51 protein-coding genes and 1 tRNA gene (1 of these 52 only partly in view) are annotated in these 56,928 nt (G+C 64.8%); 29 read left to right on the top strand and 23 right to left on the bottom strand.

Features of this window, described 5'->3' with window-relative positions:
* Together E5X34_RS19185 and purH are read left to right on the top strand one after the other, a co-directional pair.
* Positions 1-982 carry the 3' portion of a heparinase II/III family protein gene (locus E5X34_RS19185; RefSeq protein WP_292567861.1) on the top strand. It extends 743 nt beyond the left edge of the window, so 982 of the gene's 1,725 nt are visible here — the last part of the coding sequence; its start codon lies beyond the left edge, outside the window; the stop codon is at positions 980-982.
* Between the two features lie 110 nt (positions 983-1,092).
* Positions 1,093-2,709 carry a bifunctional phosphoribosylaminoimidazolecarboxamide formyltransferase/IMP cyclohydrolase gene (purH, locus tag E5X34_RS19180; RefSeq protein WP_292567859.1) on the top strand — a complete coding sequence of 539 codons (1,617 nt, stop codon included), beginning with the start codon at positions 1,093-1,095 and terminating at the stop codon, positions 2,707-2,709.
* Positions 2,710-2,848: 139 nt separating this feature from the next.
* Here the strand turns inward: purH and E5X34_RS19175 are convergent, their stop codons facing one another.
* Positions 2,849-4,300 carry an MFS transporter gene (locus tag E5X34_RS19175; RefSeq protein ID WP_292567947.1) on the bottom strand — a complete coding sequence of 484 codons (1,452 nt, stop codon included), beginning with the start codon at positions 4,298-4,300 and terminating at the stop codon, positions 2,849-2,851.
* Positions 4,301-4,479: 179 nt separating this feature from the next.
* Positions 4,480-9,258, bottom strand: coding sequence for an NAD-glutamate dehydrogenase (locus E5X34_RS19170; RefSeq protein WP_292567857.1), 4,779 nt, complete (start codon positions 9,256-9,258; stop codon positions 4,480-4,482).
* A 126-nt stretch (positions 9,259-9,384) separates the two neighbouring features.
* Between E5X34_RS19170 and E5X34_RS19165 the strand changes: the two genes are divergently transcribed.
* Positions 9,385-9,948, top strand: a complete 564-nt coding sequence (locus E5X34_RS19165; protein WP_292567855.1) for a peroxidase-related enzyme — start codon at positions 9,385-9,387, stop codon at positions 9,946-9,948.
* Positions 9,949-9,956: 8 nt separating this feature from the next.
* On the opposite strand, the gene E5X34_RS19160 is transcribed toward E5X34_RS19165, so the two are convergent.
* Complete coding sequence (locus tag E5X34_RS19160; RefSeq protein ID WP_292567853.1) at positions 9,957-10,601, bottom strand: HepT-like ribonuclease domain-containing protein; 645 nt, start codon at positions 10,599-10,601, stop codon at positions 9,957-9,959.
* On the bottom strand, positions 10,598-11,011 hold the full coding sequence (locus E5X34_RS19155) for a RusA family crossover junction endodeoxyribonuclease (RefSeq protein ID WP_292567851.1): 414 nt from the start codon (positions 11,009-11,011) through the stop codon (positions 10,598-10,600). The genes E5X34_RS19160 and E5X34_RS19155 overlap by 4 nt, the downstream gene beginning before the upstream one ends.
* Before the next feature lie 266 nt (positions 11,012-11,277).
* On the opposite strand from E5X34_RS19155, the gene E5X34_RS19150 reads away from it, so the two are divergent.
* Positions 11,278-11,601: a hypothetical protein gene (locus tag E5X34_RS19150; RefSeq protein WP_292567849.1), complete on the top strand. Its 324-nt coding sequence runs from the start codon at positions 11,278-11,280 to the stop codon at positions 11,599-11,601.
* A gap of 50 nt (positions 11,602-11,651) precedes the next feature.
* On the opposite strand, the gene E5X34_RS19145 is transcribed toward E5X34_RS19150, so the two are convergent.
* Entirely contained in the window at positions 11,652-12,263 is a 612-nt protein-coding gene (locus E5X34_RS19145; RefSeq protein WP_042645616.1) for a LysE family translocator, read from the bottom strand.
* Between the two features lie 445 nt (positions 12,264-12,708).
* On the opposite strand from E5X34_RS19145, the gene E5X34_RS19140 reads away from it, so the two are divergent.
* Positions 12,709-13,335, top strand: coding sequence for a DUF1062 domain-containing protein (locus E5X34_RS19140; RefSeq protein WP_292567846.1), 627 nt, complete (start codon positions 12,709-12,711; stop codon positions 13,333-13,335).
* A 51-nt stretch (positions 13,336-13,386) separates the two neighbouring features.
* On the opposite strand, the gene typA is transcribed toward E5X34_RS19140, so the two are convergent.
* Complete coding sequence (gene typA, locus E5X34_RS19135) at positions 13,387-15,216, bottom strand: translational GTPase TypA (RefSeq protein ID WP_292567844.1); 1,830 nt, start codon at positions 15,214-15,216, stop codon at positions 13,387-13,389.
* Positions 15,217-15,429: 213 nt separating this feature from the next.
* Between typA and E5X34_RS19130 the strand changes: the two genes are divergently transcribed.
* A complete protein-coding gene (locus tag E5X34_RS19130; RefSeq protein ID WP_292567842.1) occupies positions 15,430-15,699 on the top strand; it encodes a hypothetical protein in 270 nt (89 codons plus the stop codon).
* Positions 15,700-15,917: 218 nt separating this feature from the next.
* Here the strand turns inward: E5X34_RS19130 and E5X34_RS19125 are convergent, their stop codons facing one another.
* Both E5X34_RS19125 and E5X34_RS19120 read right to left on the bottom strand, forming a co-directional pair.
* Positions 15,918-17,492 (bottom strand): alkaline phosphatase, encoded by a 1,575-nt coding sequence (locus tag E5X34_RS19125; protein WP_292567839.1) that lies wholly within the window; start codon positions 17,490-17,492, stop codon positions 15,918-15,920.
* 134 nt (positions 17,493-17,626) lie between these two features.
* On the bottom strand, positions 17,627-18,910 hold the full coding sequence (locus tag E5X34_RS19120) for an MFS transporter (RefSeq protein WP_292567837.1): 1,284 nt from the start codon (positions 18,908-18,910) through the stop codon (positions 17,627-17,629).
* A 78-nt stretch (positions 18,911-18,988) separates the two neighbouring features.
* On the opposite strand from E5X34_RS19120, the gene E5X34_RS19115 reads away from it, so the two are divergent.
* From E5X34_RS19115 to E5X34_RS19085, 7 genes are all read left to right on the top strand, one after another.
* Positions 18,989-19,606: a TetR/AcrR family transcriptional regulator gene (locus E5X34_RS19115; protein WP_292567835.1), complete on the top strand. Its 618-nt coding sequence runs from the start codon at positions 18,989-18,991 to the stop codon at positions 19,604-19,606.
* Positions 19,607-19,651: 45 nt separating this feature from the next.
* Positions 19,652-20,242, top strand: a complete 591-nt coding sequence (locus E5X34_RS19110) for a hypothetical protein (protein ID WP_292567833.1) — start codon at positions 19,652-19,654, stop codon at positions 20,240-20,242.
* Positions 20,243-20,341: 99 nt separating this feature from the next.
* The gene (locus tag E5X34_RS19105) at positions 20,342-22,414 is read left to right on the top strand and encodes a 3-hydroxyacyl-CoA dehydrogenase NAD-binding domain-containing protein (protein WP_292567831.1); all 2,073 of its coding nucleotides are present in this window, start codon (positions 20,342-20,344) and stop codon (positions 22,412-22,414) included.
* A 330-nt stretch (positions 22,415-22,744) separates the two neighbouring features.
* On the top strand, positions 22,745-23,770 hold the full coding sequence (locus E5X34_RS19100; protein ID WP_292567829.1) for a BMP family protein: 1,026 nt from the start codon (positions 22,745-22,747) through the stop codon (positions 23,768-23,770).
* A gap of 172 nt (positions 23,771-23,942) precedes the next feature.
* The gene (locus E5X34_RS19095; RefSeq protein WP_292567827.1) at positions 23,943-25,463 is read left to right on the top strand and encodes an ABC transporter ATP-binding protein; all 1,521 of its coding nucleotides are present in this window, start codon (positions 23,943-23,945) and stop codon (positions 25,461-25,463) included.
* Positions 25,463-26,518, top strand: a complete 1,056-nt coding sequence (locus E5X34_RS19090; RefSeq protein WP_292567825.1) for an ABC transporter permease — start codon at positions 25,463-25,465, stop codon at positions 26,516-26,518. The genes E5X34_RS19095 and E5X34_RS19090 overlap by 1 nt, the downstream gene beginning before the upstream one ends.
* Positions 26,515-27,459, top strand: a complete 945-nt coding sequence (locus tag E5X34_RS19085) for an ABC transporter permease (RefSeq protein WP_292567823.1) — start codon at positions 26,515-26,517, stop codon at positions 27,457-27,459. Before E5X34_RS19090 ends, E5X34_RS19085 begins: the two co-directional genes overlap by 4 nt.
* A gap of 207 nt (positions 27,460-27,666) precedes the next feature.
* Here E5X34_RS19085 and E5X34_RS19080 read toward each other — a convergent pair whose 3' ends face one another.
* Positions 27,667-28,434: an SDR family oxidoreductase gene (locus tag E5X34_RS19080; RefSeq protein WP_292567821.1), complete on the bottom strand. Its 768-nt coding sequence runs from the start codon at positions 28,432-28,434 to the stop codon at positions 27,667-27,669.
* 278 nt (positions 28,435-28,712) lie between these two features.
* Between E5X34_RS19080 and E5X34_RS19075 the strand changes: the two genes are divergently transcribed.
* Positions 28,713-28,868, top strand: coding sequence for a hypothetical protein (locus tag E5X34_RS19075; RefSeq protein WP_095816548.1), 156 nt, complete (start codon positions 28,713-28,715; stop codon positions 28,866-28,868).
* A gap of 158 nt (positions 28,869-29,026) precedes the next feature.
* A complete protein-coding gene (locus E5X34_RS19070; protein ID WP_292567819.1) occupies positions 29,027-29,965 on the top strand; it encodes an LLM class flavin-dependent oxidoreductase in 939 nt (312 codons plus the stop codon).
* A gap of 1 nt (position 29,966) precedes the next feature.
* Here the strand turns inward: E5X34_RS19070 and E5X34_RS19065 are convergent, their stop codons facing one another.
* The 3 genes from E5X34_RS19065 to E5X34_RS19055 all read right to left on the bottom strand — a co-directional run bounded on the left by E5X34_RS19065 (position 29,967) and on the right by E5X34_RS19055 (position 32,008).
* Positions 29,967-30,881: a sigma-70 family RNA polymerase sigma factor gene (locus E5X34_RS19065; RefSeq protein ID WP_292567817.1), complete on the bottom strand. Its 915-nt coding sequence runs from the start codon at positions 30,879-30,881 to the stop codon at positions 29,967-29,969.
* Positions 30,878-31,204, bottom strand: coding sequence for an antibiotic biosynthesis monooxygenase (locus E5X34_RS19060; RefSeq protein ID WP_292567815.1), 327 nt, complete (start codon positions 31,202-31,204; stop codon positions 30,878-30,880). The genes E5X34_RS19065 and E5X34_RS19060 overlap by 4 nt, the downstream gene beginning before the upstream one ends.
* A 129-nt stretch (positions 31,205-31,333) precedes the next feature.
* Positions 31,334-32,008: an isochorismatase family cysteine hydrolase gene (locus E5X34_RS19055; protein ID WP_292567813.1), complete on the bottom strand. Its 675-nt coding sequence runs from the start codon at positions 32,006-32,008 to the stop codon at positions 31,334-31,336.
* A gap of 259 nt (positions 32,009-32,267) precedes the next feature.
* On the opposite strand from E5X34_RS19055, the gene exbB reads away from it, so the two are divergent.
* The 7 genes from exbB (at position 32,268) to E5X34_RS19020 (ending at position 41,029) form a co-directional block, all read left to right on the top strand.
* Positions 32,268-33,212 carry a tonB-system energizer ExbB gene (gene exbB, locus E5X34_RS19050; protein WP_292567811.1) on the top strand — a complete coding sequence of 315 codons (945 nt, stop codon included), beginning with the start codon at positions 32,268-32,270 and terminating at the stop codon, positions 33,210-33,212.
* Positions 33,213-33,217: 5 nt separating this feature from the next.
* On the top strand, positions 33,218-33,721 hold the full coding sequence (gene exbD, locus E5X34_RS19045) for a TonB system transport protein ExbD (RefSeq protein WP_292567809.1): 504 nt from the start codon (positions 33,218-33,220) through the stop codon (positions 33,719-33,721).
* Positions 33,718-34,707 (top strand): energy transducer TonB, encoded by a 990-nt coding sequence (locus E5X34_RS19040; RefSeq protein WP_292567807.1) that lies wholly within the window; start codon positions 33,718-33,720, stop codon positions 34,705-34,707. The genes exbD and E5X34_RS19040 overlap by 4 nt, the downstream gene beginning before the upstream one ends.
* A gap of 100 nt (positions 34,708-34,807) precedes the next feature.
* On the top strand, positions 34,808-36,202 hold the full coding sequence (locus E5X34_RS19035; protein ID WP_292567805.1) for a multicopper oxidase family protein: 1,395 nt from the start codon (positions 34,808-34,810) through the stop codon (positions 36,200-36,202).
* Positions 36,203-36,440: 238 nt separating this feature from the next.
* Positions 36,441-36,935 (top strand): hypothetical protein, encoded by a 495-nt coding sequence (locus E5X34_RS19030; protein ID WP_292567803.1) that lies wholly within the window; start codon positions 36,441-36,443, stop codon positions 36,933-36,935.
* A gap of 448 nt (positions 36,936-37,383) precedes the next feature.
* A complete protein-coding gene (locus E5X34_RS19025) occupies positions 37,384-40,482 on the top strand; it encodes an AsmA family protein (protein ID WP_292567801.1) in 3,099 nt (1,032 codons plus the stop codon).
* Between the two features lie 211 nt (positions 40,483-40,693).
* On the top strand, positions 40,694-41,029 hold the full coding sequence (locus E5X34_RS19020) for a hypothetical protein (RefSeq protein ID WP_292567799.1): 336 nt from the start codon (positions 40,694-40,696) through the stop codon (positions 41,027-41,029).
* 126 nt (positions 41,030-41,155) lie between these two features.
* Here the strand turns inward: E5X34_RS19020 and E5X34_RS19015 are convergent, their stop codons facing one another.
* On the bottom strand, positions 41,156-41,599 hold the full coding sequence (locus tag E5X34_RS19015; RefSeq protein WP_042645592.1) for a hypothetical protein: 444 nt from the start codon (positions 41,597-41,599) through the stop codon (positions 41,156-41,158).
* Between the two features lie 168 nt (positions 41,600-41,767).
* Positions 41,768-41,843: transfer RNA gene (locus E5X34_RS19010), tRNA-Ala, on the bottom strand.
* 165 nt (positions 41,844-42,008) lie between these two features.
* Here E5X34_RS19010 and E5X34_RS19005 point away from each other — a divergent pair.
* Complete coding sequence (locus tag E5X34_RS19005; RefSeq protein ID WP_042645595.1) at positions 42,009-42,308, top strand: YggT family protein; 300 nt, start codon at positions 42,009-42,011, stop codon at positions 42,306-42,308.
* On the top strand, positions 42,308-42,619 hold the full coding sequence (locus tag E5X34_RS19000; RefSeq protein ID WP_292567797.1) for a DUF167 family protein: 312 nt from the start codon (positions 42,308-42,310) through the stop codon (positions 42,617-42,619). The genes E5X34_RS19005 and E5X34_RS19000 overlap by 1 nt, the downstream gene beginning before the upstream one ends.
* 226 nt (positions 42,620-42,845) lie before the next feature.
* Here the strand turns inward: E5X34_RS19000 and E5X34_RS18995 are convergent, their stop codons facing one another.
* The 3 genes from E5X34_RS18995 to E5X34_RS18985 are packed head-to-tail and all read right to left on the bottom strand — an operon-like array spanning position 42,846 to position 45,575.
* Positions 42,846-43,727: a MurR/RpiR family transcriptional regulator gene (locus E5X34_RS18995; RefSeq protein WP_292567795.1), complete on the bottom strand. Its 882-nt coding sequence runs from the start codon at positions 43,725-43,727 to the stop codon at positions 42,846-42,848.
* Positions 43,728-43,734: 7 nt separating this feature from the next.
* Positions 43,735-44,802 carry a sn-glycerol-3-phosphate ABC transporter ATP-binding protein UgpC gene (gene ugpC / locus E5X34_RS18990; RefSeq protein ID WP_292567793.1) on the bottom strand — a complete coding sequence of 356 codons (1,068 nt, stop codon included), beginning with the start codon at positions 44,800-44,802 and terminating at the stop codon, positions 43,735-43,737.
* A 2-nt stretch (positions 44,803-44,804) separates the two neighbouring features.
* Positions 44,805-45,575, bottom strand: coding sequence for an SDR family oxidoreductase (locus E5X34_RS18985; protein WP_292567791.1), 771 nt, complete (start codon positions 45,573-45,575; stop codon positions 44,805-44,807).
* Positions 45,576-45,748: 173 nt separating this feature from the next.
* Here E5X34_RS18985 and E5X34_RS18980 point away from each other — a divergent pair, with 173 nt between their 5' ends.
* From E5X34_RS18980 to E5X34_RS18965, 4 genes are all read left to right on the top strand, one after another.
* Positions 45,749-46,975 carry a sugar ABC transporter substrate-binding protein gene (locus tag E5X34_RS18980; RefSeq protein WP_292567789.1) on the top strand — a complete coding sequence of 409 codons (1,227 nt, stop codon included), beginning with the start codon at positions 45,749-45,751 and terminating at the stop codon, positions 46,973-46,975.
* A gap of 401 nt (positions 46,976-47,376) precedes the next feature.
* Positions 47,377-48,246 (top strand): sugar ABC transporter permease, encoded by an 870-nt coding sequence (locus E5X34_RS18975; protein ID WP_292567787.1) that lies wholly within the window; start codon positions 47,377-47,379, stop codon positions 48,244-48,246.
* A complete protein-coding gene (locus E5X34_RS18970) occupies positions 48,243-49,067 on the top strand; it encodes a carbohydrate ABC transporter permease (RefSeq protein WP_292567785.1) in 825 nt (274 codons plus the stop codon). Before E5X34_RS18975 ends, E5X34_RS18970 begins: the two co-directional genes overlap by 4 nt.
* Positions 49,068-49,141: 74 nt before the next feature.
* A complete protein-coding gene (locus tag E5X34_RS18965; protein ID WP_292567783.1) occupies positions 49,142-50,662 on the top strand; it encodes a M81 family metallopeptidase in 1,521 nt (506 codons plus the stop codon).
* 110 nt (positions 50,663-50,772) lie between these two features.
* On the opposite strand, the gene E5X34_RS18960 is transcribed toward E5X34_RS18965, so the two are convergent.
* The 6 genes from E5X34_RS18960 to E5X34_RS18935 all read right to left on the bottom strand — a co-directional run bounded on the left by E5X34_RS18960 (position 50,773) and on the right by E5X34_RS18935 (position 56,171).
* A complete protein-coding gene (locus E5X34_RS18960) occupies positions 50,773-52,827 on the bottom strand; it encodes a M3 family metallopeptidase (protein WP_292567781.1) in 2,055 nt (684 codons plus the stop codon).
* 82 nt (positions 52,828-52,909) lie between these two features.
* Complete coding sequence (locus E5X34_RS18955; RefSeq protein WP_292567779.1) at positions 52,910-53,326, bottom strand: nuclear transport factor 2 family protein; 417 nt, start codon at positions 53,324-53,326, stop codon at positions 52,910-52,912.
* Between the two features lie 10 nt (positions 53,327-53,336).
* Entirely contained in the window at positions 53,337-53,978 is a 642-nt protein-coding gene (locus E5X34_RS18950) for a carbonic anhydrase (RefSeq protein ID WP_292567777.1), read from the bottom strand.
* A gap of 151 nt (positions 53,979-54,129) precedes the next feature.
* Positions 54,130-54,897: a DUF429 domain-containing protein gene (locus E5X34_RS18945; protein ID WP_292567775.1), complete on the bottom strand. Its 768-nt coding sequence runs from the start codon at positions 54,895-54,897 to the stop codon at positions 54,130-54,132.
* A complete protein-coding gene (gene pdxY / locus E5X34_RS18940; protein ID WP_042645579.1) occupies positions 54,894-55,778 on the bottom strand; it encodes a pyridoxal kinase PdxY in 885 nt (294 codons plus the stop codon). Before pdxY ends, E5X34_RS18945 begins: the two co-directional genes overlap by 4 nt.
* 12 nt (positions 55,779-55,790) lie before the next feature.
* The gene (locus tag E5X34_RS18935) at positions 55,791-56,171 is read right to left on the bottom strand and encodes a hypothetical protein (protein WP_366664886.1); all 381 of its coding nucleotides are present in this window, start codon (positions 56,169-56,171) and stop codon (positions 55,791-55,793) included.
* Between the two features lie 24 nt (positions 56,172-56,195).
* Between E5X34_RS18935 and E5X34_RS18930 the strand changes: the two genes are divergently transcribed.
* On the top strand, positions 56,196-56,843 hold the full coding sequence (locus E5X34_RS18930; protein WP_126063721.1) for a LemA family protein: 648 nt from the start codon (positions 56,196-56,198) through the stop codon (positions 56,841-56,843).
* The last annotated feature ends 85 nt before the right edge of the window (positions 56,844-56,928 follow it).

The raw sequence follows: 56,928 nt of genomic DNA, 5'->3' as shown, positions 1-56,928 counted from the left end.
TCTCCTGCCGCTGCGCCAGACCTATGCCAACCAGGCCGAGGCGCCGCCGGCGGCCCTGATCGGCGCCATCGACCGCATGTTGCCGGCGCTGCGCTTCTTCCGCCATCAGGACGGCAGCCTTGCCCGCTTCAACGGCATGGGCGCCACCATCCATGACCGCATCGCCACCATCTTGCGCCATGACGACACGGTGGGCGCGCCGCTGCTGCACGCGCCGCATTCCGGCTATGAGCGCCTTTCGATGAGCGGCGTGACGGTGATCGCCGACACCGGCCTGCCGCCGCCGATCGACGTCTCCAACGCCGCGCATGCCGGCTGTCTCGCCTTCGAGCTCTCCTCCGGGCGCCAGCACTTCATCGTCAATGCCGGCATCGATACGTATGGCGCCCCGGAATTCCGGCCTCTGGCGCGCGCCACCGCCGCGCATTCGACCGCGACGATCAACGACACCTCGTCGGCGCGCTTCAGCCACTCGCTGCGCGTCAGCGACCTTTTGGGTTCGCCGCTGATCGGCGGCCCGCAGCATGTGCCCTGCAAGCGCCTCGACCAGAAGGGCATGCAGGGCTTCGTCGCCCGCCATGACGGCTATGTCCAGCAATTCGGCTTCCTGCATGAGCGCGAGCTGAAGCTCGGCACGAACGGCAACGTGCTTGCCGGGCGCGACCGTTTTCTGCGCCCGGGCAATGCCGCGATCCGCAACAACGGCCGCGACTTCGTCACGGTGCGCTTTCATGTTCACCCCGACATCAGCCTGCTGCAGGACGATCACGACCGGCTGACGCTTGCCGCCGCGCAGGGCGACAGTTGGGTCTTCACCTGCGCGGAAGTGGTGCCGGAGGTCGAGGAATCGATCTATTTCGCCGGCCTGAGCGGTCCGCGCCGCAGCCGGCAGATCGTGCTCGCCTTCAAGGCCTCGGAGATTGCCGAAGTGCACTGGCAGCTGACCCGCACCGTTATCGCCGGCTATCCCGAAAACAACTGAACCTGCCCGGCAAACGGCTGCGCGCCTGATCCCGGATTCACTTGATTTCCGGGGCTCATATGCTAGGGCCGGCCAACGTCCCTTCCAACAGCTCTGAAAGGCCGCCCGCCATGGCCGTGCCCACAAAAAACATTCCGGCGCCGGATCTCGTTCCGGTGCGCCGCGCCCTGCTTTCCGTCTTCGATAAGACCGGGCTGGTCGACTTTGCCAAGGCGCTCGCCGCCGCTGGCGTCGAACTGGTTTCGACGGGCGGCACGGCAAAGACCATCGCCGAGGCCGGCCTTGCGGTGCGCGATGTTTCCGAGCTCACCGGCTTTCCCGAGATTATGGACGGCCGGGTGAAGACCTTGCATCCTTCCGTGCATGGCGCGCTGCTCGGCATCCGCGACGATGCCGAGCATGCCAAGGCCATGCGCGATCATCACATCGAGCCGATCGACCTCGTCGTCTCGAACCTCTACCCGTTCGAGGAGGTGCGCCGCTCCGGCGCCGGCTATGCCTCGATCGTCGAGAACATCGACATCGGCGGGCCGGCGATGATCCGCGCCTCGGCCAAGAACCACGCCTATGTCGCCATCGTCACCGACCCGGCCGATTATGCTTCAGTAGTCAACGCATTGGAGATGAATCTCGGCTCGCTGTCGCTCGACTTCCGCAAGAAGCTGGCGGCCAAGGCCTTTGCCCGCACCGCCACTTATGACGCAGCAATTTCCGGCTGGTTCGCCGAAGAGCTCCAGATCGAGCACCCGACATGGCGCGCTTTCGGCGGCCGGCTCGAGCAGGTGATGCGCTATGGCGAGAACCCGCATCAGAATGCGGGCTTCTATCTCTCGGGCGACAAGCGGCCCGGTGTCGCCACCGCCAGGCAATTGCAGGGCAAGCAGCTCTCCTACAACAACATCAACGACACCGACGCCGCCTTCGAGCTCGTCGGCGAGTTCGATCCGGCCCGCTCGGCGGCGATCGCCATCATCAAGCACGCCAACCCCTGTGGCGTCGCCGAAGACTCCTCGCTGAAGGCGGCCTATGCCAAGGCGCTGGCCTGCGACCCGGTCTCGGCTTTCGGCGGCATCGTCGCCATGAATCGCGTCCTCGACGTCGAGGCGGCGGAAGAGATCGTGAAGACCTTCACCGAGGTCATCATCGCGCCGGGCGCGACCGATGAAGCCGCCGCGATCGTCGCGGCGAAGAAGAATTTGCGCCTGCTGGTCACCGGCGGCCTGCCCAACCCGCGCGCCGTCGGCACGACGGTGAAGTCGGTCGCCGGCGGATTGCTTGTGCAAAGCCGCGACAATGCCGTGGTCGACGACCTCGAATTGAAAGTGGTGACGAAGCGCGCGCCGACGCCGGCGGAACTGGCCGACCTCAAATTCGCCTTCCGCGTTGCCAAGCATGTGAAGTCCAACGCCATCGTCTATGCCAGGGACGGGGCGACGGTCGGCATCGGCGCCGGCCAGATGAGCCGCGTCGATTCCTCGCGCATCGCCGCCCGCAAGGCGCTGGACGCGGCGGCAGCCGCCGGTCTCGCCGAACCGCTGACCAAGGGTTCGGTCGTCGCCTCGGACGCCTTCTTCCCCTTCGCCGACGGGCTCTTGTCGGCGATCGAGGCCGGCGCCACGGCGGTGATCCAGCCCGGCGGCTCGATGCGCGACGACGACGTCATCGCCGCCGCCGACGAGCACGGCATCGCCATGGTGTTCACCGGAGTCAGGCATTTCAGGCATTGATGCTCGGCGCGGAGATGCTTCAAGAATTCGCTCCGCTGAGTCGATTGGTGCGGTTTTCGAGAACTGGAGCGGAGCGGACTTTCGGGTCCGTGAGCACCGGAAGCGCAGAAAACCGCGGCAAGCGGCCAGCGGAGTAGAATTATCGAAGCGTCTCCCTCGGCTTGTCCGCCGGATAGGGCGTCCCCACCAGTATCGCCATACCGATGCCTAGGAACAGGATGATCGCCGCCATGCCGAGCCGCGGCGAATCGCTCATCGTCGTGATGGTCGCCACCATGAACGGCGCCAGGAAGCTGGTCGCTCGGCCGGCCAGCGCATAGATGCCGAAATAGCGGCCGGATTCGGCAGCGGTCACGCTGCGCGCCATGTAGGATCGCGACGAGGCCTGCACCGGTCCGAAGGCGAGGCCGATCAGCAGGCCGTAGAGGATGTAGGCCTTTTCGGCCGCGGTGCCGAACAGGCCGCCGGAGTCGGCGGTCGACAGCGGGATCAGGCCGAGCAGCGTGAAGCCCGGGCCGGTCGAGACAACGCCGATCGTGGCGACCGACAGCATCACCAGCGCGATCATCACCACGTGCTTCGAGCCGAAAGCCGTGTCGAGCCGCGCCGCGATCCAGCAGCCGAAGATGGCGACGATGTTGAGGATGATGCCGAACAGACCGATCTCGGTGATCGACCAATGGAACATGCCGGCCGCGAAGGTGCCGCCGAGCGCCAGCAGCGCATTGACGCCGTCCTGATAGATCATCCGCGCCAGCAGGAAGCGCAGGATGCCGCTGCGCTGGCGCACCTCGGCGAGCGTAGACTTCAGTTCGGACAACCCCTCGCGCACCGCCGGTCCGATCGGGATGCCCTTGGTGGCGTCGGGCGTGAAGAAGAACATCGGCAGGATGAACAGGAAATACCAGCCGGCCGACATCGGTCCGGTGAAGCGCGCATCCTCGCCGAGCTTCGGGTTCAGCCCGAACAGCGGATCGAGGCCGATGAGGGTCTTGCCGGTTTCGAGATTGCCGGCCAGGAACAGCACGACGAAGATCAGCGCCACCATGCCGCCGAGATAGCCGAGTCCCCAGGCGACGTTGGAAATGCGGCCGATCTCCTCCTTCGGCACCAGCCGCGGCATCATGGAATCGTTGAACACGGTGGAGAATTCGGCCGCCACCGAGGCCAGCGAAAACAACAGCACGACCAGGAACAGGTTCGAGCCGGGTGCGGCGAACCACAGCAAGGTGAGGCTGACGATCTTGATCGTTGCGAAGAAAGCGATCCAGGGCTTGCGCGGCCCGGTCTGGTCGGCGATCGAGCCGAGCACCGGCGACAATACCGCGATGACCAGGCCCGCCGCGGCGATGCCGTAACCCCAGGCGGCCTGCCCGGCGGTCGGGTCGCTCGCCATGCGCGAGACGAAATAGGGTCCGAAGATGAAGGTGGTGACGACGGTGAAGAAAGGCTGCGCCGCCCAGTCGAAGAACATCCAGCCCCAGATGCCACGCCCCGATGCCCGCTGCACTGTCTCTACTGCCGCCATGCTGATTCCCTCGGGCCGCTCGTGCCGGGCGCCATGTCTGCATGTTTTCCGGCGGTGGCGCAACAAGCGCCAATTCCTCGCCCCGCGAAGTGGGGAGAGGTGACTCGGCGAAGTCGAGACGGAGAGGGGAATGCGGCGACTGGAGCTTGGAGGATCGTTGGAGGGAGGGGGTTCACCTGATGAAGACCCCTCTCCGCCTCGCTACGCTCGGCACCTCTCCCCACTTCGTGGGGCGAGGAACTTCACATCCCCGTCAGGTCGGTCATCAGCCCGGACGCCACCGACAGCCGCGACACGGTGATGTCGCCGCCTTCGGTCAGCGCCTGCAGCCGCTCGCGGATACGGGCAACGCGCTCGCCGCCGGCTTCCAGCCACGCCGCGACCGGATCCGCCGCCGCGCCATGCGCCGTCAGAGCCGCCACCGCGATGCCGCGACGTGCGACGCCGATCGTGTCGGTCGCGCGTGACAGCGCCAGCTGGTCGTAATAGTCGGGCGGCATGATCGAGCGCGCCGCTTCCTCGACGCGCGGGATGCGGAAGGCGTCGCTGACGGCGAAGAAGGCCTTGGCCGCGCTGACGATATCGGCATTGGCGGTGCGCGCGGTGAGCGCGACGTCGGGGATCAGCTCGGCCACCTCGGCCAAGGCGAGCTGCCCGGCGAGCTTCTCCGGCGCGCCACCCTTGAACAGGCCGTGCCGCCGCTCCTCGATGCGCTCGCGCGAGAAGGCTGGCAGCAGCGAGACGAGCTTCGGCTCGAGCGCCTTGCGGGCCTCCTGCAGCTCGTCGATCCGCTGGCCGAGCGGCGCGGAGCCGGCTTCGTTCTTCAGGTACCAGCCGCTGGTCACAAAGATGAGCCGGCTGACGGACTGGTAGAGATCGAGCTGGGTTTGCCCGTCGATCTGGTTGTCGAGCGCGTCGATCTCGCGATAGAGCGCGGGCAGCGCAAAGCCGTCGCGGACCACGGCGAAGGTGCGCACGACATCGGCCGCCGGCCGGCCGGTGGCTTCCTGCAGTCGGTTGACGAAGGATGGCCCACCGCGATTGACGAGATCGTTGGCGACGACGCGCGCGATGATCTCGCGCCGCAGCCGGTGGTCGCGGATCTCGCCGGCGAATTTCTTCGCCATCCGCTCCGGGAAATAGCCCATCAGGTCGCGGTCGAAATGCGGATCGTCCGGCACATCGCTGGCGACGATGTCGGAGAACAGCACGATCTTGGCATAGGCGAGCAGCACGCCGAGCTCGGCCCGGGTCAGCGGCTCGCCGCGCGCCTCGCGTTCGGCAAGCGCCGCCGGCGAAGGCAGCGTCTCGACGGCGCGGTCGAGCAGGCCGCGCGCCTCCAGCGCCGTCATGAAGCGGGCCTGGTGCGCGATGTCGGCCATGCCCCGCTTGCGCGCGAGCGACAGCGCCAGCGTCTGCTGGTAGTTGTTGGAGAGCACCAGCGCGCTGACCTCGTCGGTCATCTCGGCGAGCAGCTTGTTGCGCGCTGGCCGCGTCAGCGAGCCTTTGCGCATGGCGGAAGCCAGCGCGATCTTGATGTTGACCTCAACGTCGGAGCAGTTGACGCCGCCCGAATTGTCGATGGCGTCCGAGTTGCAGCGGCCGCCATTCAGGCCGAACTCGATGCGCGCCCGCTGCGTGACGCCGAGATTGGCGCCCTCGCCGATGATCTTCGCCCGGACATCGAGCGCGGTGACGCGGATGGCGTCGTTGGCGCGGTCGCCGACATCCTGATTGCTTTCGCCCGAAGCCCGCACATAGGTGCCGATGCCGCCGAACCACAAAAGGTCAACCGGCGCCTTCAGGATGGCGCTCATGATCTCGACGGGCGTCGCCGTGGTCTTGGCGAGGCCGATGGCGGCGGCGGCCGCCTGCGGCAGCGTGATCGATTTCTGGTTGCGCGAGACGATGACGCCGCCTTCCGACAGCTTCGACTTGTCGTAATCCTGCCAGGACGAGCGCGGCAGGGCGAACATGCGATGGCGCTCGGCCAGGGAGGCCGCCATGTCCGGATCGGGATCGATGAAGATGTCGCGATGATCGAAGGCGGCGATCAGCCTGGTGGCGGGCGACAACAGCATGCCGTTGCCGAACACGTCGCCCGACATGTCGCCGACGCCGACCACGCTGAAGGGCTCAGCCTGGATGTCGCGGTTCATCTCGCGGAAATGCCGCTTCACCGCTTCCCAGGCGCCCTTGGCGGTGATGCCCATCTTCTTGTGGTCGTAGCCTGCCGAGCCGCCGCTGGCGAAGGCATCGTCCAGCCAGAAGTGATGCTTCTCCGAAATGGCGTTGGCGGTGTCGGAGAAGGTTGCCGTGCCCTTGTCGGCGGCGACGACGAAATAGGGATCGTCAGGATCGCGCCGCACCACGCCGGCCGGCGGGATAACCCCGTCGACGCCGATATTGTCGGTGATCGACAACAGGCTGGAGACGAAGTTCTTGTAGGCCGAGGTGCCGGCCTCGAAGATGGCGTCGCGCCCGGCGCTTATCGGCAGCTTCTTCGGATAGAAGCCGCCCTTGGCGCCGACCGGCACGATGACCGCGTTCTTGACCTGCTGCGCCTTCACCAGACCCAGCACCTCGGTGCGGTAGTCCTGGGCGCGGTCCGACCAGCGCAGGCCGCCTCGCGCCACCGGGCCGAAGCGCAGATGCACGCCCTCGACCTCTGAGCCGTAGACGAAGATCTCGCGCCATGGCCGCGGCGCCGGCAGTCCCTCGACCGCCTGCGAGTCGAGCTTGATCGCCAGCGACTGCCCCTTCGCTTTCGTATCGGCGACGAAATGATTGGTTCGCAGCGAGGCTTCGATGAGGTTGAGGTAGCGGCGGATGATGGTGTCGTCATCGATATTGGGCACCTCTTCCAGCGCGTCCTTGATCTTGGCCTTGAGGTGCTTGGCCGCCACCGCGCCGTCGCCTTCCGCCGCCGGCCCAAGCCGGGCGACGAACAGCGAATGCAGGCCGCGCGCGATCTCCGGATAGCGGTTGAGCGCGGCGGCGATGAAATCCTGGCTCTGCGGAATGCCGACCTGCTGCAGGTAGCGGCCATAGGCGCGCAGGATGGTGATCTCGCCCGACCACAGGCCGGCGGTCTGCGCCAGGCCGTTGTAGCCGTCATTGTCGACGTCGCCACGCCAGACCGAGAGGAAGGCATCCTCGAACAGCGCCCCGCCATCGGCAAGGTTGATTGGGTTGCCGTAGCTGTTCTCCAGTTCCATGTCGTGGATGAATACCGTTGCAGCCGGGTCGCCGGCGACCTCGAAGGTGCGCTCGCTGATGACGCGGAAGCCGATATTCTCCAGCACCGGCACGCGCCGCGACAGCGCCACCGGGCTGCCATGGTGGTAGATCTTCAGCGCCGCCTGGTTCGGCTTCTGGTCGGCATGGCGGTAATAGTCGATGGCGATCGGATTGTCGGCGCTGATTTTGGCGATGCGCCCGGCATCGGTCAGCGCTACGGCAGCCGAGAAGCTATCGCGATAGCTTTCGGGGAACCGCGCCGCGATCGCCTTCAGCGCCGGATCGCTGCCGGCCGCTTCCGCGGCCTCAGAGAGCGCGTCTTGCCAGGTCCGCACGATGTCGCGGATCGCCGCCTCGATCGTCGACGGCTCGATCTTCGGCGTCTTGCCGCCGGAGCGGCCGATGATGAAATGCACGCGCGCCAGCCCGCCTTCAGGAAAGGCCGGGTAGTAGGCCGACAGCCGGCCCTCGAAGACGGTCTTGAGATATGCGCCGATCTTCTCGCGCACGACGCTGTCATAGCGGTCGCGCGGCACGAAAACGAGGATCGAAACGAAACGATCGAACTGGTCGGCGCGCACCAGGGCTCTGATCCGCGGCCGCTCGACCAGGCCGAGAATGGCATTGGCATGCTTTCTCAGGACCGGCACCGGAACCTGGAAGAACTCGTCGCGCGGATAGCTCTCCAGCACGTTGATCAGCGCCTTGCCGGAATGGTCGTTGGGATTGAACCCCGACTTGGCGATGATCGTTTCGGCCTTTGAGCGCAGATAGGGGATCTTCATCACCGAGCGCGTGTAGGCGGTCGAGGTGAAAAGGCCGACGATGCGCAATTCGCCAGCGAGCGCGCCTTTCGCCGTGTAGGTCTTGACCCCGACATAGTCGAGATAGATGCGGCGGTGCACCAGCGACTTGGCGTTCGCCTTGGTGACGATCAGCGGCTCCGGCCCGTGCAGGAAGGCGCGGATCTCCGGCGTCGTCGTCACCGCCTCGGTGCCGCGCCGCAACACCAGCACGTCGGGATCCGACAGAATGCCGAGGCCGGGCTTGTCGGCGCGCTCCAGCGTGCCGCTCTCCTCGCCGCCGACATATTTGAACTCGCGCATGCCGAGGAAGGTGAAATTGTCGTCGCGCAGCCATTCGAGGAAGGCGATCGCCTCGGCGACACTCTTCTTGTCGAGCGGCACCGCGGAATAGCGGAACTCGGAAATCGCCTGGTCGAGGCGGGCGAGCATCCGCTTCCAGTCGACGACCGCGGCCCGGACCTGGGAGAGCATCTTGCGCAGCCGCTCGGTAAGGCTCTTCGCCTCCTCCGCGGTCAGCCTTGGAATGTGTACGTGGACGACGCTCAGCCGCTCGTGCTCGTCATCCTCCTTGCCGCCGTCGCCCAGAACCTCGACGACGCCGGCCTTGCCGTGACGGACGGTGACGATCGGATGGGTGACCAGCGTCGGCTGGCCGCTGCTCTCGGTGATCTCGCCAAGGATGGAATCGAACAGGAACGGCATGTTGTCGTTGACGACGGTGATGACCGTGACCGGCCGGCCGTCGCAGGCAACGCCCGAATCGGCATCGACGGCGACAACGCTTTCGCCCTTCCTGTGGCTGGCCACCGCTCGGGCTGCGAGCTCGCCTGCGCGTTCCAGGTCGGCGGCGTCATAGGCCGCGATATCCTCGGCGGGCGCCCGGGCAAGCAGATAATCGGCAAGCCTTGCGGGCTTCTCCTCCGCTTTCGCGGCGGCTGCCGCTTTCTTCTTCGGCTTGGATTTCACGCTGGCCATGACGCTTATTCCCTCCCGTCTTATGCTTTTGTGGCTATCGTAGCAGATGACCGCCGTTTCGCGACAAAGGTTTGACGACGCATTAAAAAATTCGAACTGACGCCATCGGCCTGCAGGAGAACCCATATGACCGGCAAAATAACCGCGCTTGACCTTGTCCAGGTGGAGCTGAGCGAGTCGACGAAAGCCTATTTCGCCAAATGCGAGGAGAAGCTCGGCCTCGTGCCCAACGTGCTGCTCGCCTACGCCTTCGACGAGAAGAAGCTGCGCGCCTTCACCGACATGTACAACGATCTGATGCTGGGCGATTCGGGCCTGTCGAAGCTGGAGCGCGAGATGATCGCGGTCGCCGTCTCCTCGATCAACCACTGCTATTACTGCCTGACCGCGCGTGGCGCGGCGGTGCGTCAGCTGTCGGGCGAGCCGGCGCTGGGCGAGATGATGGCGATGAATTTCCGCGCCGCCGATCTGTCGGACCGCCAGCGCGCCATGCTCGAATTCGCCGTCAAGCTGACGGAAGAACCGGCCAGGATCGTGGAAGCCGACCGCTCCGCCTTGCGGCAGGCCGGTTTCTCCGACCGCGACATCTGGGACATCGCCTCGACCGCCGCCTTCTTCAACATGTCGAACCGGGTGGCCGCCGCGGTCGATATGCGGCCGAACCCCGAATACCACGCCATGGCGAGATAGGCGGACGACTAAGCAGGGTGGCTGGCTATTGCCGTAAGATTTTCGAGGATCTTTAGAAATTCACCCGTCTCTTCAGACGTCACACCAACATCGAGTTCCCCGTGAATGAACCTATTGCGAAAAGTAACCAATGACCGCAGGCGATCCGCCTCAAAAGGAGTGAGCACTCCTTCGCTTGCCATGATTTCGATGATGCGGCCGGGCGTTTGAGGTCGAACGAACCTGCCCGCAAGGGCTCTACGGGCTATTGCTTCAAATATTGCCCACGACACTAGGAACGCCGCGGATGCGTGACCCTCGTCATTTAGCGCACTCGCCTGAGCAAGGGCATCCTTAATATCATCAATCGACTGAGCACGAAGCGGCGGCTCGGCCCTCGAGCCGGAGGCCCAATAGACCTTGAATTTCCAGCCCTTCTGACCCTCAAATAACTTCGCGATATCGTCCAGCTTCCGACTGTCAGGGTCATTTCCTGATGCGACTTCAATTGCCAGATTACCGTCCTCACGGAGTGCGATCAGGTCGGGAAGGTACGAGCCGAGAAACGGCGGAACTATTGAGCGTCGAGGCTCCCTAATAACCTGGTAGCCATCAGCTTCCAGTTCAGGCAGCAACCGATCCAAAATGGCCTTTTCGAGAACGTCCGACTTCATTGCAGGTCCTCATGCGGATCACTTGAAATCCGAACATATAGCGCGGGTTTAGCACCTTCGATCGCCTGTACAAATGTAGCAGAGGGGTTGCCGAAGCTAAACAGCCGGTCTGGTTCAAATTTCTGGACAACCACTCGTTCAACCTGGGAATCGTCAAGGTAGATGTGGGCGCAGCATGCGTCGAGAACAAGCTTGACGATGTTGTCTACGTCGCCCTGCATCGGTTCAGGTGGAAAGTAAAACAGCGTCACCGCAACCCGCTGGTCGCTCACAAAGTGCGGATTGGGAAGCGCTACGCGGCTCGAGCTGCGGACCTGTTCTTTCCACTGCTCCCGTGATTCCGGACGTTTGGCTTGATGCGAAACTGGCGTTCCATGAACAATAAATTCTACTGGAAAGACGATCTCCATCTTCCGCACCCCGGCAACCACCGAACCCGTTGGCGAAACTACCACAAGTCTTTGAGGAAGCCAGCGCAGGTGCAGCGTACGACAATATCGGTCGCCAGGTTCCGGTGAGCGCCAGGGCAACAAGGCCCAGTGGGTTATATTAGCAATTTCTCATTCTCATTGCTTGTTCCGCCGTTTGGGCCGATGATCAACGATTGCAGCGCAGCTGCATATCGCAAGCGGCGTGGCCGCGTGCCGGTTCGACGCCGCCGACAAGGGAGGAGAACATGGCGAAATTTCTTTATGTCTATCATGGCTCCGGCAAGATGCCGACCGATGAGGCCGAACGGAAAGCGGCTATGGATGCCTGGACCGGCTGGTACGGCAAGCTCGGCTCGGCCGTGGTCGATGGCGGCAATCCGGTCGGCATGTCCAGGACGGTTCTGCCCAGCGGCAAGGTCGAGAACAATGGCGGCAGCAATCCGACCGCGGGCTACACCGTCGTCGAGGCCAGGGACATCGACGATGCCGTCGCCAAAGCCAAGGAGTGCCCGATCCTGATGGACCCGGCCTTCAGCGTCGAGATCGCGCCGATCATCGAGATGATGTGAGGCAAGAGGGTCAGGCCGCCCGCGCGCGGGCACCCTGACCCGAACATCAACTACCGAGCGGCGATTGCCGCGGCCGCGCCCGCCATCGTCGTGGCGCTGACGCGGTTGGCGATCTTCATGGCGCGTTTGCTCTTCAGGAGCCGGCGCGCCTGCGAAGCGGCCAGCACCCAGGCAAGGTCGATGACCACCAGCACGACAGCCATGGTCAGCGTCAGCTCGACCCAGCCGACCACGCTGACCGAGGCAAGATCGATGATGGTTGGCAGCAGAGCCAGATAGAACATCATGATCTTCGGGTTGCCGAGCGTCACCGCCATGCCGGCAAAGAACAGTTTCACAGGCGAATCCTCGCGCGGCATCTCGCCTTCCTTGGCCTCCACCGGCGCCGTCCACATCTTGAACGCCAGCCAGGCGAGATAGGCCACGCCAATCCACTTCACGACGACGAAGGCGTAGTGGAAGGTCTGCGCCACGACGGCCAGCCCGAACACCGCCAGCGACAGCCAGATAGCCTCGCCGATCCACATCGCCAGCAGGAACGGGAAGACGTCGCGGAACCCTTTCGAGATCACCCGCGCCACAAGTGCCGCGATCGATGGGCCGGGCGAACCGGCGGCGACAAAGAGCGCGGCGGCGAAGATCAGCAGCGAGGCGAGATGCATGGCGGACCTCTTGTGGTGAAGAACTCAAGCCCACGAGATTAGCGCAACCACTAGGATGACGAAAGCCGACAGCTTGCCGGATTGGCGCCACCCGGCTAGAAGACCCGCCCGACATCCACTTTCGAGCATCACTTTGCCTCAGTAACCGCCGGTCTCGCCAACTCCTCTGAATGCACCGCAGGCGCAGCCACTGGCGCGGCCTGCTGCATTTTCACGTGTTCTTCAGGCGGCGGTTCGAGACCGGTTTGGCATTGCTGAGCCGCCGTCGTGCGCAATCCGCCCCGACGTCTGATTCCAAACAAAACAGTCTTTCGCCACGCCGTGCCCACACGAGCATGATCCCGAAAAGTGGCATCCGGTTTTCGGAAAAGATCATGCTCAACAAAAGAGGGCATCTCGGACATCGCCGGCCTGACGGACTTCCCGACGGGAAGGGCCTACCGGCATGTCTTCTACCTTGCGTGTCCGCTGGACGATCGCGCCCGCAATCGCGCCACGACCTTTCATCAACTGCAACCGCTGCGGCGGCTTCAGACCATACAAATGCAGCGAGAAATTCCGCGTCAATGCCAATGGCAAGCGCATCGACGTCTGGCTGATCTATCGCTGCGTGAGTTGCGACAACTCCTGGAATTTAACCATCCTGGAACGACAAAACCGCCACGATATCGAGCCGGCACTGCTGGCAGCGCTTGAAAGCAACGATCCGGCGCTTGCACGCCGCTTTGCCTTCGATGCCACCGCGCTGCGCTACCGGGCCGGGCGGCTCGAGGAATCTTCCGATGTCACCGTCCGAAAGGAGCTGCTCGACGGAGAGCCGGGACGCGCGGACGGCCTCGCGCTCGAGCTTCGGCTGGAGGGGACGACGCCTTTGCGGCTGGACCGCCTGCTTGCCGGCGAGCTTGGCCTCTCGCGGTCAAGACTCCAGGTCCTGGACGACCGAAGGCGACTGACCATGGAGCCGGATGGCGCGAAAACCTTGCGCAAGCCGGTTCGCGATGGCCTGGAGGTGCGCATCGATCTGGCCGGAGAGGCGGATTGCCGCGCCATCCTGTCGGCAGCGTGCCGCTGAAACGAAAAGAGGGAGCACGCGCTCCCTCTTTTGAACCCTTGGCTGGAAAGCTTACGCCGCGCCCATCACCTTGGCGGCCTTTTCGAAACGCTTGCGCTCGTTCGGGTCGAGATAGAGCTTGCGCAGCCGGATGGTCTTCGGCGTCACCTCGACCAGCTCGTCGTCCTGGATCCAGGCCAGCGCCCGCTCCAGGGTCATGCGGATCGGCGGCGTCAGCTTCACCGCCTCGTCCTTGCCGGCGGCACGGATGTTGGTGAGCTTCTTGCCCTTGAGCACGTTCACTTCGAGGTCGTTGTCGCGCGAATGGATGCCGATGATCATGCCCTGATAGACCTTGACGCCCGGATCGATGATCATCGGGCCGCGGTCTTCCAGGTTCCACATGGCATAGGCGACCGACTCGCCCTGCTCGTTGGAGATCAAGACGCCATTGGTGCGGCCGGGCAATTCGCCCTTGTAAGGCTCATAGGCGAAGAACAGCCGGTTCATCACCGCGGTGCCGCGCGTGTCGGTCAGAAGTTCCGACTGGTAGCCGATCAGGCCGCGCGTCGGCGCATGGAAGACGAGGCGCTGGCGATTGCCGCCGGAAGGACGCAGCTCGACCATCTCGGCCTTGCGCTCCGACATCTTCTGCACGACGACGCCGGCATGCTCCTCGTCGACGTCGATGACGACTTCCTCGACCGGTTCCAGCAATTCGCCGTTCTCGCCCTTCTGCATGACGACGCGCGGACGCGACACGGCAAGCTCGAAACCCTCGCGGCGCATGGTCTCGATCAGCACCGCAAGCTGCAACTCGCCGCGGCCGGAGACGAAGAACGAATCCTTTTCGGCCGATTCCTCGATCTTGAGCGCGACATTGCCCTCGGCCTCGCGCAGCAGGCGGTCGCGGATGACGCGGCTCGTCACCTTGTCGCCCTCGGTGCCGGCAAGCGGGCTGTCATTGACGAGGAAGGACATGGTCACCGTCGGCGGGTCGATCGGCTGCGCATGCAGCGGCTCGCTCACCGCCGGGTCGCAGAAGGTGTCGGCGACGGTGCCTTTCGACAGGCCGGCGATGGCCACGATGTCGCCCGCCTGCGCTTCCTCGATCGGCTGGCGCTCGAGGCCGCGGAAGGCGAGGATTTTCGAGATACGCCCAGCCTCGATCTGCGTGCCGTCGTGATGCAGCACCTTGACCGCCTGGTTGGGCTTCAGCGTGCCGGACTCGATGCGGCCGGTGATGATGCGGCCGAGGAACGGATTGGCTTCGAGGATGGTGCCGATCATGCGGAACGGGCCGGGATGGACCGTCGGCGCCGGCACGTGCTTGACGACGAGGTCGAACAGCGGCGCCAGGCCCTGATCCTTCGGACCTTCGGGGTTTTCCGACACCCAGCCGTCGCGGCCCGAGCCGTAGAGGATCGGGAAATCGAGCTGCTCGTCGGTGGCGTCGAGCGCGGCGAACAAGTCGAACACCTCGTTGACAACCTCGACATGGCGGGCGTCCGGACGGTCGATCTTGTTGATGACGACGATCGGCCGCAAGCCGACCTTGAGCGCCTTGCCGACGACGAACTTGGTCTGCGGCATCGGGCCTTCGGCGGCGTCGACGAGCACGATCGCCGAATCCACCATCGACAGAATGCGCTCGACCTCGCCGCCGAAATCGGCGTGTCCGGGCGTGTCGACGATGTTGATGCGGGTGCCGTGCCAGTCGACCGAGGTCGCCTTGGCAAGGATGGTGATGCCGCGCTCTTTTTCGAGGTCGTTGGAATCCATGGCGCGCTCGGCGACGCGCTGGTTGTCGCGGAAGGCGCCGGACTGTTTCAGGAGCTGGTCGACCAGCGTGGTTTTGCCATGGTCGACGTGCGCGATGATCGCGATATTGCGGAGGTTCATTTTTCTGGTCTCGGGAACGTTGCGGGCGGCAGGCTTAAAAAGCGCCGCCTTTTTCGGTTGCGCGGCTCATACAAGGTTTTTCGCAATTGCGAAAGGGGAGGCCCGACCCCAAATGATGGTCACTGATTCTTAAACGTCTTGGTGTGAAATGATTCTGTTAACCAAGGCGGAACCTTTGAGGGGCCGGGCAGTTCGATGTTCATGAGCGATCAGATGTCCAGATTGCGTCCGGTTTTCGCGTGGGCGGCGCTTGGCCTGCTCGTTGCGGCGGGCGCCGCGCAGTCGGCGGCTGCGCTCAGGCAAGCCGATCCGATCTCGCCGCCTGATGCCCAAACGGCGCAGCAGATGTTCGCCGATGCCCCCGACGGCGTCGACCCGATCGTCACCGGCCCGGTCAGCGCCGCCTTCAAGCAGCGCCAGAAGGATGCCAACTGCGACACGGCGGTCTGGCCGAACATTCCCCGGGCTTGTTATCCGGACTGACGCTCCCGATACGGCAAATGTAGCGATCCTTCGCGCCCCCCTCTGCCCTACCGGGCATCTCCCCCACTTGGGGGGAAATTGGCTGTCACGCTTGCTTTCGCCAATCGCCGGCGTTGCAGAAGGAGCGAGGCGCCGAAGCTGCTGATCTCCCTCAAGTGGGGGAGATGGCCGGCAGGCCAGAGGGGGGCGCTGTCCCGCCGACGGTTCCAGCTTTCACTTCAAGCCGATCGCACCGGATCCAACGTAACCTTGTAAAGCTCATCATCGTCGCGATCCATCAGTCGCACCGTGAGCTGCTCGGTTGCACCCGAGATATCGACCAGCCCGAAGAACTGCAGGCCTGCCGACGGCGGCAGGTTCTGGCCCTGCTCGGCGGTCGGCGCCTTGATGAACTTCAGCTCCGGCCCGAAGGTCATGTCGAGATCGTTGGGGCCGAACGTGCCGGCATGGATCGGGCCGGAGACGAATTCCCAGAACGGATTGAAATCCTGGAATTTCGCCTTGTCGGGGTTGTAGTAATGCGCCGCGGTGTAGTGCACGTCGGCGGTGAGCCAGACGGTGTTGGTGATGCCGGCAGTCTTGATGAAGCGCAGCACATCGGCGAATTCGAGCTCGCGCCCCTTCGGCTTGCCGTTGTCGTTGTTGCTGACGGCCTCGAAGCCGGCCTTCTTGGCCGCATCGTCCCACACGACCAGGCTGAGCGGCATGTCGGCGGCGATGATCTTCCACGTCGCTTTGGAGTTCGCCAGTTCCCGCTTCAGCCACTTGGACTGCTCTTCGCCGATCATGCGTGACTTTGGCGTCAACGTTTCATCCAGGTTGGCGCCGTTCGGGCCCCGATAGGCACGCATGTCGAGGAAGAACACGTCGAGCAGAGGCCCATGCGAGATCTTGCGGTAGACGCGCCCCGGCTCCGACGGCTCGTAGCGGATGGTGGTCATCTCGTGGAAGGCGCGGGCAGCGCGCGCCGCCAGCACATGGATCGACTTTTCCTTGTAACGGTCGTCCTTGCTGAGATCCTTCGAGTCCGACCAGTTGTTGAGCACCTCGTGGTCGTCCCACTGGTAGAAGGTCGGGCAAATGGCCGAGAGGGCAAGCACGTGCTTGTCCATCATGTTGTATTTCCACTGGTCGCGATACTCGTCCAGCGTCTCGGCGACCTTGCGCTTGCCGTCGAGCATGACGACGTTCTTCCACTTGCCGCCGCCGGGCAGGTCGACCTCGTCCTTCAGCGCGCCGTCGGCATAGATCGTGTCGCCGGAATGCAGGAAGAAGTCAGGCGTGTGCTTGGCGATAGTCGAATAGGTCTTCATGCCGGTCTCGTCGATGCCCCAGCCCTGGCCGGCGGTGTCGCCCGACCAGGCGAAGCGCACGTCGCGCTTTGACGACGGCGCGGTGCGGAAGCGGCCGACAATCGGCTCGGATACGGCGTTGATGTCGGACAGGTCGGCCGCGATCATGCGGTAGAAGATGTCCTGGTCGGAGGCAAGATCGGTGAGCAGCCGCTTCACCGTGTAGTCGCTGGCCGGCGACGTATCGAGCGGCGCAAGCCTTGTGGCGTTTGCAAAACTTTCGGTGGTCGAGACTTCGTACATCACGCGCGCGGGACGGTCGGTGCGGGTCCAGACCATGCCGGAGGTCGCATCGACATCGCCGGACTGGACGCCATGGGTAAAGGCCGGCCGCTGGTTGGCGCGTGAGTAGTAGGGCAGCGCCAGACCGGAGGCGCCGACAAGGCCGAAGGCGCTGGCCGAGGTGACGAAAGCGCGGCGGGTAAGGGAAAGCTTGTCCATGGCTGTCTCCGGATGGCTTTGAACGGGACCGCCAAGCTCTCGCCTCAATGTTTCAGGCGTGTCTCGGAACCATGAAGTTTTGATAACAGTCGACAGAACTGCTGATCTCCCCCCTTGTGGGGGAGATTGGCAGCTTAGACCATCTGCGGCTCCGGCTCGAAAGCCGGCTTGGTCGTATTGATCAGCAGCGAAATACAGGCCGCCGCGATGCCCGTCATGCCGGCGATGAGGAAGGCCAGTTCGTAATTGCCCTGCAGCTCGCGCATCGTGCCGCCGAAGGCTGCAGCCGCCGCGGCGCCCACCTGGTGGCCGGCGACGATCCAGCCGAAGACGATCGGCCCGCTACGGTCGCCAAAGGCTTCGTTGGCGAGCCTGAGCGTCGGCGGCACGGTGGCGATCCAGTCGAGCCCGTAGAGCACGGCGAAGATGATCAGGCTGGTTGCCGAGAAGCCGGAATAGGGCAGGTAGATCAGCGACAGGCCGCGCACCGCGTAATAGACGCCGAGCAGCTTGCGCGGATCGAAACGGTCGGTGAGCCAGCCGGACAAAGTAGTGCCGATCAGGTCGAAAATGCCCATCATCGACAGGAGCCCGGCCGCCTGCACCTCGCCGATGCCCATGTCGCCGCAAAACGCGATGAGATGCGTGCCGACGAGGCCGTTGGTGGTGAAGCCGCAGACGAAGAAGGTGGCAAATAGATACCAGAACACGCGTGTGCCGGCCGCCCGGCGCAGCGTATTCAGCGTGTGCGCCAGGAAATTGCCCTGCGATGCCGGCGACACCGGCGGAACATCGTCGGCATCGGCGCCGTAGCGCACCTGGCCGATGGAGGCGGGACGCTCGGGCACCAGCAGGAAGACCAGCGGCACGAGAGCGGCGGTGGCGATCGCGATGGCAATGGCGACCGGCTTCCAGCCTCCCGACTGGGCCAGCGAGGCGAGCAGCGGCAGGAACACCAGCAGGCCTGTCGCGCTGGAGGCGGACATCAGCCCCATCACCAAGCCGCGATTGGTCTTGAACCAGCGGTTGACGATTGTTGCGCCGAGCACGGTCGCGACCGCGCCCGAACCGATGCCAGAAAACACACCCCACGTGATCAGCAGATGCCACGGCTTGGTCATCAGCAGGCTGAGCGCGGTGGAACCCGACATGATCACTAGCGCGGCAAGCAGCGTGCGGCGCAGCCCGATCCGCTCCATCAACGCCGCGGCGAACGGTCCGGTCAGACCATAGAGGAAGATGCCGATCGCGGCAGCCACCGAGACGATGTCGCGCCGCCAGCCGAAGCTCTCTTCCAGCGGCAGCATCATGACCGACGGCGCTGAACGAAGCCCCGCTGCGATCAAAAGACAAAGAAAGATGACGGCGACGACGACGAAAGCGTAGCGCTGGCCAAACGGACGGGACTGGGCTATCATGTTACTGACCGGTACGTTGCAATGGGATGGCACCATACATACGTACCGGTCAGTAACATTGTCAAGCGAGTCGTCTGCATGCCATCGGACAATAAAATTGAAGGGTCGTTGAACGCGGCCGGCTCCACGCCGGCACCGAAAGCCGCCGACAAGATTCTCGATGTGGCGCGCGACCTGTTCTACCGCGAAGGCATCAGAGCGATCGGCGTCGACGAGATCGTCAGGCGCGCCGGCGTCACCAAGCCGAGCCTCTACCGCAGCTTCCCGTCCAAGGATGAGCTCGCCGCCTCCTATCTGCGCAAATACGACCTCGAATTCTGGGAACGATTCGACGAAGCCGTCGACGCGCATCCGGGCAATCCGCGCGCCCAGATCATCGCCTTCCTGACCCGTGTCGGCAAACGCACGCAGAAGCCGGACTATCGCGGCTGCGGCATGACCAACGCCGCGGTGGAATATCCCGAGCGCGGGCATCCCGCGCGCATCGTCAGCGAGAACAACAAGCAGGAATTGCGCCGGCGCCTGCGCGCCATGGCCACCGCGATGGGCGCGGCGGATTCCGATACGCTGGGCGACGGGCTGCTCCTCCTCATCGAAGGCGCCTATATCAGCGGTCAGCTTTTCGGCCATGGCGGACCGGCGGCGTCGGTTGCCCGCAACGCCGACCTCTTGATCGAAGCCAGCTTGAAGAAATAGGAGACGGCGTTACGCTTCCGGCAACTCGAAACGGAGTTGCCATCGATGCGTGCCCTTCTGATCCCGCTTGCCCTTGCCGGTTTCTGCCAGGCGACCCAGGCCGGCGACATCTCCAGCGCCTACACCGACCTCGACTCCAAGAAGGACTGCGTGACCTATGCCCAGGCCGCGGAAGGCGACGGCGACTGGGCGAGCCTCGTCTGCTCGGGCTATCGCGGCTACCCGGTGCTGATCGGCTACGACGACGCGCGCGAATCCGTCTATTACGGCTTTCCGTCCGACGACATGACCGCGGTCTGGGAGAGCTTCACTGCCTTCAACGGCTCAGGCCCGAAAGTGGAATGGCGCATCGAGACCAATGGCGACATCGCAATCCCTTTCGCCGCCATCCATCGCCGCTCGGTCAGCAACCCCGAGGACGACAAGAAATCGACCGACGTGCTGGTCGTCGCCAAGGTCGCGCAACCGGAAGAGCATCAGGGCTGCACCGTCGGCCTGGTTTTGGCCACCGGCAACCCGCAGGCCAACGACCAGGCGCGCAAGCTGGCCGATGAAAAGGCCAAGACCTTCGTCTGCGGCAAGGACAAGCGCGAAGTGATCGGCGACGTGCCGCCTTTCGGCCGGGTAGATAACTGACCGCCGGCCAAAGATTGGGCCAGGGCCGGATCGGGTTCCCATTGGCCGACGTGCCTAGTAAACCGTTGCGCGATTGCAGCCGGTCTCGGGAGGTTCCGCTTGTCCAGTTCTGTCAGCGTCGCGAATGACAACGGCGTGGCGGTGGTCACCATCGACAATCCGCCGGTCAACGCGCTGAGCTTTCATGTCCGCAAGCCGCTTTATGAGGCACTCGCCGCTTTGCGCGACGATCCTGCCGCCAAGGCCATCGTGATCGCCTGCGCCGGACGGACTTTTATAGCCGGCGCCGACATCACCGAATTCGGCAAGCCGGTCCAGCAGCCGGAACTGCGCGCCATCATCGCCCTGCTTGAAACGATTCCCAAGCCGACAGTTGCCGCCATTCACGGCACGGCGCTCGGCGGCGGGCTGGAACTGGCGCTCGGCTGCCATTTCCGCATCGCCGATCGCGTCGCCCAGCTCGGCCTGCCCGAAGTAAAACTCGGTCTCTTGCCGGGCGGCGGCGGCACGGTGCGGCTGCCGCGCCTTGTCGGTGCTGCCAAAGCGCTCGTCACGATCGTGTCTGGAACGCCGATTTCGGCCGGCGAGGCGAAGGCGGCGGGGCTTGTCGACGCGGTCGTCGACGGCGATCTGCTGGCGGAGGCCGTTCGTTTCGTCAACGAAATGACTGACCGAGGCGGCCCCTTCGTGCCGGTGCGTGAGCGCAAGGACCGCCTCGCCGAGACCGATCTCGCCACCTTCGATGCCCAGGCCGCCGACCTCGCCAGGAAGGCGCGCGGCCTCGAAGCGCCGCTTGCTTGCGCCGAAGCCGTGCGCAACGCCATCACCTTGCCGTTCGACGAGGCGCTTGCCGCCGAGCGGCAGCTCTTCCTCAAACTCGTTTCCGGCGACCAGTCGCGTGCGCAGCGGCATCTGTTCTTCGCCGAGCGCGAGGCGGCGAAGATCCCCGGAAAGGACCTGCAGAAGCGCCGAATCGGACGCGTCGGCATCATCGGCGCCGGCACGATGGGCGGCGGCATCGCCATGGCCTTCGCCAATGGCGGCCTGCCGGTGACTTTGCTCGAGACCAGCGATGAGGCGCTGCGGCGCGGGCTGGCGACGATCGAGAAGAACTATGCTGTCTCCGTTAGCCGCGGTTCGTTGACGGAGGAGGCCAAGCAGAAGCGCCTCGAACTGTTCAAGGGCAGCATCGACTATGCCGACCTTGCCGATTGCGATCTGATTATCGAGGCCGTGTTCGAGGACATGGCGGTAAAGAAGGAGGTGTTCGGTAAGCTCGATACCATCGCCAGGCCCGGCGCGATCCTCGCCACCAACACCTCCTATCTCGACGTGAACGAAATCGCCGCCTCGACCTCGCGGCCGCAAGACGTGCTCGGCATGCATTTCTTTTCGCCGGCTAACGTCATGAAGCTCCTGGAGATCGTGCGCGCCGAAAAGACCGCGCCCGAGGTGCTGGCGACGGTCGCCGATCTCGCCCGGCGCATCGGCAAGGCGGCGGTCGTCGTCGGCGTCTGCCACGGCTTCGTCGGCAACCGGATGCTGTCCGCGCGCAGCACGGAGAACGAAGCGCTGCTGCTGGAAGGTGCCACCCCCGCCCAGGTCGACAAGGCGTTCACCGATTTCGGCTGGCCGATGGGGCCGTTCCAGATGGGCGATCTCGCCGGCCTCGACATCGGCTGGCGCAACCGCAAGGCGCGCGGCCAGACCGCGGTGATTGCCGACACCCTGTGCGAGCAGAGCCATTTCGGCCAGAAGACCGGGCGTGGGTGGTATCGCTATGAGAGCGGCGCGCGAGAGCCGATCGCCGACCCGGAAGTCGAGGCGCTGATCCGCGCTAAGGCGGCGGAACTCGGAATCGCCCGGCGTGAGATCGGCGTAGAGGAAATCATCGAGCGCACGCTCTATCCCCTGGTCAACGAAGGCGCGAAGATCCTCGCTGAGGGCATCGCCGCGCGGGCGTCCGACATCGATGTCGTCTGGGTCAATGGCTACGGCTTCCCAATTGGCAAGGGCGGGCCGATGTTCTGGGCCGGGCTTGCGGGCGCGGGCAAGATCGTCGAGCGGCTGGAGTATTGGCACCGGCGGACCGGACGGGCGATCTTCGAGCCGGCGCCGGCGTTGAGAGGGTTTGCCGAGATAGGGGCGTGGGAAGGCGCAGCGAACGGATAAGGGCAGACACCGCGTTCCTTCGCGCCCCCCTCTGTCCTGCCGGACATCTCCCCCACGAGGGGGGAGATTGGCAGCTTGGGCGCCTCGCTCTTCCTGCCAAGCCGGTAATTGGCGAAAGCCGACGTGACAGCTGATCTCCCCCCTTGTTGTGGGGGAGATGGCCGGCAGGCCAGAGGGGGGCGCTGTCCCGCCAGCGTTCCCAGCTTCCACAGCGACCACACACCAAATTTGACCATGTGGACAAAACCCAACCACCGTTCCATAGTCCTCGGCGTCTGACATTTTTGGAACGGCCGGCTCGACACGGCTGTCGAACAGAGGGGCACTTCAATGGAAAACGACCGTAGCAAAACGCAACGCGCCGGCATGTCGCGGCGCAACCTGCTGGAACTTGGCGCGCTCGGCCTGGCGGCGACCGTGCTGCCCGGCGCGGCCTTGGCCAAGGACAAGAAGCTGAAGGTGGCGGCGATCTTCGCCACGCCGATCGAGGAGCCGTGGGACAACCAGATCCATGTCGCGCTGCAGAAGGCCGAGAAGGAACTGGGCATCGAATACAAATGGTCGGAAAAGGTGCAGACCGCCGACTTCAGCCGCGTCATGCGCGAATATGCGCAAGGCGGCTACCAGCTGGTGCTGGGCGACGCCTTCGCCGCCGAGCGTGAATCGCGAAAGACCGCCAAGCAGTTCCCCAAGACCGCCTGGCTGTTCGGTTCCGGCGCCGGCCCGGCCGAGCCGAATTTCGGCGTCTTCGACAACTGGATCCATGAGCCGGCCTATCTCTCCGGCATGATCGCCGGAAAGATGTCGAAGTCGGGCACGGTCGGCGCGGTCGCGGCGATGGGCATTCCGGAAGTGAACCGGCTGGTCAATGCCTTCTTCGCCGGCGCCAAGGAGGTCAATCCGAACATCAAGAAGAAGGTCGCCTTCATCGGCTCCTTCTTCGATCCGCCCAAGGCCAAGGAAGCGGCCGTGGCGCAGATCGATGCCGGCGTCGACGTCATCTATGCGGAGCGCTTCGGCGTCATCGAGGCGGCAGTCGAGAAGAAGATCTACGCCATCTCCAACATGTCCGACCAGTCGAGCCTCGGCCCCGATACGGTTATCACCGGCCCGGTCTGGGACATGTATCCGACGGTCGAGCAGGCGATCAAGCTGGTCAAGGCCGGCGTCTTCACCGCGCAGGACTATGGCGACTTCTCGCGCATGGCCAAGGGCGGCTCCTATCTGGCGCCCTACCACAAGTTCGACAAGACCCTGCCCGCCGAGGTCAAGGACCTGGTCGAGAAGAAGAAGGCCGAGATCCTCGAAGGCAATTTCCGCGTCGACGTCGACGAGAACACGCCGGTTTCGGATTGATGGCGGCGTTCCCCTCCCCTTGAGGGGAGGATGGCCAGCAGGGCCGGGAGGGGTCGCCCGCAACGCGCTCCATCCCTTTTATCAACGTCGAGGCGGTTGAGGTGACCCCTCCCGCCTCGCTTCGCTCGGCACCCTCCCCTCAAGGGGGAGGGGTACCAGCGCAGGAGCACCCTTGTCCGCCCCACTCATCGAAATGCGCGGCATCACCAAGAGCTTCGGCGCCGTCAAGGCGAACGAGGCCGTCGACCTCAGCGTCACACCCGGCGAAATCCTCGGCCTGCTCGGCGAGAACGGCGCCGGCAAGACGACGCTGATGAATGTGCTGTTTGGCGCCTACGCGCCGGACGCCGGCGAGATCCTGGTCGAAGGGCGGCCCGTCGCCATCCACAATTCCGCCGATGCGCTGGCCGCCGGCATCGGCATGGTGCATCAGCATTTCCACCTCGCGCCGCGCCTCACGGTGCTGGAAAACCTGCTGATCGGCATTCCGGGCAAATCCGGCCGCATCGATCGCGCGCGCGGGCTCGCCCGGCTCACCGAAATCAGCCGGCAGTATGGGCTGAGCCTCGATCCGAACCTGCCGGTGTCGGCGCTGTCGGTCGGTGAGCAGCAGCGGCTGGAGATCATCAAGGCGCTGTTTCGCGGCGCGAAGCTTTTGATCCTCGATGAGCCGACGGCAGTGCTGGCGCCCTCGGAGGTCGATGGCCTGTTCGCCGCCCTGCGCTCGATGGCGGCGCAGGGGCTCGGCATCATCTTCATCTCGCACAAGCTGAACGAGGTCCGGGCGCTCACCCACCGCTGCGTCGTTCTGCGCCACGGCAAGGTCGCCGGCCGCGTCGACCATCCGGCAGAAACCACCTCGGCCGAGATGGCCAGACTGATGTGCGGCCATGAGATCGTGCCGCCGGTCAAGGAGGCTTCGACGCCCGGCGCCGCCGTGCTGACGCTCGACGGCATCTCCACCGCCGGCCATGCCGGCACACCGCTGCGCGACGTCTCGCTTTCCGTCCGGGCGGGCGAGATACTCGGCATCGCCGGCGTTTCCGGCAACGGCCAGCGGGCGCTGGCCGACGTCATTTCCGGCATGCTGCCGCCAGGGGCCGGCGCGATGACGATAGCCGGCAAAACGGTGAAGCAATTCTCTCCGCGCGAGCTGCAGGCGCTTGGCCTCGGACGCATTCCCGAGGACCGGATGACCACCGGACTGGTCACCAACCTGCCTCTAGCCGATTCCATGGTTCTGCCGCGGATCGGCACCGAGGCCTTCAGCCGCAAGGGGCTGCTCAATCCGGCGGCCATCCGCGCCTTCGCCGAAGCGCAGATCAAGGCCTACGACATACGCTGCCCCGGCCCGATGGTGCGCGCCGGCGCGCTGTCCGGCGGTAACCTGCAGAAGGCGCTTTTGGCGCGCGAGCTCGCCTTCGATCCCAAGGTGCTGATCGTCTCGCAACCGACGCGCGGCCTCGACATCGGCGCCGCCCGCTTCATCCATGAGAAATTCCTGGCGATGCGCGCCAGGGGCTGCGGCATCATCGTCATCGGCGAGGATCTCGAGGAATTGCTGATGCTCTCGGACCGTATCGCGGTGATGTATGAGGGCCGCATCGCTGGCACGCTTCCCAGCGCGGATGCCACCGTCGCGAGGCTCGGCCTGATGATGACCGGCGCCGGGCAGACCGAGGAGGCGGCCTGATGTTTCGCCTCGAAGCCCGCACGTCGACACCCGCCTGGTTCAATCTGGCGCTCCCGCTGATCGCCATCGCCGCGACGCTCATTCTGTGCAGTGGCCTGATCGCCATCGCCGGCGCCGGCGTGATCGAGGCCTACGGCGTGATGCTGTCGGCCTCGCTCGGCGACAGCTACGCCATCACCGAGACCCTGGTGCGTGCCGCCCCGATGATCTTCACCGGTCTTGCCGTGGCAATCGCCTTCCGCGCCAAATTCTGGAACATCGGCGCCGAGGGCCAGCTGCTGGCCGGCGCGGTGGCGAGTTGTTTCGTCGGCGCGATCCCGATGCCGGGCACCCTTGCCATGCTTCTGATGGCGCTGGCCGGAGCGACTGCAGGCGCCCTCGTCGCGCTGGTGCCGGCGACGTTGCGCGTCAAATTCAAGGTCGACGATGTGGTGAGCTCGCTGCTGCTCAACTCGGTCATCTATTACGCGCTGATGGCGCTGATCGAAGGGCCGTGGAAGGACACCTTTTCCGGCTATCCGATCTCGCCGCCGATCGAGGATTCCGCCAACTTCCCGGTGCTGATCGAGGGCACCCGCCTCCATCTCGGCGTCATCGTGGCGCTGATCGCGGCACCGCTTTGCTGGTTCCTGATCGCCCGCACCACGCTCGGCTTCCGCATCCGCGTCACCGGCGAAAATCCGGAAGCGGCGCGTTATGGTGGCATCAACGTGCAGCGGGTGCTGCTGTCGACAGCCCTGCTCTCGGGCGCGCTGGCGGGCCTGGCCGGCGTCGGCGAGGTCGGCGGCGTGCACTTCCAGGTGATGAGCGACATCTCGCCGGGCTATGGCTATTCCGGCATCGTCGTCGCCATGCTCGCCCGGCTCAACCCGCTCGGCGTGGTGCCGGCGGCGATCTTCCTCGCCGCTGTCATGACCGGCGCCGAAGCCATGTCGCGCGCAACCGGCGTGCCTGCCTTCCTCAGCGACGTCATCCAGGGCACGGCGCTGCTTGCCATGCTGGTGGCGCTGCTCTTCACCGCCTACCGCATCCGCCGCGTGGGAGCGCAGACATGAGCGCGGTGTTCGAGCAGATTTTCCAGGTCGGCTTCCTCGCCGCCATCGTCCGCATCGCCACGCCGCTCGCTTTCGCGACGCTCGGCGAAATGTTTTCCGAACGCGCCGGCGTGCTCAATCTCGGCATCGAGGGCATCATGTTGCTCTCGGCCATGGCCGGCTTCACAGCCGCGAGCCTGAGTGGCAGCCTGTGGCTCGGCGTGCTCGTGGCGGTGCTTGTCGGCGCCCTCATGGGCGCGTTGCATGCGCTGTTCACCGTGGCGCTGGGGCTGAGCCAACATGTCTGCGGCATCGGCGTGACCTTGTTCTCATCCGGTCTCGCCTATTTCCTCTACCGGCTGATCTTCGGCCAGCAATCGGTGCCGCCCAGCATCGACGGCTTCAAGCCCGTGCCGATCCCGCTGCTCTCGGACATACCGATCCTGGGGCCGGCCGTGTTCAACCAGTTCACGCTGGTCTATATGGCGATCATCGCCGTTCCGCTCGCCGCCTTCGTGCTCTACCGCACGCCCTGGGGGCTGTCGGTGCGCATGGTCGGCGAAAACCCACGCGCGGCGGATTCGGCCGGCGTCAGCGTGATGGCCACCCGGTTCCAGGCGGTGATCCTCGGCGGCGCGCTGATGGGGCTTGCCGGCGCCTTCCTCACCATGGCGCAGTTCAATGCCTTCACCTTCGGCGTCGTGTCCGGCCGCGGCTGGGTGGCGATCGCGCTGGTCGTGTTCGGACGCTGGGACCCGTGGCGCTCGGCGGGTGCCGCGCTGCTCTTCGCCTTCGTCGACGCGCTGCAATTGAGGATGCAGGCGAGCGGTCTTGGCCACATCCCCTACGAAGCCTTCCTGATGCTGCCCTTCATCTTCACCATCGTCGCCATGGCCTTCATGTCGCGCAACGCGGTCGCACCCTCGGCGCTGCTGAAGCCGTTTCGAAGGGAGGAGCGGTAGGTACGGATTTCCTCGCCCCCGCAAAGCGGGGGAGAGGTGGCCGCGAAGCGGACGGAGAGGGGGCTGCGCCAACGGTCGAATGGTTGCTCCTTCGGCGACGCGTTTGCGCCAAATTCTCGGCCGGTTCCGGCTTCACGCAGGGCATCCCCTCTCCGTTTCGGCTTCCCCGAGCTACCTCTCCCCACTTTCGTGGGGCGAGGAAAAGCCTCAGATCGCCGTGAACGCGTTATCGACAAACAGATGCGCGCCGTTGACGAAGCTGGACTCGTCGCTGGCCAAAAACAGCGCCGCCTTCGCCACCTCTTCCGGCTCGCCGATGCGGCCCTGTTGCGCGGCCATGGCGGCATCGGAGACATCGACGCCGAGCTTGCCGAGATCCGCCACCTCGCGCAGGCCGTGCGGCGTGCGGATGAAGCCGGGGCAGACGGCGTTGCAGCGGATGTTGCGGTCGCGGAACTCGACCGCGACGGCGCGGGCGAACATGTGGCAGGCGCCCTTGGTGGTGTCGTAGAGCACTTCGTTCGGCGTCGCCGCCACCGCCGAGATTGAGGAAGTGCAGACGATCGAGCCGCCGCCTGCGGCGATCATGCCGGGCAGCACCGCGCGCGTCATCAAAAACATCGAGCGGACATTGACGGCATGCAGCCAGTCCCATTCCTGCAGCGTCGTCTCCAGGAAGGGCTTTATCACGATCGTGCCGGCATGGTTGAACAGCACCGTGACCGGACCGAGCTCATCCGTCGCCGCCTTCACCGCCGCCTCGACCTGCGCCTCATCCGAAACATCGGCCACGAAATGCTCCGCCACATGGCCCCGCGCCCGGATCGCCGCCGCGGTCTTGCCGGCCGCCTCGCCATTGCGGTCGATGATCGCCACCTTGGCGCCTTCGGCGGCAAACAGCTCCGAAGCCGCCCCGCCCATCCCCGTCGCGCCGCCCGAAACGATGGCGACCTTGCCCGCCAGCCTTCCACCCATTTTTGTCTCCCTGAATTCCGTGAGTGTTTTAGATGCTATCGCGTCGCGCGGGGAATGGCCAAGCGCCCAAAGGAGGCCGTTTTGCCGCTGAAAGTCCGTGGTTTCCAGGCATTTGTCGGGCAGCCCATGCTCCGCTTGCTCGCGGGATCTTCCACTCTGCAGGAGTACGAATTACCGGAATTGCGCCCTCTCTGAGAACATTCTCCCAAAAATCGCCGAAAAATAGCAATCGACAAAGTCTACTAACTTTATAGATTAAGCCTGAGACGGAGGCCGATATGTCCTATATCCAGAACGCTCAGACCGCTCGCAAGGGCCAAAGGCTGACCGCCGACCAGAGCTGGAGGCCCGCCTATGGCGGTACCTTCGCCTATCTCGTCTTCGCGCTTGCATTCGTGTTCACCGGCGCGGTGGTGCTGGGGTTGATCCCCTGATTTCAAGGCGGGCCGAGACCCGCCGTCAAAACAATCTGAGTTGCGTAACCGGAGTGGAAAGCTGGCCGAGCGCCGGGGCGCTGTCGCGCGCCTGCGTCCTCGGATTTGGTTCAAAAGGCTTTGGAGCGGGGCAAGCCGACGTGATGGAGGAGATGGCAATGCCGATCGAGTTCACGCATGTTCCCGGTAAGGCTGCCAATGGCGGCTTCTTCTATGATTTCGCCGAGACGGCGACCAAACTGTCGCTGATCGAGGATGCCGGTTTCCGCAGGCTGGTGGTCGACGATCCGGCCGGCCTGCTCACCAATATGGACATCGCCGCGCAAACACTCGACCGCACCGGTTCGCTGGAGGTGGTGTTGACGCATTGGGCCGGCGTGATCGAGCCGACGGTGGCGGCAAGGCAGCTTGCCGCGCTCGACCGCAGAGGCGGCGGACGCCTGTCGCTTCGCATGCTGAGCGAGCCGCTGGAAGACAGTGATGCCGAGGCGCGACCGGTTGGCCATAGCGTGGTTTGGCAGCGCATCGACGAATATCTGGTGCTGCTGAAGCGCCTGTGGTCGAACGACAGGCCGTTCGACCATGAAGGCGCCTTCTACAGCGTCAGGGGCGGCTTCGTGCCGCGCAAGGGTCCGCATGGCGCCGATCTCGTCATCCGGCTCGGCGGCCAATCGGGCACCGCGCTGAAAGTGGCCGGCAAGCATGCCGATGTCTTCGAACTGGCCGCCGGCTCGCCGGACGAGGTGCGGCATTTGATCGAGCGTGCGCGCGGCGCCGCCGCCGAGCACGGCCGCGCCGGCAGATTGCGCTTCACGCTGCCGGTCCGCATCCACGCGGACGGCTGGAGCGGAACCCCGGATCACAAGGCGGTCGAGATCGCCGGGCCGCCGGCGCGGATTGCCCTGGCGCTTTTGCCCTATACGGCGCTCGGCATCGAGGAATTCATGATCAGCGGCATCGACCGTCCGGGCGAGATCGCCCGCATTGGGCGCGAGACGATCACGCTGCTCGCGAATTCGCTGGCGCGCCGCGAGGCGGAGGTTCCGCAACCGGGTGCGCTTGCCTCATCCCCCTTTGCGGAACACCGTATAGGCTGAGTCACGGCGTGCCGGAGTACTCCAGCCCGTCCATCACGTAATCCGCGAACAGGAAATCGCGGATGCCGGCGATCCGGCCGTCCTTCCAATCGATGAGGATGAAGTAGCGCGGCGGTCCGTCCGGGCGCTCCGGGCTGGTGACCAGGATGGCGGGCCGGCCTTCGACAAGTCCGGTCGCGAAATGCCAATGCGTTTCGTCGGCGTAGCGGCCGAAATAATTGCCGACATATTCCTTGCCGTCGGCGCGCAGGCGATTGACCAGCTCCAGCTTGACGTCCTCGGCCAAAAGACCACGCAGCGTATCGAAATCCTTGGCGTTGAAGGCGGCCACATAGTCGCCCAAGCGGCGCATGTCCTGCCGGTCGAGCGCCTGACGGGGCGGCGCCATGCGCGGCGCGGCCGCCAGCTTGCGCAAGCCTTCGCGCCCGCGCTGCAGCGCGCCCTTGATCGCCGTGTCGGATGTTTCGAGGATGTCGCCGATCTCCTCCAGGCTGTGGCCGAGCACATCCTTCAGCACGACCGCGCACCGTTGCGCCGGCGGCAGCTGCATCAGCTCGGCAAGGCTCGCCTCGGCGGCGATGCGCGCGTCCAGCGCCGAATTCTCGTCGGCGATCGTGTCGAGCTCGACCTCGCTTTCGCGCCCCCGTGAGCGGGCGCGCTTGCGCAGGAAATCGAGCGCCGCGTTGTGTGCGATGCGAAACAGCCAGGGTTCGGTCCTGTCGGGCATGTCGCCATTCCTGATCGCCACGAAGCCTTTGGCCAAAGCCTCCTGGACGATGTCCTCGCCATCGATGACCGATCCGACCATGCGCGACGCGTAGCGGTGCAGCCTGGCTCTCAGCGAAGCGGCCTCGCGCTCGAAGGCGCGAAGCCGGGGCTCGGTCGCCGCAACGGCCTGATCCTGCGAACCGGTCACGCGTCCTCCTGGTGTTCAACGCCGCCCGTATGGGAATAGATGGTGTGACCCATCATGCTCTCGCCGGCGGCGAGCTCGACGATGCTCTTCATGTAATCGACGAAACGCGGATCGCTGCGAAAGGCAGCGATGTCCTCCGCCGAACGCCATTGCGAGATGTTGGCGACCTTGCTGCCGTCGCCGCCGACGACCACGGATGACGAGAGCGAGCCCGGCTGCTTGCTGAAGAAGTTCCGCGTGCCCTCGGCGAGCATCTTGGCGAGTTCCTGCTGCTTGCCCGGCTTGGCGGCGAAGACGTTGATCAGGGTCACTGTGGTCGACATGGCTTGGCTCCGTTTGTCCTGAGGGCGGAGGCCGTCGCGGCTCTCACACCTGTTACGACCCTCAAGACGAAGGCGGAACCGGAAACGGAATGGTGGGCCGCAAAAATTTCGATGAAACCCCAATAACCTTCAGCGCGCCGCGTCCGCGAGCTGCCGCAACGCGACAATGACGGCCTCCGAGTCCCCCAGCGCGCCGAAGATCCCGTCCTCGACCGTGACCATATGCAGCGCCGCTTCATGCGCATACTGGTCGCCGCTGGCGCAGGCGTCCGAAGTCGTCAGGCACTGGAAATTGCGGTCGCAGGCCTCGCGCAATGTGGTGTGCACGCACACATCCGTCGTGCAGCCGGTGAAAAGCAGATGCGTTATCCCCCGCGCGCGCAGCACCATCTCCAGATCCGTGTAGGTGAAGGCGCTGTTGCAGGTCTTGTCGATGATGATGTCCTGCGGCTTCACGTCGACATCGGCGCAGATCTGGAAACCCGGGCCGGAGCGCAGCAGGACATCGGTGCCGTCGAGGCCGGCCCGCTTGCGGCGCCATTTTTCATAAGGCGTCATGTCGGCCGTGTCGGCGCGGTAGCCTTGCCTTGTGTGGATGACGATGACGCCTGCCGCGCGAGCGGTGGCAATCAGCCGGTTCACCGCCGGCAGGATGGCTCGCAGCGGCGACGGATCATAGCCTTTCCTGGCGAAATAGCCGGTCGGCGACAGGAAATCCTCCTGCAGGTCGATGACCAGCAGCGCCGCATGCTGCGGCTCCAGCCTGCCGTCATAGGGAAAGTCGAACGGTATCGCCTTGATCATCCGCGGTCTCCTTCTTCGATATCGAGCATAGCCTGCCGCGCATGCGGCGGAAGCCCCTGTGGTGACGGCCGGCATGCACGCCGAAGCGATTGAACGCGGCTTTCGCCAGCTTTGTTGGCCTAGATTCCGATCTTAATCTTGACTATCAAAGTCATGTTTCATACTCAGTCGGCGGCGCATGGCGCAAAGCCGTGACCGAGGTTCGCACCAGCCAGCAGACGACCTGCCGGTTCGTGCCATGACAAAGCGAGGACGAGATTTGTCCCGGAGCGTTCTGTTCGCGGCGCTGGCCGCATCCGTGATCTTTTCGGCTGGGATAGCCGTGGCGCAGCAGCAGCCGGCAACACCGCCGGCGACCGGTCCGGCAGCGGCCGCCCCCGCGCCTGCCGGATCGGCCGCCAATCCACCGCAAACGCCGGTTCAAGCCGTGCCGGCCGAGCCGGGCCTCCAACCGGCTCCGAACGGCGCCACGAGCGGGGAGCCTTCCATCTCGCTGGTTCTGCCGCATGACCTGTCGCCCTGGGGCATGTTCATGAATGCCGACATCGTCGTGAAGGCGGTCATGGTCGGTCTGGCCTTTGCCTCTCTCGTCACCTGGACGATCTGGCTTGCCAAGTCGCTGGAAGTCTTCGGCGGCAAGCTGAGGGCCCGCCGTGCCGCCGATGCGATCGGCAATGCCGCGACGCTGATGCAGGCCCGCCGCGAACTCGGCCATAACGGCGGTCCGGGCGCGCTTCTGGTGCGGGCGGCGGAAGAGGAACGCGCGCTTTCGGCAGGCGCGCTCGACCACGTTTCCGGCGACGGCCTGAAGGAACGCGTCGCTTCCAGGCTCTCGCGCATCGAGGCGGCGGCGGCGCGGCGCATGTCGCGTGGCACCGGCCTGCTTGCCACCATCGGCTCGACGGCGCCCTTCGTCGGCCTGTTCGGCACCGTATGGGGCATCATGAACGCCTTCATCGGCATCTCGCAGGCGCAGACCACCAACCTCGCCGTGGTGGCGCCAGGCATCGCCGAAGCACTGCTCGCGACCGCGATGGGCCTTGTCGCGGCCATCCCGGCGGTCGTCATCTACAACGTCTTCGCCCGCTCGATAGCCGGCTACAAACAGATCCTCGCCGACGCATCAGCCGGCGTCGAGCGACTGGTCAGCCGCGACCTCGATTTCCGCACGGTGCCGCCGGCTGCGGCGATGGCGGCGGAGTAGCGACGATGGCGGCGCGCATTCGCGAGACTTCCGGCGAGGATCTCGAGGAAAGCCACGACATCAACGTCACGCCGTTCATCGACGTCATCCTGGTGCTTCTGATCATCTTCATGGTCGCGGCGCCGCTCGCCACCGTCGACGTCAATGTCGATCTGCCCGGATCGACGGCGACGCCGGCGCCGCGGCCCGAGACACCTTTGTTCCTGACGCTGAAAAGCGATCTGACCCTGGCGATCGGCAATGACAGCGTGCCGCGTCCGGCCTTCGCCGGGATGCTCGACAGCCGCACCAAGGGCGACAAGCAGACGCGCATCTTCCTGCGCGCCGACAAGACGGTCGGCTATGGCGACCTGATGGAAGTGATGAACCTGCTGCGGAGCGCTGGCTATCTGAAGGTCGCGCTGGTCGGCGTCGAAACCACGGGCAGTGCCGGCGGACAGGCTGCGCCAGGAACTCCTGCGGCCGGCGCGAACCCGGCTCCGCCACCCGGTGGAAGCCCGGCGCCATGACGGCCGCCGCCCTTTCCCGCCAGCCGCGCTTCGGCCCGCGTGACGCCGGCCTGTGGACGAGCGCCGCCGCGATCATCCTGGCCGCGCATGTCGTGGCCGGCTATGGCCTGCAGCGCTTGAGCTTCGCCGACGCCCAGGACGGCGGTTCGCTGCCCGCGCTGGCGGTCGAGTTGGCGCCGCTGCCTATCGCCCCTGTCAGCGCCGACGATGCCGCCATGCTGGACACGCTGACACCCGATCAACCCGACCCGATCGTCGAGCCAACGGACAAGCCTGTCGAGGCGCATCCCGTGACCGACCCGTCGCCCGAGCCGGTGGTGGAGGAACCCGAGCCCGTAGCGGAGCCGCCGGTCGAGACCGAGAAAGCGGAAGAGATCGAGCAAGCCGAGCCGGCGGACCACAAGATGGCGGCGCTGAGCGGGCAGCAGCCGCTGGAAGAGGTCGTGCCGGCCCCCTTCGAAGCGATCAATCCCGACATCGTCGTCCCATTGCCGGAGCCGAGACCAGTCGAAAGGAACGTCAAGGCGGACAGGCCGATCGAAGCGAAGAAGAAGGTCGATAAGAAGCCGTTCGACAAACCGAGGGAGCGGCCGAAGAAGGAAAAAACGGCGCCCCGGAGAGCATCCATAACAGCCAGCATCGATACAAAGGCGCAGGGCAAGGCGGCTGCCCCCAAATCGACCGGGGCAGCATCGCGGTCCGGCGACAGTTCCAAGTGGAATGCTCAACTGAGATCGTGGTTGGGCCGACATACGCGCTATCCGAGCGCGGCACGTTCCAGACGGGTCGAAGGTGCCGTCAATGTGACTTTTGTCGTTGGCGCTTCCGGCAAGGTGAGCTCCGTCCGGCTGGCGCGTTCCTCGGGCGACCCGGATCTCGATCGGGCCGCGCTGGGTGCCCTTCAAGGAGCGACCGTGCCCGCGCCCCCGCCCGAAAAGGCCGGCACCAGCGTAACGGCGCCATTGTATTTCTATGTTCAGGATTAAAAGAGATCGCCTTCGTGGATGTCATGCTATCGGCGATAGGTGCCCCAAGCGTTCGGCTCTATGTTGATTTGCGCCAAGAGCCTTTTCATCCGAAAGCCCTATGACCATGCTGACCCGTCGCACTCTTCTCAAAACCGCAGCTGTCGCCGGTCTCGCCGGAACCGGTGCCGCAGCCTTCGGCAGATTGACGGGACTCGCCGCGCCCTCGCCCGAGCCGCTGATCCTCAAGACCGCCAGCATCGAGGCGCGGCTGATGGACGGCGCGCCGACGAAGAATGTTCTGACTTATGGCGAGGCAGGCCCGCCACCGGTCGTCAGGATGCGGAAGGGCGAGGCGTTCGCCGCGCGCCTGATCAACGGCATCGATGATCCGACGACCATCCACTGGCACGGTATCCGCGTTCCCAACAAGATGGACGGCGTGCCGTTCCTGATCCAGCCCTATGTCTATCAGGGCGATCATTTCGACTATGCCTTCACCCCGCCCGACGCCGGCACCTTCTGGTACCACCCGCATTGCAACACGCTGGTCCAGATGGGTCGCGGCCTGACCGGCGTGATCGTGGTCGAGAACCCGAAGGACCCCGCCTTCGACGCCGAAATGGTGATCAACCTGCGCGACTGGCGGCTCGGCGACGATGGCCAGTTCATCGAGGCGTTCCGGCCACGCGACGCCGCAAAGGCCGGCACCTTCGGCACGGTGCGCACCGCCAATTGGCTCGACCAGCCGCAATTCGATGCGCCGGCTGGCGGACTGGTGCGGCTGCGCGCCGCCATCACCGACGTCACCCGCATCTACGCCTTCCGCGTCGACGGGGCCGAAGCTGCGGTGATCGCGCTCGACGGCAACCCGGTGCCGCAGCGTTTTACGCCGGACGCCTTGCAGATCGGACCCGGCCAGCGGCTGGAGCTTGCCATCCGTATGCCCGACGAGGAAGGCGCGATCGTCAGCCTGCGCGACGTCCGGGGCACCAAGCCGAAAATCCTGGCGACGCTGCGTTCCGTCGGCAAATCGCTCAAGCACGATCTGCGCGATCTCGGCCCGCTCGAAGTCAATCCGGTGGCGGAGGTGGACCTTTCCAGCGCCAGGCGCGTTCCGCTGGCGCTGAGCGCCACGGCGGAGAACGTTTCGGCCGACAGCATCTGCGGCTCGCTCGGTTACAGTTTCTGGGCGATCAACAAGGTGCCGTGGCCAGGCGACACGCCCGACCCGACGGCGCCGCTCGCCGAGCTGAAGCTCGGCAAGAGCTACATCATCGACATGGAGAACCTGACGCCGCACGCGCACCCGATCCATTTGCATGGCATGAGCTTCAAGGTCCTGTCGTCCTCGACCAGGCCAGTGCAGCCGCTCGTCTCCGACACCTACCTCATCCAGCCCGACGAGAAGGTGCAGCTGGGATTCGTCGCCGACAATCCCGGCGACTGGCTGCTGCATTGCCACATCATCGAGCACCAGAAGACAGGCATGACAAGCTATTTTCGGGTGGTGTGAGCGCATTGGCGCACTGAGCAATTCCGGGAAAAGTGTGAGCGGTTGAGCTCGGCGTCTTCGCCGTAGCCTTCCGTCCGGAATAGCGTAAAATAAAGAGATAACGCGGTTCGCCGTTTCCGTGAAACGGTGAACCGCTCAGACGCGCGGCATTTCCGCGTCTATCTCGGGTTGACGCGTTTGGCCGAGTGCCTAGGTAGGCAGGAGGGCGCTGGGGCGTCACGCAACTCCGACCGACGGCATGACATCCTTGCGTATTCGAAAACTTGCCCTTGTCGCGGCAGGCATCTCCATCCTGTCGTCCTGCGTCATCCCGGACGATACGTCCAGCATCGCCAAGGTCGACCCCACCACGGCTGCCGCCCGCAAGGAGATGGTCGGTCTCAGCGAGGCCGATGTTCGCATGTGCGCCGGCTTTCCGACCGCGGCCGCCGATGTGGGATCATCCGGCCAGATCTGGACCTATCAACGCACCGTGCAGCGCGGCAACCTCAGCATCGCGGTGCCGACCATGGCCGTGGGCGCGATCCCCGCGGTCGGTGGGTCAGTCAATGTCGCTCCCGGCGGCTACTGCAACACGCAGATCCGCATGGTCGGCGGCCATGTCGCCGAGGTGGCCTATGCCGGCGACAACAATCTGCCAAACAGCGTCGATGCGCTCTGCGTCAGCACGGTGGACGCCTGTGTCGCCTATGCGCGCCAACGCAATCACAAAGCGACGGCAATCTCCAGGTGAGTGGAGCGAGGCCGGTCCAAGACTCCGCTTGTGTCAGCGTTCTCCAGGGGCGCCGGGCTCCTTTTCGGAGGCGTTAGGCGAAACATGCCGGCCCCGGTGTCCGAGGGTTTCGGGCGGTGGAGCATCCATCAGGTTTCTCACCTTGGCATTGTTGTGAGCCTGGATAACCGCGCGGCTGAAATGAAGCAGGATCCCGAGCACTGACATTGGCACTTCCTCCATCGAAATGGCTGATATGTCGGTGGCGGGCGCCGGACCATGCGCCTGGTCTGTTTCGCGGAGATGGCTTGGAGGACGCCTGATCGTTTCCAAGTCATGTGCCTGGAAACATTCGCATGCAAAGGATTGGGCTCGCGGCAAATCGTCAGCGAGATCGTGGAACAATCCGCAATTCGGCCGATACGAGGCTCATGGTTAGGCAGGATTCAGTCGGGCGCCGGAAGCATGTATGCTCGACGATACTGATTCTTCCGATCATTTTTGGCTGGTCGATGTGAGAAAAATCGTCGCCGCACTCACCGTAGCTGTCGTTCTTGTCGTCGGGCTGCTTTTCCTTCTGCCCGCGCTGGTTTCGACCGACTGGGTTCGTGCTGAACTAGGCCGGCAATTGTCGTCCGCGACCGGAATGACCATTCGGCTGGACGGGCCTGTCAGGCTGTCGCTGCTGCCCAGGCTGGCGGTGGTCGCGGATGATATCTCGCTCTCGACCGGCGCTGGCGACATCGCGATATCCGCTCCGCGTTTCTCAACGTCGGTAACGCTTTCCTCGCTATGGTCGAAAAAGCTCGAGATACAATCCGTCGCGCTGGCGGATCCGGCAATCGCGCTCAAGGCCTCCGCGAGCGCGGAACCGGACCCGGAACAGAAGGATGTTCAGGCCGATCCGTTCGCGGCGATTGTCGATACGCTCGAGCGGCTGGCGATCAACCAACTGACCATTACGAACGGCACCCTTACCTCAGGCGCATCGCCCCGCAATGCCGCCAAGGTGACGGCAATCGACGCCGACCTGAGGGTTCCGGACCTCGACCGGGAGGTCTCGTTTTCATTGGCCGGCACCAGCAACGGCCGTCGCGTCGACATGAGCGGGAGCCTTTCCGCCTTGAGGCCGATCCTGAAACGACTGCCCGCCCAAATCGCCATCGAGGCGCGGCTCGATCCGGCACCCGTTGCCAAGTTCGATTCCTTGCAGGCGAGCGGCGAGATCCAGCTCAACGGCAATGGCAGCTATCAGATCAAGGGCGGGAAGTTCGAGGTCGGCGACCAGAGCTTCCAGATGGACGCGCTCTTTCAGCCCGGGCCGCGGCATCGCTTCTTCGCCGATCTGGCGGCCAAGCGCGTCGATATCGACGCGCTGAGCGATCTCGGAAACGGCGGTTCCAGCGCGAGCAAAACTGCTGCTGGCTCCGGAGAGCCTGACCTTGCCATGCTGGCCGCTTTCGACGCCGACATCAGCGTGACAATCGATGAGTTGCTCAGCGGCAACATACGGGCTTCCGATGTCCAACTCGCCGCAACATTGCGCGACGGGCATCTCGAGGCAAAGCTGGAGCATTTCGGCCTCGACGCGGGAAACCTCACGGCGAACGCCTCGACGAATGTCGCTGAAACGCCTCCGACCATACGGGGCAATATTGCGAGCTCGGGGCTGGACATCGGCTCGATAGCGAAGCTGGCCGGACAAGCCGTGCCGCTGTCCGGCAAGCTTACGGCCGATATGGGATTCGCTTTTCGTGGGCTTGCCGCGCAACGCATCCACAGCAGCCTCAATCTGCAGGGAACGGTCGGGATACGCGAAGGCAAGCTTCCGCTTGCGGCGCTTGCCGATGCCCAGGACCGGACCGCCAACGACATCACCGGGCTCACTCTTGACGCGAAGCTTCGCGACATCGGCAAGCCGGTCGATGTGACAGGCAAGCTCGCCTGGCGGGGGCAGGCTGTTGCGTTCAAGTCTCAGGTCGCGCCCGCATCCTTTCTGGCCGGCGGCTCCGTTGCCGATGCATCCGGCCCGATCAGCCTTTCGGTCTCCTCCAAATATCTCGAAGGCAGCATAAGCGGCACTGTCGGGGGTGGCGGCACGTTCAAGGGCCAGGTCTCGGCCACATCGCTCTCGGTCGACAGACTGATGCAATGGCTGGGACAAGGCGCTTCCCGCAACCTGCAGGATTTTGCCTTCAAGGGCGATGTCGATGCCGCCCCGACGCAATTCTCCTTCCAGAAGGCCACCATCGCTTTGAACGGCGTCAAGGCGTCGGGGCAAGGCTCGGTGAAACTAGGGGAGCCTCTCACGATCCGGACGTCGCTCAGTTTCGCGAAACTCGACCTTGCAGCGCTCGCCGGCAGCGGTGGAGCCGCGGCCGGCGGCAAGCAGAAACCGGGCGCGGCAACCGACGCGCCGGTCGATCTCTCCTTCCTCAAGGGACTTGATGCCAAAGTGGATATCCAGGCCGACAAGCTCGGCTATGGCAAGGTCTTCGCCGGGCCGGTGGCGACCAGCCTGACGGTGGCGGATGGGAAGGCTCACCTGAACGTGCCGCAAAGCCCCTTCTATGGCGGTACGATCGCCGCGGAGATGACAGCCGACGGTTCCGGCGACGGCGCTTCCCTGGACCTCGACACCGCAATCACCGGCGCGGCCGCGGCGCCCTTGCTGCGTGATGCGGCTGATTTCGACCGCATCGAAGGCACGCTTGAGGCGACGGTCGCGGTTTCAGGCGCGGGAAAGACCACCAAGTCGCTTGCCCGCTCGCTCGGCGGCAAGGCGGCGGCAAAATTCAGCGACGGCGCCTTCCGCGGCATCGACATAGCGGAGGTCTACAACAATTTGGTCGGGCTGCTCGCCGGCGGCTTCAAGCAGGATCAGGCCAAGAAGACGAATTTCACCGCGCTCGGCTCCTCATTCGCGATCGAGAACGGCATCGCGCAGACGACGGACATCAGTCTGCTGGGACCGCTGCTGCGGATGGACGGCTCAGGCACGATCGACCTCGCCGACCAGACGCTCGACATGCGGCTCAACCCCCGCGTCGTCGCTTCGCTTGCCGGGCAGGGCGGCGACATTGCCGTGAAGGGCATCGGGGTGCCGGTCGTGGTCCAGGGCCCGCTCTCCGCGCCTCGGGCCTATCCGGACCTGAGCGCCTTGGCCAAGGACCCGCAGGGCGCGCTGGATATGTTGAGCCGACTTGGGCTGCCGACCGGAAAACTCAATCTCGACAAGCTGATCCCGGGCCAAACGGGATCGAACGGCGACGGGTCCGGCAAGGGAGCGGCGGATCTGATCGGCGATCTTCTGCGCAACGCCGCGCCCCGGCCCAAGGCCCCGCCGGACGCTCCGGCAGCAGCCGTGGCGCCAGACAACGGCAATACGGAAAACGCGGCGCCGCCGCCAAGTTCGAACGCGGGTGGCGAGACCGAAACCGAGGCCGCCGCGCCTGCGGTGGAACCCGCCCCCGTCGACCAGCAAGCCGACCCGCAAGCCGCCCCTGCTTCGCCGGAAGCTCCGAAGAAAGGCGAAATAGACACGCTTCTCGATCAACTGGCGAATTAGCATTGCGGGACTTCGCTCGGTTCACGGAATTGGCGTGGAAGACACCGGTCGCTCTCGACCTCAAGGTTGAAGGCAGGCTTCGAGCGTCCCGGCGCGGTACATCATCTAACGCTCATATGTGCGACCGAAAATCAAAGTGATCTCGGCCGCCGCAAATCGCCCCCAATCAGGACGTTGTTCCGGCCTTGATCTGGAGAGGTTGGAGAGGCCGATGAAATTACCCATTCTTGCCCTTGCCGGGACCATGCTGGCGGTGATGCCGGCGGTGGAGGCGGCGCCGATCATCGGCCGGCCGGCTGGAAATAGCCTGGTGCGGGAGGCGCATGTCACATGCGCTTATCTGACCGATGACGGCTACTGCGTTCGGCCGCACAAAAGGCACCAATACTGGAAGCGGAAACACTATTACCAGCCCGCTTATCGCACCTACGAGCCGCAGCCGCCGGACGAGTATGACTGGCGCTATCAGCGTCCTAGGCCGATTATCCGTGTCGTTCCAAACTACCCGCCGCGGGACGAAGACAACTGGGATGATTGGGACGATTGAGGGCCCGAGGCCGGCCCTTCGGGTGTCAAACGGCCTGCTTGCGTGCCTCTTGCCTCCAATGGCCGGCATTCGGCGCCAGGCGGCGCCATTGCCGGCCTATCCATGAAGAGCGGGGATCTGCGCCGTCTACCGCTTCAGCGCGATGCTGATGCCGCTGAGGTCGGCGTTGACCTGCAGGCCGACCTGCCTGCCGGTGAGCTCGAGCTGGGCGCCCTTGTCATTGGTCATGACGATCACCTGGGCGCCTTTGCCGACCGCGCCGCCGCCGCCGGCAGCTCCATAAACTCCTGTCACGTCGCTTGCGCGCCTGATATGGCGCACCCTGCCCTGGAAATAGGTCTTGGACGCGCCGAAGGCGAGGCCGCCCGAGACGCCGCCGACCGAGATCGGATAACGTTTGCCATGGAAGGTCAGCGTGCCCTCGCCGCCGGAGCCGCCGATGAAGAAGGCCGCCTTGTAGACGGAGAAACGGATCGTGCCGCTGTCGGCATGCGCGGCGCTGGCAATGCTCACGCCCGCGGCGGCGATTGCCGCGACCGCGACGGAACGGAACCTGGATGAAATCTGCATGACGGAACTCCTCAAGGATCGCCGCTTGCCCAACCGGCCGCGCACGTCGGCTTCAAATGTATAGCTGAACCGAATTGCCCCGCCATTGGTTCCCGGCACGCGGAGCGAAATCCGGCGGTCACGAAATGGCGAGCGAGGAGGGCGATGAGTGCACAGGCGTGTGCCGGCTGGTGGAGCTGAGGGGGATCGAACCCCTGACCTCATCATTGCGAACGATGCGCTCTCCCAGCTGAGCTACAGCCCCGTTCCAGCGGATGGGCTTGTATCGGTCGCGGCCGTTTGATGTCAAGGCGAAACGATGGCCTGACGCTATGCGCGAAGTCTGCGGGCCATGCCGGCTCGCCAAGCCGGCGGGCCTTGCCCGCACGCCAAGCAATGGCTACATGTCGGCGACAATTTGGAGACCGGCATGATCGCCCTTATTCAGACCATCGTCATGGCGCTTGATATCTACTGGTGGATCATCATCGCCTCGGCGATCTTTTCCTGGCTCTACGCCTTCAATGTCGTCAACTCGCGCAACCAGTTCGTCGGCAGCGTCGGCAACATGCTCTACCGGCTGACCGAGCCGGCCTTGCGCCCGATCCGCCGTTTCATGCCCGATCTCGGCGGCATCGACATTTCGCCGATCATCCTGCTGCTGATCCTTTTCTTCATCCGGCAGTTCCTGGTCACCACGGTCTGGTCCTGGGTCGTGGCCGGCGGCTGATGAGCACGCCGTTTCGGCTGCGCGACAACGGCATCGACCTTTTCGTGCGGCTGACGCCGAAAGCGGCGCTCGACCGGATCGACGGCGTCGAGACCGCCGCCGACGGGCGCAGTCACCTCAAAGCCCGCGTGCGCGCCGTGCCGGAAAACGGCGCCGCCAATCAAGCGCTGGAACGGATGATGGCCAAGGCGCTGGGTGTTCCCACGTCGGCCGTTTCGGTGGTCGCCGGTGGCACCTCGCGGCTGAAGACGCTGCGGGTCGTGGGCGATGCGGCTGAGTTGGCGAAAAGCGTTGAGGCACGTTTCAAGTAAAAGCAAAATCTGAGAGGCAGGCGGGACAGCGCCCCCCTCTGTCCTGCCGGACATCTCCCCCACAAGGGGGGAGATCAGATTTCGCGGCGGCTTTCGCCAATCTCCAGCGTTTCAGGATGAGCGAGGCGCCGAAACTGCCATCTCCCCCCTTGTGGGGGAGATGGCCGGCAGGCCAGAGGGGGGCGCGAAGGTTCGCCAGCCTCGACGGCGCAAGCCGCTGCATCGCTCAATCCCCCAGCGGCAGCTTCGGATCGTCCACCTTCAGCGTGTTCACGCTCTGCTTGATGCGGCGCAGGTTCTCCAGCACTTTCGGTCCGCGCGATTCCGCCACCGTGGTGGCGATCATGTCGACGATCGCCAGGAGCGCGTAGCGCGACGAGGTCGGCTTGTAGATGTTGCCGTCCTCGACCGACTGCAAAAGGATCACCGTGCCGGCGACCTTGGCCAGGGCCGAGTCAGGCGCGGTGATGGCGACGGTGGCGGCGCCATATTGCTGGGCGACCTCGACCGCCTCGATCACCGAGCGCGCATAGCCCGAGACCGAGAACGCAAGCAGCGTCGTCTCCGGGGTCGCGACGGCGGCATACATGCGCTGCAGCTGGCCGTCGGTCTGGGCGAGCGCCGAGAGACCGAGCCGGAACAGCCGGTTCTGCATCTCCGTCGCCATCATCGAGGAGATGCCGCCGGAGCCGATGCAGAGCACGTTGCCGGAGCTTGCAACCCGGGCGGCGACCTCCATCAGCGTCGTCATGTCGAGGTTTTCGCTGGCGCGCTGGATCGCGGCGATCGCCGCCTCGGTGATGGCCGAGGCGATGCGCTGCTCGCGCGCGTCGCGGCTGAGCGGCTCCGGCGACAGATACTGGCCGCCGATGGCGATCGCCTGCGCCAGGTAGAACTTGAAATCGCGCAAGCCCTCGCAGCCGAGATTGCGGCAGAAGCGGGTGACGGTCGGCTCGCTGACAGCGACGCGCGCGGCGATCTCCGAGATGGCCGCCTTCGACGCGAAATCGAGGTCGGAAAGCACCAGCCCCGCCAGCCGGCGGTCCGATTTGGTGCCGTCCTGCGATATCAGTTGCAGGCGGGTGATGATGTCGGCCGGGCTCTTCATCGTCTTCTCACAGCGGCAGGCCGGTCGCCTTGTCGAAGAGGTGGATGTTGCGCGGGTCGACACGCACCGGCAGCCGGTCGCCGGGCTTGACCTGCAGCCGGTCACGGAACACCGCGCGCACCGTGTCGTCGCCGACCGAGCCATAGACATGCGTTTCCGATCCGGTCGGCTCGACGACATCGACCTGGATGGCGATAGCATCATCGCCGGCGCCGACCATGAAATGCTCTGGGCGGATACCGGCTTCGACCGTGTCGCCGCCTGATGCCGCGTTGCCCGAGAGCGCCAGGCGGCCACCCCCACTGGTCTCGAACCAGGACTGGGCTCCGGCCGTCTTCAGCGCGCCAGAGACAAAGCTCATCGACGGCGAGCCGATGAAGCCGGCGACGAATTTGTTGGCCGGCCGGTCGTAAAGCTCCAGCGGCTGCCCGACCTGCTGGATGCGGCCGCGGTCCATCACCACGATGCGGTCGGCCATCGTCATCGCCTCGATCTGGTCGTGGGTGACATAGACGATGGTCGATTTCAGCCGCTGGTGCAGCGCCTTGATCTCAGTGCGCATCTGCACGCGCAATTGCGCGTCGAGATTGGAGAGCGGCTCGTCGAAGAGAAACACCGAAGGTTCGCGCACGATGGCGCGGCCCATGGCGACGCGCTGACGCTGGCCGCCCGAAAGCTGCCGCGGATAGCGGTCGAGATAGGAGAAGAGGTTGAGCACGCCCGAAGCCTTCTTCACCTTGTCGTCGATCGCGGCGCGGTTCTCGCCGCGGATCTTCGGGCCGAAGCCGATATTTTCCGAGGCCTTCAGATGCGGAAACAGCGCGTAAGACTGGAACACCATGGCGATGTTGCGCTTCTGCGGCGGCAGGTCGTTGGCGCGCGTGCCGCCAATGACGAGATCGCCGGAGGTGATCGTCTCCAGCCCCGCCAGCATGCGCAAAAGCGTGGACTTGCCGCAGCCGGACGGGCCGACCAGAACGACGAACTCGCCGGTCCGAATATCGAGGTTGATGTCCTCGAGGATTTTGTGCTGCCCGAAGGATTTCGACAGGTTGCGGAACTGGACGTCGGTCATGGTCACGCTCCCAATATGTCGTCGATGAATGGCAGGTAGCCGGCTGTCAGGCCGGCGTCCACGGGCACCACGGCGCCTGTTATGCCGGAAGCGCGGTCCGAGGCAAGGAAGGCGACAGCTTCGGCCACTTCCCGTGCATTGACGATGCGGCCGAGCGGATAGAGCCGCTTCAGCCGGCCGAGGATCTCCGGATCCTTGGCCAGGCGATGGTCCCAGGCGGCGGTGCGGATCGAGCCCGGGCACACGACATTGGCGCGCAACCCGCTGCGGCCGAGCTCGACGGCGACCGATTTGGCATAGGCGTTGATGCCGGCCTTGGCCGCCGCATAGGCCGGATTGCCGAAATGCGCGATAGCGTTGACCGAAGAGATGAAGACGACGCTGCCCGAACCGCGCCCCGCCATCGCCTTGATCAGCGGATCGGCGAAACTCATCACGCCGGTCAAATTGAGGTCGAGCTCCTGCTCGATCTTATCGGCCGTCAGCGCCGCCAGCGTCTCGGCGCGCGTCCAGCCGGCATTGTTGATCAGGATGTCGGGGACGCCATCTTGGTCGAGCAGCGCCGGGATCGCGGCTTCGATCGACGCCCGGTCGAGCAGGTTGAAGACATGGCGCGAGGCGATATGAGGGCTGGTCAACGCCTCCCCCGACTGGTCGCAGCCGACGATGCGCGCGCCGCGTTCGGCCATGAGCTCGACGATCGCCGAGCCGAGGCCGCCGCCGGCTCCGGTGACGACGACGGTCTTGCCTTCGAACTCGGCTGTCGAACCCACGCTGCGCCCTCCTCCACCCCCTCATTTTGAGCCAATAAGCTAACCAAGCAAATGTAATTAAGCAACATGATAATCCGCTTGCGTAGCGCCAAATCATGGATAATGTAGGAAAGTAACATAAATCCTGTGCTCACAAGGGCCAGGCGCCAATGTGCATCAATGGGAGAAATCAGATGAGCCTTGCGAAATGGACTGTCGGTCTGCTGGCCGGAATGAGCATGCTGGCGCTGGCAGCGCCAGCCGATGCGGGCGAGGTGCGCGTCACCGTCGCCGAATACAGCGCCAAGACCGGCCCCTATTTCGAAGCGGTGAAGAAGGAATTCGAGGCGGCCAATCCCGGCATCACCATCAAGTATGAAGTGGTGCCGTGGGATGTGCTGCTGCAGAAGCTCACCACCGACATCACCGCCGGCACCAATGCGGATCTCTCGATCATCGGCACGCGCTGGCTGATCGACTTCGTCCAGCAGGATGTCGCCGAGCCGCTCGACAGCTACATCAAGCCCGAGTTCAAGGACCGCTTTATCGACACATTCCTGCAGCCCTCCATCATGAATGGCCACACCTATGGCCTGCCGATCGCCGCCTCGGCGCGCGCCATGTATTATAACAAGGAGCTGTTCGAGAAGGCCGGCATCGCCAAGCCGCCGGCGACCTGGACCGAGCTGCAGGAGGACGCGCGCAAGATCAAGGCGGTCGGCGCCTTCGGCTTCGGCTTGCAGGGCAAGGAGATCGAGACCGACGTCTATTACTACTATGCGATGTGGTCGCAGGGCACTGAGATCCTCAACAAGGACGGCACCTCCGGTCTGAGCACGCCCGGCGCGCTCGAAGCGGCCAAGCTCTACAAGTCGATGATCGACGAGGGCCTGACTGAACCAGGCGTCACCTCCAACAACCGCGAGGACGTGCAGAACCTGTTCAAACAGGGCAAGGTCGGCATGATGATCACCGCGCCCTTCCTGTCCAACCAGATCAAGGAAGAAGCGCCGAACCTGAAATACGGCGTCGCCGCCATCCCTGCCGGCCCGACCGGTGCGCGCGGCACCTACGGCGTCACCGATTCGATCATCATGTTCAAGAACTCCAAGAACAAGGACGAGGCCTGGAAGCTGCTCGACTTCCTGTTCACCAAGGAGCAGCGCGCCAAGTTCACGCAGGGCGAAGGCTTCCTGCCGGTGAACAAGGAAGAGGCGAAGATGGACTATTACGTCAACAACGCCGACCTCGCCGCCTTCACCGCGTTGTTGCCCGACGCCCGCTTCGCGCCGGTCATCCCGGGCTGGGAAGAGATCGCCCAGATCACCTCGGACGCCATGCAGAAGATCTATCTCGGCGGCGACCCCGAGGCCGGCCTGAAGGAAGCGGCGGCCAAGGCCAACGCCGTGCTCAAGAAATAAGGGCGTATCTCCCTGCGCCCGTGGCGCGCCCTACCCCCGCGGGGCGCGCCACATCTTTGCAGCCTCCTTTCCTCTCCCTCCGGAGGGGGGAGAGGTGGCTCGGCAAAGCCGAGACGGAGTGGGGGAACCACTTGGCGACCGCCGCGGACGGACATAGGAAAGGGCAAGCCTCGCCTTGCGCCAGGGGTTCGACCCCCACTCCGTCGAGCTTCGCTCGACACCTCTCCCCCGATCGACGGGGGAGAGGAAGGGCTCTCGTCCGCGACCGCCGCGGGGGACGGGCAGACAGGCGAGGAGCAGTGCCGGCGCTTGCAAGGAGGCGATGTCCTGAGAAGAACGAGGCGGGATTAAGTCAGTCTGTTAAGCTCAATTTCCAACCGCAACGCGGTACCAACCAGCCGATGCAAAATCGTTTCCTGCCCTATCTGCTGACGCTCCCCAGCCTGCTGCTCGCGGCGGTCGTGATCTTCTGGCCGGTCTGGGACCTGATCCAGATCTCGACGCACGAGGTCAACCGCTTCGGCCAGCTTCGCGAATTCAGCGGCCTGGCCAATTTCTCGGCGCTTGCCGCCGACCCGGATTTCGTCGCGGCGCTCTGGCGCACCGGGCTGTGGACCGTGCTGGTCGTCGGCGGCGCGCTGCTCCTGTCGATCCCTGTGGCGATGATCCTCAACATGGATTTCTACGGCCGTGGCCTCGCCCGCGTCATCATCATGCTGCCCTGGGCGGTGTCGCTGACCATGACCGCGGTGGTCTGGCGCTGGGCGCTCAACGGCGAAAGCGGCATGCTGAATTCGGCGTTGATGAAGCTCGGCCTGATCAGCCAGAACATCCAGTGGCTGGCGAGCGCCGAGACCGCCTTCCCGATGCAGGTGCTGATCGGCATATTGGTGACCGCGCCCTTCACCACCACGATTTTCCTCGGCGGCTTGTCTTCGATCCCCGACGATCTCTATGAGGCGGCCGCGCTGGAGGGCGCGACACTGTTCCAGCAGTTCCGCGAGATCACCTTTCCGCTGCTCAAACCCTTCATCAACATCGCGATCGTGCTCAACACCATCTATGTCTTCAACTCCTTCCCGATCATCTGGGTCATGACTCAAGGCGGGCCGGCGAACTCTACGGACATATTGGTGACGCATCTCTACAAGCTCGCTTTCCGCATCGGCAAACTGGGCGAGGCCTCCGCCGTGTCGCTGGTGATGTTCGCGATCCTGCTCGTCTTCACCATGATCTATGTGCGCCTCGCCATGCGGGAGCAGCGCGCATGACGCCGAAGCTGAAACGCACCATCATCGCCTGGCTGCTGCTGGCCCCGTTGATCGTGGTGACGATCTTCCCCTTCGCGGTGATGTTTCTCACCGCCGTCAAGCCGCGCACCGAGGTGCTGACGCCCACCTGGTGGCCGAGCGAATTCCACTGGTCGAATTTTGCCGACATGTGGGTGGCGACCGGCTTTGGCCAGGCGCTTGTGAATTCGCTTTATGTCTCGGCGCTGGCGACGATCGGCGCGATCCTGATCTCGGTTCCGGCCGCCTACGCCATGTCGCGCTTCCGCTTTGCCGGCTATGGCGCCTTCCGCCAGTTCCTGCTGATCTCGCAGATGATCTCGCCGATCGTGCTGGTGCTCGGCCTATTTAGGCTGATGGCCGCCTGGGGCCTGGTCGAGTCGACGACCGCGCTCGGCTTCATCTACATGGCCTTCAACGTCGCCTTCACGGTGTGGATGCTGCAGAGCTATTTCGACACCATCCCGCGCGATCTCGAGGAGGCGGCCTGGATGGAAGGCGCCGGCCGCTGGCTGACCTTGCGCAAGGTGTTCCTGCCGCTCTGCCTGCCGGCGATCGCGGTGACGGCGATCTTCACTTTCATCAACGCCTGGAACGAGTTCGTGGTCGCGCTCACCATGCTGCGCAGCCAGGAGAGCTATACGCTGCCGATCCAGGTTTTCTCGCTCGTCGCCGGCCGCTATACGATCGAATGGCACCATGTCATGGCCGCCACGCTGCTGGCGACGCTGCCGGTGGCGATCCTCTTCATCTGGCTGCAGCGCTACCTCGTCCGGGGCCTTGCGCTCGGGGCCGTCAAATAGCAATCCCGGCAATTCCAGGAATACGCAGCGGTTTTCGTCCGGAATCGCAAAAACAAGAAGTCTAGGGAGCGTTCATGCGCATCTTCACCGCCTCGCTGGCGACGGAAACCAACACCTTTTCGCCGGTGCCGACCGACCGGGCTTCTTTCGAGATGGCCTTCTATGCCGGACCGGACAAACATCCGGAGACGCCGACGCTGTGCTCCTCGCCGATCGTCGCGCTGCGCAAGCGCGCCGCGAAGGAAGGGCTCACCGTCATCGAAGGCACCGCGACCTGGGCCGAGCCCGGCGGCCTGGTGCAGCGCCAGACCTATGAGGCGCTGCGCGACGAGATTCTCGATCAGCTGAGGGCGGCGCTACCGGTCGATGCGGTGATCCTTGGCCTGCATGGCGCGATGGTCGCGCAAGGCTATGACGATTGCGAAGGCGATCTGCTGGAGCGTGTCCGCGCCATCGTCGGGCCGAAGGTGGTGATCGCCTCGGAGTTCGATCCGCACAGCCACCTGACGCCGAAGCGCGTGGCGGCCTGCGATGTCATGGCCTATTTCCTCGAATTCCCGCACACCGATTTCTACGAACGCGGCGAACATGTCGTCGAGCTCGGCCTCGCAGCGGCGCGCGGCGAGATCAGGCCGGTGATCTCGACCTTCGACTGCCGCATGATCCAGGTGCTGCCGACCAGCCGCGAGCCGATGCGCTCCTTCGTCGACAGGATCAAGGCGCTGCACGGCAAGGACGGCGTGCTGTCGGTCTCGGTCATCCACGGCTTCATGGCCGCCGACGTGCCGGAGATGGGCACGCGCATCCTGGTCGTCACCGACAACGACAAGGCAAAGGGAGACAAGCTCGCCGAAACGCTGGGCCGCGAGCTCTATGCCTTGCGCGAACAGACGGCGATGACGATGCTTTCCTCCCCCGCCGGCATCGAGCGAGCGCTTGCCGTCCGCGCTTCGCGACAGGACAAGCCGGTGGTGATCGCCGACATCTGGGACAATCCCGGCGGCGGCGTGCCGGGCGACGGCACGATCGTGTTGCGCGAGCTGCTCAAGCGCGGGGTGAACAAGGTCGGCGTGGCGACGATCTGGGACCCGATCGCGGTAACCTTCTGCCACGCCGCCGGCGAGGGCGCGGTCATCGATCTGCGCTTCGGCGGCAAGGCCGGCCCTCAGGCCGGCGAGCCGATCGATGCGCGCGTCACCGTGCTGAAGACGACCAACGAAGGCTGGCAAAGCTTCGGGCCGAGCCGGGTGACATTGGGGCCGTCGGCGGTGGTGCGCATCGAAGGCACCGAAGTCGACGTGATCCTGAACACCAACCGTACCCAGACCTTCGAGCCGGATGTCTTCTCCAACATCGGCATCGATCCGATGGGCAAGGACATCCTCTTGATCAAGTCGACGAACCATTTCTACGCCGGCTTCGAGCCGATCGCCGCCGAGATCATCTATGTCGCGGCGCCGAGCTCCTATCCGAGCAATCCGGCGAAGACGGATTATCGGAAGCTGACGAGGCCGATCTGGCCGCGGGTGGCGGATCCGTGGAGCGCCTCCCCTTCTCCCCTTGTGGGAGAAGGTGTCGCCGAAGGCGACGGATGAGGGGTGTTCCAGCGGAGTGAGGCGCTGGCGTTCCCTGGAACACCCCTCATCCGTCTCGGCGCTGCGCGCCGATCCACCTTCTCCCACAAGGGGAGAAGGGGAAGCCGGCGCTACACCAACCCCCGCTTCACCATCATCGCGCCCGGCGAAGGCATCTTCCCCCGGAACGCGGTGTAAAGCTCCTCCGGATCCTTCGAACCGCCCGCGGCATAGATGTTTTTCCGCAGCCGCTCGGCCAATTCCGGATTGAAGGCATCGCCCGTCTCCTCGAAAGCCGAGAAGGCGTCCGCGTCGAGCACTTCCGACCACATGTAGGAATAATAGCCGGCTGAATATCCGTCGCCGGCGAAGACATGGCCGAAATGCGGGGTGCGGTGGCGCATCGCGATCGCGTCGGGCATATGGAGCTTTTCGAGCGTCTCAGCCTCGAACCGAAGCGGCTCCGCAGGCGCATCCGGCCTTGCATGATGGGCCATGTCGATCAGCGCCGAGGCGGTGAACTCGACCGTGGCGAAGCCGGCGCCGAAGGTGCGGGTCGCAAGCATCTTGTCGAGCAGCGCCTTCGGCATCGGCTTGCCGGTCTTGACGTGCAGCGCGTGCTTTTCCAGCACTGCGGGCACCGTCAGCCAATGCTCGTAAAGCTGCGAGGGCAGTTCGACGAAGTCGCGGCTGACCGACGTTCCCGAGACCGACGGCCAGGTGACGTCGGTCAGCATGCCGTGCAGCGCATGGCCGAATTCATGGAACAGCGTCTTCGCCTCATCGACCGACAGCAGCGCCGCTTCGCCGGCCGGCGACTTGGCGAAGTTCATGATGTTGTAGATCACCGGCTTGGAACCATGACCGAGCTTGTAGCCGGATTTCAGCGCGCTCATCCAGGCGCCGGAACGTTTTGACGGACGTGCGAAATAATCGGCCAGGAACAGGCCGCGCTCGCTGCCGTCGGCATTCTTCACCACGAACGCGCGGGCGTCCGGATGCCAAACCGTGACCCCCTTCTTCTCCTCGAAAGTGATGCCGAACAGTTTCGTGGCGACATCGAAACAGGCCTCGATGACGTGCTCGAGCTGCAGGTAGGGCTTCAGCTCCGCCTCGTCGAAGGCGAATTTTTCGGCACGCAGCTTCTCCTGGTAGAAGCGCCAGTCCCAGGCCGCGAATTTCTCGTTGCTGCCGGCTTCCGCCGCCAGCCGTTCCAGCTCTTTCTGGTCGGCGGCGGCTTTTTCCAGCGCCTTCTCCCACACCGGATCGAGCAGCTCGTGCACCGCCTTCGGGGTCTTCGCCATCGTATCGTCGAGCTTCAGCGCCGCGAAGGAATCATAGCCCAGAAGCTTCGCCTTCTCGGCGCGCAGCTTCAGCATGTCGCGCACGACATCGGTGTTGTCGGAGGCGCCGCCATTCTGGCCGCGCATGATGAAAGCTTTGAACGCGATCTCGCGCAGGTCGCGGCGCTCGGAGAAGGTCGAGAACGGCTCGTAGATCGAGCGCGACAGCGTCACCGCGTAGCGGCCCTTCTGCCCGCGCATCTCGGCCGCCTCGGCCATGGCGCTCTTCAAGAAATCCGGCAGGCCGGCAAGATCGGCCTCGTCGAGGAACAGCGCCCAGTCGCGTTCGTCGGCGAGCACGTTCTGGCCGAACTTGGTCCCGAGCGAGGAGAGCTCTTCATTGATGGCCGCAAGCCGCTTCTTGCCGTCGGCATCGAGCTTGGCGCCCGACCGAACAAATCCCTTCCAGGTCTTCTCCAGCACCCGCAGCGTTTCGGCATCGAGCTTCAGGCTATTGCGCCGCTGGTAGAGATCGTCGATGCGGGCAAACAGCTTCTCGTTCATCGAGATCGCCGAGAAATGCCGCGACATCTTTGGCGAAACCTCGCGTTCCATCGCCTGGATCGTGTCGTTGGTATGAGCGCCGGCGCGGCACCAGAAGATCGACGAGACATGGTCGAGCGGCTCGCCGGCGAGCTCAAGCGCGGCAAGCGTGTTCTCGATGGTCGGCGTCTCGCTGTTGCCGGCGATGGCGTCGATCTCGGCCTGATGCGCCGCCAGCGCCGCGTCGAAGACCGGGCCGAAATCATTGTCGCCGATGCGCGAGAAGTCCGGCAGGCCGAGCGGACCTTGCCAAAGGGTCAGCGGATGGGCGGCGAGGTCGACGGCTTTTGAAGATGACATGAGCGATTCCGGTGGACTGATTTGGAGGCGGGCTGCCTCGGATGTAGGGCGATGCCGCGCGCCGCGCAACGCGGACCTCGCCTCAATAGCCGCTGCAGTCCTGCGCCACCGCTGTCTGCGTGCTGGCGACGATGCGCCCGCGGGCGACGGTGAAGGTCTCGCGCATCAGCGTATCGTTGTTGGGAAAATCATAACAGGCGAGCACCGTGGTCTCGCCGTTCTCGCTCTTTTCGATGCGATGGCGGATCGCCGCACCCGCGACCGCGCCCTGCCATTCGTCGATCGAGGCGATGAAATCCTCTTTGGTCTGGACGACGCCGATGTCGTCGAGCTTCATGCGCACGTCGTCGGCAAGCAGGTCGGACAATTCGCTGCGGTCGGCGACCAGCAGCGCCGAGTACCAGCGATCGATGATGGCGCCATCATCGGCGCTGGCGCGGACGAGCGAGGACATGAGCAGCGTCGCCGCCAGAACGATCCTCCAGCTGATCCGGTGCATCACGCCTCCGTTAAAGCTCCGGCCGCTCGAAATCGCCGGTTTCCTTGTTCATCACCCACAGCTCCCCGGTCGAGATGTCGAACCACGCGCCGTAGAGCGAGAGCCTGCCCTTGCCTTCGAGGATCGAGACACAGGGAAAGGTCCTGAGATTGGCGATGGAGTAGCGGACAGAAATACGCTCCAGCGCCGTCTGGCGCTCGGTCGCCGTCATCATTGTGCTGGAGGCCACGGTCTCGGCGGCTGGCGCGATCAGGCTCATCCATTTGCCGATGAAGTCGCCGGGCGACAGCGGCGCGGAGTTGGCGTCGAGCGCGGCGCGGATGCCGCCGCAGCGGCCGTGGCCCATCACCACGATGTTCTTCACCTTCAGGCTCCGCACGGCGAATTCGAGCGCGGCCGAGGTCGAGTGGTACTCGCCGTCCGGCTCGTAGGGCGGCACCAGATTGGCGACATTGCGCAGCACGAAGAGTTCGCCGGGACCGGCATCGAAGATCGCTTCCGGCGCCGAGCGCGAATCGCAGCAGGCGACGATCATCGTCTCGGGCGCCTGGCCGTCGCGCGCCAGCGAGCGATAGCGGTCGCTTTCGGTGGGGTAGCGGCCACTCATGAAGTTGCGATAGCCGGCGAGGAGGTGCTCGGGGAGGTGAGGCATGGGCGGCTAGAGCCTTTCCGGGGGTTGGAGGCGGCAGCTCGTTGCGATCGAAAAAGCCTCTAGCGGCAAATGCAGGTCGTGGGCAATGCCGAATTGCGGATGGCGGCGTCGCAATCGCGTGCCGCCACAAAGCTGCGCGGCCGATTTTGCCTCAAGCCCAGATGGCGACGGGTATGCCGAAACGATCGGCCAGAGGTGGGTCGGGCGAAGGCCGCGCCGCGCCGCTGGCGATACGCCCGGCAATCAGCATCATCGCCGCCGCGTCGAGGAAGTCGTCGCTCGCAGCACCCCGCGGCGGCGCCTGATCGAGGAAGCGCTTCTGATAGCCATGCCGGCAAAGCAGCGTCTTGCGCTCCTCCATGCCGGCCGGGTTGACCGCGCCCTTTATCTTCTTCGGCAGCGCCATCGCAGTACCGCCATTCAGCCGGCAGAACGCCACTTCCGGATGCGATTCGAAGACGCGGCCGCGCAGTTCGGGCCGCGCGATCAACAGCTGATCGATCTCGCGGATCTTGGCAAAGATGCCGAAAGCCTGGATGGAAACGCCGCGCGGCGGGTCGGAGGTCCCCATTGCCACCGCGCTTGCCCGCCGGTGCGCTTCATACCAGGCCTCGATGGTGGTGAAATCGCTGGTGTCGGCATAAAGCGCGGCGCGCGAGGGAATGGCGAACACGCTCGATTGCCTTGCCCCGAGCAGCGGCCGCACCAGCGCTTCCGGCCCGCGGCCGCCCTTGCTCGAAAACTCCGGCAGGCCGATCGGCATGTCGACGGCGATCAATGCATCGGGCAGCGCATCGAGCAGCGTGTGAAAACTCGGGAAGACGGAGACGGATGGCGCGGCGTCCGCTACGCGGTGGACCGCGATCCAGCCGGCCTTGCAGCCGTCGACGCCGGCCAGCGCGTGGCCGACCAGTTTCACGCCCGCTTGTCCCGCCCCGGATGCAGCAGATGGCGCAGCTGCACCATGGCCATCGGATGCGACAGGCTCTGCGCATCGGTTTCGAGCTGCAGCTCGTCGCCGCCGCGTTTCGCGGTGCGGGCGAGAATCTCGTAGACGGCCGCCGTGGTCGATTGCAGCGCCTTGACCGGCGCCTGGCCGGAGAGAATCCGCGCCAAATAGACTGCGGCCGTCAGGTCACCCAGCCCGTTTGGCGGCCTCTCGATCACACGGTGTTCCGCAAGCAGCGCCTGGCTGCCGTCGAGCAGGAAATTGCCGATGCCGCCCGCCATCATCGCCGGCGCCGAGGTCACCAGCATGGTAGAGGGCCCGGCATGAAGGGCGGCCGCCGTCACCGCCTTGATGTCGGGCAGCGGCGCGCCCGCCATCCATTCCAGCTCATAGCGGTTCGGCGTCGCGATATCCGCGATAGGCATCAATTTGTCGCGCATGGCGGCGGCGGTCGACTCAGGCACATAGAGCCCGCCGGAATCGCCCATCACCGGGTCGCAGACGTAAAGCGCGTTCGGCGTCTTTTCCTTGACGGCGGCGACAAGCGAGGCGACGGCTTCCGCCTGGCCCGCTTCGCCGAGATAGCCCGAAAGCACGGCCCGCACCTCGCCCAGCCAGGGCGCCCGCTCGAGATCGGCCATCAGCGCCTTGAACTGGTCGAGCGGCGGCACGATGCGCGTGGCTCGGCTGTGCCCTGGATGCCAGGGCAGGATGACGGTCGGCACCGCCCAGACCGGGAAACCCAGCGTCTCCAGCGCGAACACCGCGGCCCGATTGCCGACCGAGCCCCGGGCGACATGGCTGGAGATGACGATGACCGCGCGCGGCGCGTCGGTTTTTTCTGCATTCATGAGGCTTGATTCCTAACCGCCACGCGTGGCGGCATACACCAGCCAGGCCAATAGCCCAATGGCAATGACGAAGCCGAGCGTTCGGCCAATGCGGGTTCCCCAATATTCGATGGGATCGGCGCGATCGGTGTCGGCGGCGGTTACGCGGTCGCGCGCGTCCTTCGCCGCGCGAGCGATGAACGACGCGCCGCCCGGCGACGTCTCCTGTTGCACGCGTTCGAGGATGCGGCGCGACTCGGCCTCGTCGTCCCGGCGCTCTGCCATGGCAATTGCCCTTTCCGGCCCGCAGCTTAACTTGTTCGCGCCGCCATTCACAGTGTCTCGCGGCTGAACCGGGACCGGCGTCATGCGCCGGACATTTTCTTGCGCCTGGATTGTGGTAATGCTTCGCATGCAACTTCTGTCGAGGGACCATTCATGATTACCGAGCGCCTCTCACCACCTTCCGTCTTCCGCAATCTGCCCGCCTTCCTGATGATGGCTTTCGTGCTGCCGCTGCTTGCCGGTTGCGGCTACAACACCATTCCGACCGCGGAAGAGAACGCCAGGGCGGCCTGGAGCGAGGTGCTCAATCAGTATCAGCGCCGTTCCGATCTGATCCCGAACCTGGTCGAGACGGTGAAGGGCTATGCCTCGCATGAGAAGGACACGCTCGACGCGGTCGTTCAGGCGCGCGCCAAGGCGACGCAGATCACCGTGACCCCGGAGACGCTGAAGGACCCGGACGCGCTGAAGAAGTTCCAGGATGCCCAGGCCGGACTGACCAGCGCGCTGTCGCGTCTGATCGCGGTCTCGGAAGCCTATCCCGACCTCAAGGCCAACCAGAATTTCCTCGCGCTGCAGGCGCAGCTCGAAGGCACCGAGAACCGCATCGCCGTCGCGCGGCGCGACTACATCCAGGCGGTGAGGGACTACAATCTGACGCTGAAGACCTTCCCGTCCGTGCTGTGGGCGACCTTCTGGTTCCGCGGCAACGAGCCCTTCGCCAACTTCACCGTCGACGAGGACAAGATGCAGGTGCCGAAGGTCGATTTCGGCACCAGCACCACCAAGCAGGGTGGGTGAGCGGACATTTAATCGAGCCTGTCAGCCTTGCGTTCCTTCGCGCCCCCCTCTGGCCTGCCGGCCATCTCCCCCACAAGGGGGGAGA

Origin of the sequence: Mesorhizobium sp. (assembly GCF_004963255.1) — a bacterium.
Lineage (GTDB): Bacteria > Pseudomonadota > Alphaproteobacteria > Rhizobiales > Rhizobiaceae > Mesorhizobium.
This window is presented reverse-complemented; position numbering and strand designations above follow the sequence as displayed.

Coding starts and splice junctions, on each gene's coding strand:
- purH (WP_292567859.1), top strand. CDS start 1,093: ATGGCCGTGCCCACAAAAAACATTCCGGCGCCGGATCTCGTTCCGGTG.
- E5X34_RS19170 (WP_292567857.1), bottom strand. CDS start 9,258: ATGGCCAGCGTGAAATCCAAGCCGAAGAAGAAAGCGGCAGCCGCCGCG.
- E5X34_RS19165 (WP_292567855.1), top strand. CDS start 9,385: ATGACCGGCAAAATAACCGCGCTTGACCTTGTCCAGGTGGAGCTGAGC.
- E5X34_RS19160 (WP_292567853.1), bottom strand. CDS start 10,601: ATGAAGTCGGACGTTCTCGAAAAGGCCATTTTGGATCGGTTGCTGCCT.
- E5X34_RS19155 (WP_292567851.1), bottom strand. CDS start 11,011: ATGGAGATCGTCTTTCCAGTAGAATTTATTGTTCATGGAACGCCAGTT.
- E5X34_RS19150 (WP_292567849.1), top strand. CDS start 11,278: ATGGCGAAATTTCTTTATGTCTATCATGGCTCCGGCAAGATGCCGACC.
- E5X34_RS19145 (WP_042645616.1), bottom strand. CDS start 12,263: ATGCATCTCGCCTCGCTGCTGATCTTCGCCGCCGCGCTCTTTGTCGCC.
- E5X34_RS19140 (WP_292567846.1), top strand. CDS start 12,709: ATGTCTTCTACCTTGCGTGTCCGCTGGACGATCGCGCCCGCAATCGCG.
- typA (WP_292567844.1), bottom strand. CDS start 15,216: ATGAACCTCCGCAATATCGCGATCATCGCGCACGTCGACCATGGCAAA.
- E5X34_RS19130 (WP_292567842.1), top strand. CDS start 15,430: ATGTCCAGATTGCGTCCGGTTTTCGCGTGGGCGGCGCTTGGCCTGCTC.
- E5X34_RS19125 (WP_292567839.1), bottom strand. CDS start 17,492: ATGGACAAGCTTTCCCTTACCCGCCGCGCTTTCGTCACCTCGGCCAGC.
- E5X34_RS19120 (WP_292567837.1), bottom strand. CDS start 18,910: ATGATAGCCCAGTCCCGTCCGTTTGGCCAGCGCTACGCTTTCGTCGTC.
- E5X34_RS19115 (WP_292567835.1), top strand. CDS start 18,989: ATGCCATCGGACAATAAAATTGAAGGGTCGTTGAACGCGGCCGGCTCC.
- E5X34_RS19110 (WP_292567833.1), top strand. CDS start 19,652: ATGCGTGCCCTTCTGATCCCGCTTGCCCTTGCCGGTTTCTGCCAGGCG.
- E5X34_RS19100 (WP_292567829.1), top strand. CDS start 22,745: ATGGAAAACGACCGTAGCAAAACGCAACGCGCCGGCATGTCGCGGCGC.
- E5X34_RS19090 (WP_292567825.1), top strand. CDS start 25,463: ATGTTTCGCCTCGAAGCCCGCACGTCGACACCCGCCTGGTTCAATCTG.
- E5X34_RS19085 (WP_292567823.1), top strand. CDS start 26,515: ATGAGCGCGGTGTTCGAGCAGATTTTCCAGGTCGGCTTCCTCGCCGCC.
- E5X34_RS19080 (WP_292567821.1), bottom strand. CDS start 28,434: ATGGGTGGAAGGCTGGCGGGCAAGGTCGCCATCGTTTCGGGCGGCGCG.
- E5X34_RS19075 (WP_095816548.1), top strand. CDS start 28,713: ATGTCCTATATCCAGAACGCTCAGACCGCTCGCAAGGGCCAAAGGCTG.
- E5X34_RS19070 (WP_292567819.1), top strand. CDS start 29,027: ATGCCGATCGAGTTCACGCATGTTCCCGGTAAGGCTGCCAATGGCGGC.
- E5X34_RS19060 (WP_292567815.1), bottom strand. CDS start 31,204: ATGTCGACCACAGTGACCCTGATCAACGTCTTCGCCGCCAAGCCGGGC.
- E5X34_RS19055 (WP_292567813.1), bottom strand. CDS start 32,008: ATGATCAAGGCGATACCGTTCGACTTTCCCTATGACGGCAGGCTGGAG.
- exbD (WP_292567809.1), top strand. CDS start 33,218: ATGGCGGCGCGCATTCGCGAGACTTCCGGCGAGGATCTCGAGGAAAGC.
- E5X34_RS19040 (WP_292567807.1), top strand. CDS start 33,718: ATGACGGCCGCCGCCCTTTCCCGCCAGCCGCGCTTCGGCCCGCGTGAC.
- E5X34_RS19035 (WP_292567805.1), top strand. CDS start 34,808: ATGACCATGCTGACCCGTCGCACTCTTCTCAAAACCGCAGCTGTCGCC.
- E5X34_RS19030 (WP_292567803.1), top strand. CDS start 36,441: ATGACATCCTTGCGTATTCGAAAACTTGCCCTTGTCGCGGCAGGCATC.
- E5X34_RS19025 (WP_292567801.1), top strand. CDS start 37,384: ATGCTCGACGATACTGATTCTTCCGATCATTTTTGGCTGGTCGATGTG.
- E5X34_RS19020 (WP_292567799.1), top strand. CDS start 40,694: ATGAAATTACCCATTCTTGCCCTTGCCGGGACCATGCTGGCGGTGATG.
- E5X34_RS19015 (WP_042645592.1), bottom strand. CDS start 41,599: ATGCAGATTTCATCCAGGTTCCGTTCCGTCGCGGTCGCGGCAATCGCC.
- E5X34_RS19005 (WP_042645595.1), top strand. CDS start 42,009: ATGATCGCCCTTATTCAGACCATCGTCATGGCGCTTGATATCTACTGG.
- E5X34_RS19000 (WP_292567797.1), top strand. CDS start 42,308: ATGAGCACGCCGTTTCGGCTGCGCGACAACGGCATCGACCTTTTCGTG.
- E5X34_RS18995 (WP_292567795.1), bottom strand. CDS start 43,727: ATGAAGAGCCCGGCCGACATCATCACCCGCCTGCAACTGATATCGCAG.
- ugpC (WP_292567793.1), bottom strand. CDS start 44,802: ATGACCGACGTCCAGTTCCGCAACCTGTCGAAATCCTTCGGGCAGCAC.
- E5X34_RS18980 (WP_292567789.1), top strand. CDS start 45,749: ATGAGCCTTGCGAAATGGACTGTCGGTCTGCTGGCCGGAATGAGCATG.
- E5X34_RS18975 (WP_292567787.1), top strand. CDS start 47,377: ATGCAAAATCGTTTCCTGCCCTATCTGCTGACGCTCCCCAGCCTGCTG.
- E5X34_RS18970 (WP_292567785.1), top strand. CDS start 48,243: ATGACGCCGAAGCTGAAACGCACCATCATCGCCTGGCTGCTGCTGGCC.
- E5X34_RS18965 (WP_292567783.1), top strand. CDS start 49,142: ATGCGCATCTTCACCGCCTCGCTGGCGACGGAAACCAACACCTTTTCG.
- E5X34_RS18960 (WP_292567781.1), bottom strand. CDS start 52,827: ATGTCATCTTCAAAAGCCGTCGACCTCGCCGCCCATCCGCTGACCCTT.
- E5X34_RS18955 (WP_292567779.1), bottom strand. CDS start 53,326: ATGCACCGGATCAGCTGGAGGATCGTTCTGGCGGCGACGCTGCTCATG.
- E5X34_RS18950 (WP_292567777.1), bottom strand. CDS start 53,978: ATGCCTCACCTCCCCGAGCACCTCCTCGCCGGCTATCGCAACTTCATG.
- pdxY (WP_042645579.1), bottom strand. CDS start 55,778: ATGAATGCAGAAAAAACCGACGCGCCGCGCGCGGTCATCGTCATCTCC.
- E5X34_RS18935 (WP_366664886.1), bottom strand. CDS start 56,171: ATGCGAAGCATTACCACAATCCAGGCGCAAGAAAATGTCCGGCGCATG.
- E5X34_RS18930 (WP_126063721.1), top strand. CDS start 56,196: ATGATTACCGAGCGCCTCTCACCACCTTCCGTCTTCCGCAATCTGCCC.